Annotated in this window: 55 protein-coding genes (2 of these 55 running past the window's edge); 29 read left to right on the forward strand and 26 right to left on the reverse strand. The window is 42.3% G+C overall.

What is annotated here, in order from left to right:
- Window positions 1-410, forward strand: partial view of a phosphatase PAP2-related protein gene (locus tag ACOYVE_RS02800; protein ID WP_422880714.1) — the 3' portion only. Its footprint begins 259 nt before the window's first position; the window shows 410 of its 669 coding nt (coding positions 260-669); its start codon lies off the left edge, out of view; the stop codon is at window positions 408-410.
- Between the two features lie 61 nt (window positions 411-471).
- The gene (locus ACOYVE_RS02805) at window positions 472-1107 is read left to right on the forward strand and encodes a cobalamin B12-binding domain-containing protein (protein WP_422880715.1); all 636 of its coding nucleotides are present in this window, start codon (window positions 472-474) and stop codon (window positions 1105-1107) included.
- On the opposite strand, the gene ACOYVE_RS02810 is transcribed toward ACOYVE_RS02805, so the two are convergent.
- The 3 genes from ACOYVE_RS02810 to ACOYVE_RS02820 form a co-directional block, all read right to left on the reverse strand.
- Window positions 1104-2297 (reverse strand): M24 family metallopeptidase, encoded by a 1194-nt coding sequence (locus ACOYVE_RS02810; protein ID WP_422880716.1) that lies wholly within the window; start codon window positions 2295-2297, stop codon window positions 1104-1106. The two genes, ACOYVE_RS02805 and ACOYVE_RS02810, sit on opposite strands and share 4 nt — an antisense overlap.
- Window positions 2298-2380: 83 nt before the next feature.
- Window positions 2381-3880, reverse strand: coding sequence for a PAS domain-containing sensor histidine kinase (locus ACOYVE_RS02815; RefSeq protein ID WP_422880717.1), 1500 nt, complete (start codon window positions 3878-3880; stop codon window positions 2381-2383).
- A 126-nt stretch (window positions 3881-4006) separates the two neighbouring features.
- Window positions 4007-5005, reverse strand: coding sequence for an L-threonylcarbamoyladenylate synthase (locus ACOYVE_RS02820; RefSeq protein ID WP_422880718.1), 999 nt, complete (start codon window positions 5003-5005; stop codon window positions 4007-4009).
- Window positions 5006-5076: 71 nt separating this feature from the next.
- On the opposite strand from ACOYVE_RS02820, the gene hisN reads away from it, so the two are divergent.
- Both hisN and trxA read left to right on the forward strand, forming a co-directional pair.
- Window positions 5077-5850, forward strand: coding sequence for a histidinol-phosphatase (hisN, locus tag ACOYVE_RS02825; protein ID WP_014855382.1), 774 nt, complete (start codon window positions 5077-5079; stop codon window positions 5848-5850).
- Between the two features lie 43 nt (window positions 5851-5893).
- Window positions 5894-6229 carry a thioredoxin gene (gene trxA, locus ACOYVE_RS02830; RefSeq protein WP_014855381.1) on the forward strand — a complete coding sequence of 112 codons (336 nt, stop codon included), beginning with the start codon at window positions 5894-5896 and terminating at the stop codon, window positions 6227-6229.
- Between the two features lie 82 nt (window positions 6230-6311).
- Here trxA and ACOYVE_RS02835 read toward each other — a convergent pair whose 3' ends face one another.
- Window positions 6312-6521 (reverse strand): 4Fe-4S binding protein, encoded by a 210-nt coding sequence (locus tag ACOYVE_RS02835; protein WP_014855380.1) that lies wholly within the window; start codon window positions 6519-6521, stop codon window positions 6312-6314.
- A 254-nt stretch (window positions 6522-6775) separates the two neighbouring features.
- Here ACOYVE_RS02835 and priA point away from each other — a divergent pair, with 254 nt between their 5' ends.
- Window positions 6776-9253: a primosomal protein N' gene (gene priA, locus ACOYVE_RS02840; protein ID WP_014855379.1), complete on the forward strand. Its 2478-nt coding sequence runs from the start codon at window positions 6776-6778 to the stop codon at window positions 9251-9253.
- A gap of 40 nt (window positions 9254-9293) precedes the next feature.
- Here priA and ACOYVE_RS02845 read toward each other — a convergent pair whose 3' ends face one another.
- Window positions 9294-10121 carry a YIP1 family protein gene (locus tag ACOYVE_RS02845; RefSeq protein WP_422880719.1) on the reverse strand — a complete coding sequence of 276 codons (828 nt, stop codon included), beginning with the start codon at window positions 10119-10121 and terminating at the stop codon, window positions 9294-9296.
- Window positions 10122-10349: 228 nt separating this feature from the next.
- Between ACOYVE_RS02845 and ACOYVE_RS02850 the strand changes: the two genes are divergently transcribed.
- From ACOYVE_RS02850 to amrB, 4 genes are read left to right on the forward strand one after another with little or no spacing between them, the layout of a single operon-like run.
- Window positions 10350-11726, forward strand: a complete 1377-nt coding sequence (locus ACOYVE_RS02850; RefSeq protein WP_422880720.1) for a tryptophanase — start codon at window positions 10350-10352, stop codon at window positions 11724-11726.
- 13 nt (window positions 11727-11739) lie between these two features.
- Window positions 11740-12555, forward strand: a complete 816-nt coding sequence (locus tag ACOYVE_RS02855; RefSeq protein ID WP_422880721.1) for a DUF4905 domain-containing protein — start codon at window positions 11740-11742, stop codon at window positions 12553-12555.
- Entirely contained in the window at window positions 12556-13119 is a 564-nt protein-coding gene (amrA, locus tag ACOYVE_RS02860; protein WP_014855375.1) for an AmmeMemoRadiSam system protein A, read from the forward strand.
- Window positions 13116-13931, forward strand: coding sequence for an AmmeMemoRadiSam system protein B (gene amrB / locus ACOYVE_RS02865; protein ID WP_014855374.1), 816 nt, complete (start codon window positions 13116-13118; stop codon window positions 13929-13931). The genes amrA and amrB overlap by 4 nt, the downstream gene beginning before the upstream one ends.
- On the opposite strand, the gene ACOYVE_RS02870 is transcribed toward amrB, so the two are convergent.
- Window positions 13925-15163, reverse strand: a complete 1239-nt coding sequence (locus ACOYVE_RS02870; protein ID WP_014855373.1) for a DNA polymerase Y family protein — start codon at window positions 15161-15163, stop codon at window positions 13925-13927. The two genes, amrB and ACOYVE_RS02870, sit on opposite strands and share 7 nt — an antisense overlap.
- A 70-nt stretch (window positions 15164-15233) precedes the next feature.
- Window positions 15234-17198: a transketolase C-terminal domain-containing protein gene (locus ACOYVE_RS02875; protein WP_014855372.1), complete on the reverse strand. Its 1965-nt coding sequence runs from the start codon at window positions 17196-17198 to the stop codon at window positions 15234-15236.
- Window positions 17199-17407: 209 nt separating this feature from the next.
- Between ACOYVE_RS02875 and ACOYVE_RS02880 the strand changes: the two genes are divergently transcribed.
- The 4 genes from ACOYVE_RS02880 to ACOYVE_RS02895 all read left to right on the forward strand — a co-directional run bounded on the left by ACOYVE_RS02880 (window position 17408) and on the right by ACOYVE_RS02895 (window position 20981).
- The gene (locus ACOYVE_RS02880) at window positions 17408-18067 is read left to right on the forward strand and encodes a hypothetical protein (RefSeq protein WP_014855371.1); all 660 of its coding nucleotides are present in this window, start codon (window positions 17408-17410) and stop codon (window positions 18065-18067) included.
- Between the two features lie 7 nt (window positions 18068-18074).
- Window positions 18075-18380 carry a hypothetical protein gene (locus ACOYVE_RS02885; RefSeq protein WP_014855370.1) on the forward strand — a complete coding sequence of 102 codons (306 nt, stop codon included), beginning with the start codon at window positions 18075-18077 and terminating at the stop codon, window positions 18378-18380.
- 14 nt (window positions 18381-18394) lie between these two features.
- Complete coding sequence (locus ACOYVE_RS02890; RefSeq protein ID WP_422880722.1) at window positions 18395-18904, forward strand: hypothetical protein; 510 nt, start codon at window positions 18395-18397, stop codon at window positions 18902-18904.
- 184 nt (window positions 18905-19088) lie between these two features.
- Window positions 19089-20981, forward strand: a complete 1893-nt coding sequence (locus ACOYVE_RS02895; protein WP_041355809.1) for a sensor histidine kinase — start codon at window positions 19089-19091, stop codon at window positions 20979-20981.
- Here ACOYVE_RS02895 and ACOYVE_RS02900 read toward each other — a convergent pair.
- The 3 genes from ACOYVE_RS02900 to gpmA all read right to left on the reverse strand — a co-directional run bounded on the left by ACOYVE_RS02900 (window position 20974) and on the right by gpmA (window position 23426).
- Window positions 20974-21459 (reverse strand): hypothetical protein, encoded by a 486-nt coding sequence (locus ACOYVE_RS02900; RefSeq protein WP_014855366.1) that lies wholly within the window; start codon window positions 21457-21459, stop codon window positions 20974-20976. The two genes, ACOYVE_RS02895 and ACOYVE_RS02900, sit on opposite strands and share 8 nt — an antisense overlap.
- A gap of 53 nt (window positions 21460-21512) precedes the next feature.
- Window positions 21513-22541 carry a PorV/PorQ family protein gene (locus ACOYVE_RS02905; protein ID WP_157867294.1) on the reverse strand — a complete coding sequence of 343 codons (1029 nt, stop codon included), beginning with the start codon at window positions 22539-22541 and terminating at the stop codon, window positions 21513-21515.
- A 138-nt stretch (window positions 22542-22679) separates the two neighbouring features.
- Window positions 22680-23426: a 2,3-diphosphoglycerate-dependent phosphoglycerate mutase gene (gene gpmA, locus ACOYVE_RS02910; RefSeq protein ID WP_014855364.1), complete on the reverse strand. Its 747-nt coding sequence runs from the start codon at window positions 23424-23426 to the stop codon at window positions 22680-22682.
- A 109-nt stretch (window positions 23427-23535) separates the two neighbouring features.
- On the opposite strand from gpmA, the gene ACOYVE_RS02915 reads away from it, so the two are divergent.
- Together ACOYVE_RS02915 and ACOYVE_RS02920 are read left to right on the forward strand one after the other, a co-directional pair.
- Entirely contained in the window at window positions 23536-23991 is a 456-nt protein-coding gene (locus tag ACOYVE_RS02915) for a TPM domain-containing protein (RefSeq protein ID WP_014855363.1), read from the forward strand.
- A 63-nt stretch (window positions 23992-24054) separates the two neighbouring features.
- Entirely contained in the window at window positions 24055-25014 is a 960-nt protein-coding gene (locus tag ACOYVE_RS02920; protein WP_422880723.1) for an MBL fold metallo-hydrolase, read from the forward strand.
- Here ACOYVE_RS02920 and ACOYVE_RS02925 read toward each other — a convergent pair.
- On the reverse strand, window positions 25001-25882 hold the full coding sequence (locus tag ACOYVE_RS02925; RefSeq protein ID WP_422880724.1) for a DMT family transporter: 882 nt from the start codon (window positions 25880-25882) through the stop codon (window positions 25001-25003). The two genes, ACOYVE_RS02920 and ACOYVE_RS02925, sit on opposite strands and share 14 nt — an antisense overlap.
- 120 nt (window positions 25883-26002) lie before the next feature.
- Here ACOYVE_RS02925 and ACOYVE_RS02930 point away from each other — a divergent pair, with 120 nt between their 5' ends.
- From ACOYVE_RS02930 to ACOYVE_RS02955, 6 genes are all read left to right on the forward strand, one after another.
- Window positions 26003-27391, forward strand: a complete 1389-nt coding sequence (locus ACOYVE_RS02930) for an aminopeptidase P family protein (protein WP_422880725.1) — start codon at window positions 26003-26005, stop codon at window positions 27389-27391.
- A 76-nt stretch (window positions 27392-27467) separates the two neighbouring features.
- A complete protein-coding gene (locus tag ACOYVE_RS02935) occupies window positions 27468-27896 on the forward strand; it encodes a CBS domain-containing protein (protein WP_014855359.1) in 429 nt (142 codons plus the stop codon).
- Window positions 27886-28377 (forward strand): DUF2721 domain-containing protein, encoded by a 492-nt coding sequence (locus ACOYVE_RS02940; RefSeq protein ID WP_422880726.1) that lies wholly within the window; start codon window positions 27886-27888, stop codon window positions 28375-28377. The genes ACOYVE_RS02935 and ACOYVE_RS02940 overlap by 11 nt, the downstream gene beginning before the upstream one ends.
- Window positions 28370-28966 carry a leucyl/phenylalanyl-tRNA--protein transferase gene (aat, locus tag ACOYVE_RS02945; protein WP_422880727.1) on the forward strand — a complete coding sequence of 199 codons (597 nt, stop codon included), beginning with the start codon at window positions 28370-28372 and terminating at the stop codon, window positions 28964-28966. Before ACOYVE_RS02940 ends, aat begins: the two co-directional genes overlap by 8 nt.
- Window positions 28967-29007: 41 nt before the next feature.
- Entirely contained in the window at window positions 29008-29685 is a 678-nt protein-coding gene (locus ACOYVE_RS02950; protein ID WP_422880728.1) for a hypothetical protein, read from the forward strand.
- A 78-nt stretch (window positions 29686-29763) separates the two neighbouring features.
- Complete coding sequence (locus ACOYVE_RS02955) at window positions 29764-30756, forward strand: class II fructose-bisphosphate aldolase (RefSeq protein ID WP_422880730.1); 993 nt, start codon at window positions 29764-29766, stop codon at window positions 30754-30756.
- A gap of 70 nt (window positions 30757-30826) precedes the next feature.
- Here ACOYVE_RS02955 and ACOYVE_RS02960 read toward each other — a convergent pair whose 3' ends face one another.
- From ACOYVE_RS02960 to ACOYVE_RS02970, 3 genes are read right to left on the reverse strand one after another with little or no spacing between them, the layout of a single operon-like run.
- Complete coding sequence (locus tag ACOYVE_RS02960) at window positions 30827-31240, reverse strand: c-type cytochrome (protein ID WP_014855354.1); 414 nt, start codon at window positions 31238-31240, stop codon at window positions 30827-30829.
- A gap of 60 nt (window positions 31241-31300) precedes the next feature.
- Window positions 31301-32836 (reverse strand): N-acetylmuramoyl-L-alanine amidase, encoded by a 1536-nt coding sequence (locus tag ACOYVE_RS02965; RefSeq protein WP_014855353.1) that lies wholly within the window; start codon window positions 32834-32836, stop codon window positions 31301-31303.
- 9 nt (window positions 32837-32845) lie between these two features.
- On the reverse strand, window positions 32846-33433 hold the full coding sequence (locus tag ACOYVE_RS02970; RefSeq protein WP_014855352.1) for a methyltransferase family protein: 588 nt from the start codon (window positions 33431-33433) through the stop codon (window positions 32846-32848).
- A 204-nt stretch (window positions 33434-33637) separates the two neighbouring features.
- Between ACOYVE_RS02970 and ACOYVE_RS02975 the strand changes: the two genes are divergently transcribed.
- The 3 genes from ACOYVE_RS02975 to ACOYVE_RS02985 are packed head-to-tail and all read left to right on the forward strand — an operon-like array spanning window position 33638 to window position 36045.
- On the forward strand, window positions 33638-34165 hold the full coding sequence (locus tag ACOYVE_RS02975; RefSeq protein ID WP_014855351.1) for a hypothetical protein: 528 nt from the start codon (window positions 33638-33640) through the stop codon (window positions 34163-34165).
- Window positions 34166-34169: 4 nt separating this feature from the next.
- On the forward strand, window positions 34170-34802 hold the full coding sequence (locus ACOYVE_RS02980) for a hypothetical protein (RefSeq protein WP_014855350.1): 633 nt from the start codon (window positions 34170-34172) through the stop codon (window positions 34800-34802).
- A 10-nt stretch (window positions 34803-34812) separates the two neighbouring features.
- A complete protein-coding gene (locus ACOYVE_RS02985; RefSeq protein WP_014855349.1) occupies window positions 34813-36045 on the forward strand; it encodes a DUF4900 domain-containing protein in 1233 nt (410 codons plus the stop codon).
- Here ACOYVE_RS02985 and ACOYVE_RS02990 read toward each other — a convergent pair whose 3' ends face one another.
- On the reverse strand, window positions 36046-36948 hold the full coding sequence (locus ACOYVE_RS02990; protein ID WP_014855348.1) for a TIGR01777 family oxidoreductase: 903 nt from the start codon (window positions 36946-36948) through the stop codon (window positions 36046-36048).
- 67 nt (window positions 36949-37015) lie between these two features.
- On the opposite strand from ACOYVE_RS02990, the gene ACOYVE_RS02995 reads away from it, so the two are divergent.
- Window positions 37016-39406 (forward strand): DUF5686 and carboxypeptidase-like regulatory domain-containing protein, encoded by a 2391-nt coding sequence (locus ACOYVE_RS02995; RefSeq protein ID WP_041355805.1) that lies wholly within the window; start codon window positions 37016-37018, stop codon window positions 39404-39406.
- 6 nt (window positions 39407-39412) lie between these two features.
- On the opposite strand, the gene ACOYVE_RS03000 is transcribed toward ACOYVE_RS02995, so the two are convergent.
- From ACOYVE_RS03000 to ACOYVE_RS03040, 9 genes are all read right to left on the reverse strand, one after another.
- On the reverse strand, window positions 39413-40951 hold the full coding sequence (locus tag ACOYVE_RS03000; protein ID WP_014855346.1) for a sensor histidine kinase: 1539 nt from the start codon (window positions 40949-40951) through the stop codon (window positions 39413-39415).
- A gap of 195 nt (window positions 40952-41146) precedes the next feature.
- The gene (locus ACOYVE_RS03005) at window positions 41147-41911 is read right to left on the reverse strand and encodes a LytR/AlgR family response regulator transcription factor (RefSeq protein WP_014855345.1); all 765 of its coding nucleotides are present in this window, start codon (window positions 41909-41911) and stop codon (window positions 41147-41149) included.
- Window positions 41908-42588 (reverse strand): sensor histidine kinase, encoded by a 681-nt coding sequence (locus ACOYVE_RS03010; protein ID WP_014855344.1) that lies wholly within the window; start codon window positions 42586-42588, stop codon window positions 41908-41910. The genes ACOYVE_RS03005 and ACOYVE_RS03010 overlap by 4 nt, the downstream gene beginning before the upstream one ends.
- On the reverse strand, window positions 42589-43485 hold the full coding sequence (locus ACOYVE_RS03015; protein ID WP_422880733.1) for a DUF1684 domain-containing protein: 897 nt from the start codon (window positions 43483-43485) through the stop codon (window positions 42589-42591).
- Between the two features lie 93 nt (window positions 43486-43578).
- The gene (locus ACOYVE_RS03020) at window positions 43579-45015 is read right to left on the reverse strand and encodes a glycine--tRNA ligase (protein ID WP_041355803.1); all 1437 of its coding nucleotides are present in this window, start codon (window positions 45013-45015) and stop codon (window positions 43579-43581) included.
- Window positions 45016-45075: 60 nt separating this feature from the next.
- On the reverse strand, window positions 45076-46896 hold the full coding sequence (locus tag ACOYVE_RS03025) for a TonB-dependent receptor plug domain-containing protein (RefSeq protein ID WP_014855341.1): 1821 nt from the start codon (window positions 46894-46896) through the stop codon (window positions 45076-45078).
- Window positions 46897-47043: 147 nt separating this feature from the next.
- The gene (gene rseP, locus ACOYVE_RS03030) at window positions 47044-48396 is read right to left on the reverse strand and encodes an RIP metalloprotease RseP (protein WP_014855340.1); all 1353 of its coding nucleotides are present in this window, start codon (window positions 48394-48396) and stop codon (window positions 47044-47046) included.
- 13 nt (window positions 48397-48409) lie between these two features.
- Complete coding sequence (locus ACOYVE_RS03035; RefSeq protein WP_014855339.1) at window positions 48410-49555, reverse strand: 1-deoxy-D-xylulose-5-phosphate reductoisomerase; 1146 nt, start codon at window positions 49553-49555, stop codon at window positions 48410-48412.
- 9 nt (window positions 49556-49564) lie between these two features.
- Entirely contained in the window at window positions 49565-50035 is a 471-nt protein-coding gene (locus ACOYVE_RS03040; protein ID WP_014855338.1) for a hypothetical protein, read from the reverse strand.
- Between the two features lie 118 nt (window positions 50036-50153).
- Between ACOYVE_RS03040 and ACOYVE_RS03045 the strand changes: the two genes are divergently transcribed.
- Together ACOYVE_RS03045 and ACOYVE_RS03050 are read left to right on the forward strand one after the other, a co-directional pair.
- Window positions 50154-50828: a FlgD immunoglobulin-like domain containing protein gene (locus ACOYVE_RS03045; RefSeq protein ID WP_014855337.1), complete on the forward strand. Its 675-nt coding sequence runs from the start codon at window positions 50154-50156 to the stop codon at window positions 50826-50828.
- Window positions 50829-50844: 16 nt separating this feature from the next.
- Window positions 50845-51951, forward strand: a complete 1107-nt coding sequence (locus ACOYVE_RS03050) for a hypothetical protein (RefSeq protein ID WP_014855336.1) — start codon at window positions 50845-50847, stop codon at window positions 51949-51951.
- On the opposite strand, the gene ACOYVE_RS03055 is transcribed toward ACOYVE_RS03050, so the two are convergent.
- The gene (locus ACOYVE_RS03055; RefSeq protein ID WP_014855335.1) at window positions 51948-52658 is read right to left on the reverse strand and encodes a DUF6901 family protein; all 711 of its coding nucleotides are present in this window, start codon (window positions 52656-52658) and stop codon (window positions 51948-51950) included. The genes ACOYVE_RS03050 and ACOYVE_RS03055 overlap by 4 nt on opposite strands.
- Window positions 52651-53607 (reverse strand): NAD(P)H-dependent flavin oxidoreductase, encoded by a 957-nt coding sequence (locus ACOYVE_RS03060; RefSeq protein ID WP_014855334.1) that lies wholly within the window; start codon window positions 53605-53607, stop codon window positions 52651-52653. The genes ACOYVE_RS03055 and ACOYVE_RS03060 overlap by 8 nt, the downstream gene beginning before the upstream one ends.
- 105 nt (window positions 53608-53712) lie before the next feature.
- Between ACOYVE_RS03060 and ACOYVE_RS03065 the strand changes: the two genes are divergently transcribed.
- Window positions 53713-54939: a M28 family peptidase gene (locus ACOYVE_RS03065; RefSeq protein WP_014855333.1), complete on the forward strand. Its 1227-nt coding sequence runs from the start codon at window positions 53713-53715 to the stop codon at window positions 54937-54939.
- Window positions 54940-54999: 60 nt separating this feature from the next.
- A protein-coding gene (locus tag ACOYVE_RS03070) for a PAS domain S-box protein (protein WP_014855332.1) crosses the window boundary here: on the forward strand, window positions 55000-57671 show its 5' portion. Its footprint extends 685 nt past the window's final position; the window shows 2672 of its 3357 coding nt (coding positions 1-2672); it begins with the start codon at window positions 55000-55002; its stop codon lies beyond the right edge, outside the window.

Genomic DNA, 57671 nt, shown 5'->3' on the forward strand with positions numbered 1-57671 from the left:
TGATTGTAATGCTCGTCTGGTTGAGCTTTCATCCGGAAATTTTTTTGCTCGCAATCCAATCATACAGTTTTGTGGCTCTATTCCGTCTTATTACCATCTACCTGCTCCCGCTCGAAGCAATTCATACAATCATCCCTTTAAAAGATCCGTTCGTGGAATTCTTCGGCGACGGACATACTTTTTTAAAAGACCTCTTTTTTTCGGGACATACAGCCACAATGTTTCTCTTTTTTCTGGTTACCACAAACAAAAAACTAAAGAGAATATTTTTTGTAGTTACGATTCTCGTTGCAATTTGTGTGTTAATTCAGCACGTGCATTATACGGTTGACGTTTTTTCCGCTCCCTTTTTTGCTTATACTTCCTACAGATTGGCATTCCTGATAAACAGCCGCGACAGAAATTCTTAATCGAATTTGAATTTTTCTTACGTTGCCGTCGTTTAATAGTTATTCAAACAACGACGGTAAGATGATTACGGAAGGTATTTATTTCCATTATTTGAATTCATTGCTCGAAGGCGACAAAGCTGCATGTAAAAGCATAGTCGAAGAATTGCTTGCAGATGGAGAAAGCATTAAAGAGATATATCTGGGATTGTTTCAGAGGTCGATGTATCGAATCGGTCAAATGTGGGAAAGGGAAAGGTGCTCGATAGCAGACGAGCATATTGCAACAAAGATTACCGAAGCGCTGGTTGATTGGTCTATAGAAGCGTCGAAATGCAAAAACAAAAAAGACAAAAGCGTTGTGATTGCGTGTATCGACAAAGAGTATCACGAACTCGGGGCAAAAATGGTCGCCGGCTATTTCGAAATCAACGGTTGGAATTCGACATTCCTCGGTTCTTCCACTCCCCTCGGCGAGATTATCCGTTTGATCGGGAAAAAACAACCGGACGTAGTCGGTATTTCGATCAATTTTTATATGAATATTCCTCGACTGACAAAATTGGTTTCGATGATAAAATCGGATTTTCCCGAACAGGAAATTATAGTGGGCGGTCAGGCGCTTGCCGGCAAGGATATCAATAACCTCACCGGCTATAGCGATATTAAATATATAGCGTGTTTAAATCAGCTTGACGAATATCTGTCTCACTATTAACTTTTAATTATAAGCAATTCTTTCTGTCGTTCGGATAAAAATTCGCATCCGTCCGAATTTACGAGAACCATTTCTTCCACTGTGGCGATGCCGTATTTGTCCACGGTCAATCTCGGTTCTATTGTGAATACGTTGCCGGCTTCGATTTTTAGCGTTGGCAGATTTCCGTACCTTTCCCATTTCGGTCCGAGCAAAGCGCCTCCGTCGTGAACCGCTCTTCCTACCTGATGGCCAAGTCCGTGCGGGAATTCGTCGTATCCGTTGATTTGGATATAATTTCTCGCAATCTGATCGATTTCCCAGCCTTCTTTGCCCGGTTTTAATTCCCGAGCCGCTTTTGTTATCGATTCCACAATTACATTAAATCCTCTCGCTACTTCTTCCGGCGGATTGTCCTCGCCCGGTTTCAGAACGTACCATGTGCGCTGGAGGTCTGAGCAATAGCCGTTTATTTTAATTCCGAAATCCATGTTGATAATATGCCCCGGTTCAATGGCTCTGTCGGTAGGTCCTGAATGCGCTCCGGCGGTATCCGGTCCAGTAAATACGGAAGGACAGTATTCGCCGTCCCAAGCCAATTCGAATCCTCTTTCTTTAACGAGATTTTGGACGAATGCCGCGACCTGCTTTTCGGTAATTCCGGGTTTCAGAAATTTTGTAACTTCGTCGAATATTTTGAGCGTTTCGGCGATTGCCTCTTTAATCAGTTTAATTTCCGAAGGCGATTTTCTGCCGCGCAATGCGGCTACAATATCTTCCGACGAGACGAATTTCTTCGGATAGTCCGTCTCTTTGAATTGTTCCAGTAAATCAAGATATAAGCCGTGAGTAAGCCCGTCGGCGAGACTGGAATTAACCGAATAGTTAAGCGCAATTTTATTCGGCTTTATCGATTCGATAACGTCGGGAAATTTTTCTTTGATTGTTTTCAAATAAGGATGAATGTTCTTGTAGGTTCCTACGCTTTTCATATTTTCCAATTCGAGCGATCCGATAATAGCATGAGTGTCGCCGTTTTTTGTAATAATAAACGCCGATTGCCAAGTGGCGTTTGCGCCTACAATCATGTCGAGCATCGGGTCTCGCATATTTCCCGTCTCTCTGACGTAGGTCATCCACATGTCGATATTTTTCTCATTTAAAATTTTTGCCGCCTGATTGATTTTTTCCAGTATTAATTCTTTCTGCATTTGTGCCTCTGGTTTTGTAATTATCTTAATTTAAATTTATGAATAGAAATATTATCGGCAAAATTTATTCGGTAAAAATAAATTTAATTATGATTGGTAGCCGGAAGTGTAAAAGTAAACGTGGTTCCTTCGCCTACTCGGCTTTCAACGGAGATAGCGCCGCCGTTTTTTTCAACCATTTCTTTGCAGATTATTAAACCGAGCCCGCTCCCTTTTTCTTCGTTCGTGCCGTATGTGGAATGTTGTACGTCGAGACGGAATAATTTCGGAAGGTCTTCTTCTTTTATGCCTACGCCCGTGTCGCTGACGGAAACTTTAAAGAATTTGTCTTCTTTTTCGGCTTTCAATGTGATCTTGCCGCCGGGACGCGTGAATTTTATAGCGTTCGAAATAAGATTCTGAAGCACGGACGAAATCATATCCTCGTCCGCAAAAACCAATGCGTCGTTCGGTATTTCGTTGATGATATAAATATCCTTATTCTCGGCATTGTTGGACAATAACTTGATTACCCGCTCGGCTCTTTCGCGAAGTTTGAAATCGTGAGGTTCGTAATGAATTTTACCGGATTGAATTCTCGACCATTGTAACAGGTTTTCAAGTAATGCAAAGACATTCTGAGCGGCTTCGTTTATTTTATCGGCGAACATCACAATCTCTTCGCGGGTAAGGTCGTCGATATCGTCTCTGAGGAATTCGGAAAAACTGAGTAAAGCGCTGAACGGACTGCGCAGATCATGCGCAATGATCGAAAAAAATTTGTCTTTCGTAATAATCTGATTCTTTAATTCCTCTTCGGATTTTTTCAATTGTTTATTGACCGCTTCGAGCTGGAGCACCAGGTCTTTCAGTTTTTCTTCCTGTTCTTTGGCTTCTGTAATATCGCGAAGTATTCCTCGGTAGCCGACTATTTTTCCGTCTTTGTCCTTAACCGCAGTCGAAGTTTCCAGCACGGTGGCAATCTTGCCGTTGAGTTTCTTGATGCGCAATTCGAAATCTTTAACGAAACCGAATTTTTCCAGTTTCTTCTGAAATTCTTCTCTTATATGCGGATCGACATAGATATCGTTGACGATGTCGATTTTCCGGAGCATATCGTAAGAGTTGATTCCGAAGAATTCGAAACCCGCGGGATTCAAGTCGACGAATTGACCGTCAATCGTACTTTCGTAAACCACGTCTTTCAGTTCGAGGAAGAGTTCTCTGAACTTGCTTTCGGCTTCTCGTAATTTTTCTTCCGTTTCGATCAACTGAGTAAGGTCGCGGGCAATGCCTACATAAGCGACGGGATTGCCGTTTTCATCTTTGACAATCGACGTGCTCAGTTCGATTGTAAATTCGCTTCCGTCTTTACGTTTATTGATTATTCTGCCCCTCCATCCGCCTTGAAGCGTACTCGGATGAATTTGTTTTAATAATTCGGGGTCGTTTTTATCCGAGCGCAAAATATCGGTTTTCTGTCCTATTACCTCTTCCGGCTCGTAGCCGTATATTCTCGTAAAGGCTTTGTTTACGAAAATCAAACGGTCATTTAAATCCGTAATGCTAATCGATTCGTGAACGGAATTAATTGTATGCAGCATTAAATCTGCATCTTGGATATAATTCTGGACAGACCCCTGAGAAGAGTTGTCTTGTGACTTATTTTTATTCATCGAAAAAACTCAATGTCGGATTAAAATATAATAAATAAAGTTGTAAAAATAAATTTATATTTTATAACGCTCGGCGGCTCGTTTCAGTCTGTCCATTATTGCCAAACCGAGACCGGACGGCTCGACGGGCTCTGTTAATATCAAATCCACTTTCTCCTTTTCGAAATCGTGGAGGAACTTAAATAGATTTGCCGCCGCTTCGGCCATATTACCCGTTTCGCTCAATATTTTTTTTGAGTAAGAAGGCAGAATCGATTCGATTTCAGTATTGCTTTCTTTGAATAAGAGCAAGCCCGCTTTTCTATTTTTGAGCGAATTCAGAAAATTATTATTTGACATAATGGATTTATCAATAATGTAGAGCGGTATTTCAGGGGAGTAATGAAAAGGAAGTTGTCCGGGCGATTCGGGGGAGGTTTCGTTTTTGTCTCTTTTTTTCAAAACGCCTGTAATTTTTTCAATTTCTTCAATGGGAATTCCTCCGGGTCGAAGAATGGAGAAGATGCCGTCTCTGTAACCGATAATTGTGGATTCAAGACCCACTGCGCATTCCCCTCCGTCGAGTATGAAGAGATCGCTTCCCAATGATTTTTCAACGTGCTCGGCGTCTGTAGGGCTTAAGTGCCCGAATTTGTTGGCGCTCGGAGCCGCAATGGGACAACCCGATAATTCTATCAATTTCAAAGCAATTTCATTGCCCGGCATTCTGATTGCAACGGTGTCGTTCCCCGAAGTGACTATATCCGGCACTATTTCGTTCTTCGGCAGGACGAGAGTCAAAGGTCCCGGCCAAAATTTATCAATAAGTTTGTCGATAACAGGCTCTTCGTAAAAAACGTAATTTTTGAGAGCGCTTTTATCCGATATATGGAGAATAAGCGGATTAAAAGACGGCCGGTTTTTCTTTTCGAATATTTTAGCGACGGCAATCGGATTGAGTCCGTCGGCGCCGAGTCCGTATACTGTCTCTGTAGGAAAGGCTACGAGCTCTCCTTTTTTTATTAGCTCTGCCGCTTTTTGCAACGATTTGTCGTCGTATTTGTAGATGGGCATAAATTCATTAAATTTTAATGCGTAAAATAATAAGTTTACCGTTTAATTGATAATAAGCTACAGGACAAAAAATGCAAGAATTTTCTTTTCTTAAAAAATTCATTCGTCTTTTGGCCGACGAAAGCGGGGCTATAATAAAACAATATTATAAGACCGATATTAAGATCGAATCAAAAGAAGATGAAACGCCCGTTACAATTGCGGATAAAAAGTGCGAGGAGAGAATGCGCGAACTGATTATGAAGGAATTTCCCGACCATGGCATTCTCGGAGAAGAATTCGGCGAATTTAATCCGGACGCCGAATATAAGTGGATATTGGACCCTATCGACGGCACAAAAAGTTTTATTTGCGGCGTGCCGCTCTTCGGAACGCTGATAGCGCTTTTGAAAAACGGCGAGCCGATTTTGGGCGCGATAAATCATCCTGCGCTCAATGAATTTATTATCGGCGACAACGTCAGCGCCGAATGCAACGGCAAACCGGTCAAAATTAAGTTCAACGGCAATCTTTCGGAAGCGGTGTTGTTGACTACCGACCATAACAACGTCTCCAAGTACAGGGATGCCTCGGGATTCGAAATGCTGACCAAAATGGTTAAGCTTTATCGTACGTGGGGCGATTGTTACGGATATTCGTTGCTTGCGCAAGGGTATGCCGATATAATGATAGACCCGATGATGAGCAAGTGGGACCTGGCGGCGTTGATTCCGGTCGTCCGGGGCGCGGGCGGAAAAATATCCGATTTTTACGGCAACGACCCGATGAAAGGGGATAGTATTGTGGCTTCGAATAATTTACTCCATCCGAAAATTATTAAAATCCTGAATCCTTCGAATAATTGAATCATCTAATTCTTCGAATTAATAAAAAAATGGAGTAATATCTATGAACAATATTGTTGAAGGCACCGATTTCAATTTTCAGACAGAAGTGCTGCAATCCGACGTACCCGTATTGGTCGATTTCTGGGCGCCATGGTGCGGTCCGTGCCGAATGGTAGCTCCCGTAGTTGAAGAAATTGCAAACGAATTGAACGGTAAGTTAAAAGTGGTCAAAGTAAACACGGACGAAAATTACGGTGTGGCTTCGCAGTACGGAATTATGAGCATCCCGACGTTCGGTATTTTCAAAAACGGTAAAATGGTCGACGCTGTTGTAGGCGCGGTGCCCAAATACCATTTAATGTCCAAAATCGAACCCTATCTCGAAACTGCCAATTGACATAGACGGTTAATTTGTTATAAATAAAAAAACCCGATTGAAAAATCGGGTTTTTTGTTTAGGAGGTAGTATTGATATCTATTTAAGCTTCAACGATGGCGTCTACGGCGCATACTTCAACGCATGACTTGCAATCGTTGCACAATTCCGGGGCAATAAATGTATGATCTTCGGAAATTGGAGCTTTTGTTTCTCCGTTTACTGTGTATTCTTCGCCTGCATTGTAGATTGCGTTGTTTTCACATTCGTCCACACAGGCTGCGCAACTGATGCATTCGTCTGTAATAACCATAATAATTTCTCCTTTATTGAAAAATAACCGCTGAAGATTCATCAAAAATCTTGCCACTTGTTTTTGTCGGTGTACAATTAATTTTCGTCCAATTTTTTTTACAATTGATAAAATATCTCGAATGCCGCATAAATATTGAGAAAAAAAGATTTTCGTGTCTAATGTCAATATTGGACAAGTGGCTTTATAACGACAATGATTTATCCTTTTAATCCGTCTTTTTTTTATTTTGCGACATCATAAACTCGGGAAATATGTACGCTCAAATAGTTTTTCCGTTGCCCTTCAGAAACAGTTTTACTTATTCGGTGCCCCGGCTTCTGGAAAAGGACGTGAAAATCGGAACGAGGGTTGTAGTGCCTTTCGGCAGAAGGGTGCTTACCGGTTTTATAATCGCTCTCTCTGAATCGATAGATGAAAGTTCTAGCGGATTAGCCGACAAATCGAAGATTAAATCAATTAGGGATATACTGGACGACCAGCCGATTTTCGACTCGAAAATGCTCGAATTTTACCGTTGGATGTCGGATTACTATCTTTGCTCGCTGGGCGAGGCTCTGAAAACAATCGTCCCTTACGGCACGGACGTTGAATCGAAAAGGAAAATTGTATCCGATACTGAAATTTGCCGCTCGCTTTTAGCCGGCGAAAAAAATAAGAACTCGCTTAAGGCAAAAATCCTTTCGGCGCTTGCGGAAAAGGAATTGATTAATATTTCTTATCTGCAGAAAATCATAAAAAATAAAAATGTCTATTCGATTCTGAGAGATCTGGAAGACGCGGGCGCAATTACGATATTAAATGAAATAGCAGACGCAAAAGTAAGAGTAAAAAAAGCAAGATATGTTAGAATCGCATTACCGAGAGAAGCCATTTATGATTTGATGCCCGAAATCGAAAGAGCCGCGCCGAAACAGATGCTTATTCTTCTGGAACTCCTTTCTTCAGCGGAAGATAAACCGGCGGCGGAAATTTTGAAAAAAACAGGCTCGTCTTCATCGGCGTTAAACGGTCTTGTATCCAAAGGAATTGTCGAAATCTACGAAAAGGAAATTGAGAGAACTTTTAAGGAAAATTATGCCGAAGAGATGAAAGATATTGTGTTGAGCGTTAATCAGCGGAAGGCGGTCGAAGAGCTTAAAAAATCAAACGGTAAATTCGATGTGTTTTTGCTTTACGGGGTTACTGGCAGCGGCAAGACTCAGGTCTATATCGAAATAGCGGACGAAGTTGTAAAAAGCGGAAAAAATGTAATCATTCTTGTTCCGGAAATTTCATTGACGCCCCAGATAACCACTCGTTTCTATAACAAATTCAACGATAAAATCGCGGTATTTCACAGCCGTATGTCGCTCGGCGAAAGATACGATACATGGCGGGGAATACTCTCCGGCAAATATAGCATTGTTATTGGTCCGCGCTCGGCGCTCTTTGTCCCTTTAAAAAATCTGGGACTAATCGTAGTCGACGAGGAACACGACCAGAGTTATAAGCAATCCGACATGACTCCGAAATATAACGCTCGGGATGCCGCCGTTATGCTCGCTAAATTTAACGATTGCCCGGTTGTTCTCGGTTCTGCCACTCCGTCAATCGAAAGCATGTACAATGCGCAAAGCGGTAAGTATAAATTGATCGAACTTCCCGAGAGAATCGACAACGCGAAGTTGCCCGAAATTAAATTGGTCGACGTTACAATCGAAAAGAAAAAGAAAAAAATTGAAGGCATATTTTCGAATCTTTTGCTGGATGAAATCGGAAAGCGCCTCGAAAAAAAAGAAAATGTAATAATCCTTCAAAACAGACGCGGGTTTGCCACTCAGGTTTATTGCGACGATTGCGGCGAGGTAATTACATGCACCGACTGCACTGTATCGATGGTGCACCACATCAGCAAAAATATTTTACAATGCCATTATTGCGGAAATTCAATGCCTGTTCCGAAAGCATGCCCCGTTTGCGGTTCGGTGTCGTTGAAGTTTTTCGGTACGGGAACTCAACGCGTGGAAGACGAACTGGCATTTTATTTTCCGAACGCCAAAATCGAACGGGTCGATTCCGATTCGATATCGAGAAAAGGAGCCCTCTCGGAAATATTAAACGACTTTCGTAACGGCAGAATCGATATCCTGGTGGGAACGCAGATGCTTTCCAAAGGACTCGACTTTTCGAATGTAACGTTAGTGGGTGTCGTATCGGCGGAAACTTCTTTGTGGATACCCGATTTTCGCGCGGACGAAAGGACATTTCAACTTTTAACGCAGGTTTCGGGAAGAGCCGGAAGAAGCGACAAAAAAGGAGAGGTTATAATTCAAACTCAAAATTCGAAGAATTTTATTTTTCGCAAAGTGATCGATAACGACTATTACGGATTTTATAATGAAGAATTGGAATTGCGCCGCAAAGGCGAATATCCGCCATTTACGAGAATTGCCCTTGTGGAAATTAAAGATAAAAACGAAAGAAGAGCTCGAGCGGCGGCAAATGATTTCCATAAATATCTGGCAATGCACAAAAAGACAATAAATATTTCTCCGCCGAACGAAGCGATTATTTATAAGATAAAAGGATTTTACCGGTATCAGATTTTGGCCAGAAGTTTTAGAAACCAGGACCCTGCAGGCAGGCTGTTGAGATCCGCGATCTTCGACGCTTTAACAGAATTCAACCGGTTGTCCCGTCATAAAAATATTACTTTGATTGTTGATATCGATCCGCAGAGCATATTATAAAAAAGAGAGGCTGTAGTAAAGCTACAGCCTCGTTGAAAAATTATTGCTGCAGGAATCCAAGGAACGGCACGTTAGCCGCCAGCCACCAGAATATAAACCCTACTCCGATCCACAAACCGAATATCGTTGCAAAATACTTTCCTGTGTTTTCCGCATTGAACATTTTGGCGAGCGCTATACTGACGACGGCATAAAACCAGATCGAAAAGACGTCCACTCTAGATAAAAGGAAATAGAGAAATTTTGATTTGTCGATTTCCAGAATGGCGGCCAAACTTGTTGATGTGATGAACTTGTTTGTTACCAAAGCAATTATTACCATGGCAATAATTTGAATCACTATTATGTAATAAGGAAGACCGTATGCAGCCATCGTATCCTTGAATGTGCCGTCGCCTTTAAGCAGAAATTTGCACACAAGGAAATAAACTCCGGCTACAATGAAAAATGTTATAAATGTAATGAATACAATGCTAATGGCGGTAAAAATAATAGTCGTCGAGCCGCCCTGATCCATTCTTTCTCGGATTTGTTCCAGTTGCGCTTCTTTCTGTTCTTCCGTCATTTGTCCGCTCTGAACCGCTTCGTCAAAATTCTTTTCGATCTGAGCCATCTGTTTTTCGATAATCGAAAGTTTGATAGCCGGATTGCTCATCATGATTACATTCGACAAAACGGCTGCCACGATAACGATTAAAATGGGAATCAACCAATCGCTTGTTTTTGGCCCGGTTTTTTTCAATTTTTCAAATGTAACTGCGGGCTCTGAAAATACTCCTACAAGTTTGTCCGTATGACTGAATTCCATTTCCTCTTCTTCTTCGACCGGACTCATTTGGGGAACCTGATTGTCTTGTTTTTCATCCATATTGACGCTCCTTCTGGTTGTTAATTTATTGATTGATTAAAGATATCCTTTTACCAAAAGGGAAATTAGAACAGTTATTTGCCCCGAATTATTTATTGCAAAAAAAATAAGGGTTTACGACGGCATTTGCAAGGAATAATTTTTAATATGTCAGGGCATTTAAATCGGGAATATTCGTAATTTAGCGATAAAAGCTAATCACATAATTTCAGAAGGATTTTGCCCGTTATGAAAACAATAATCGAACCATTCAAAATTAAGACGGTAGAGCCGATCAGATTCACTTCAAAAGAAGAGCGCGAAAGGATTCTGAAAAACGCCGGTTACAATCCTTTTTTAATTAATGCCGAAGACGTTATTATTGATTTGCTGACCGACAGCGGCACATCGGCAATGAGTTCAGAACAATGGAGCGGCATAATGAAAGGCGACGAATCGTATGCCGGCGCCAAAAGCTTTTTCCGTTTCGAATCGGCAGTAAAAGAAATTACCGGCAACAAATACGTAATCCCGACTCATCAGGGAAGAGCCGCGGAAAAAATATTGTTTTCGATTCTCGGCGGCGAGGGGAAATATTTTATCAGCAATACTTTTTTCGACACAACGCGCGCAAATATCGAATTTACGGGAGCCGAAGCGGTCGATTTGCTGTGTCCCGAAGGAAAAAAGCCCGAAGTTGTCGCGCCCTTTAAAGGCAATCTCGATGTGGAAAAATTAAAAGCCTTTATCGAAGAAAAAGGAAAGGAAAACATACCGCTTGTGATGATAACCATTACAAATAATTCGGGAGGCGGTCAACCCGTGTCGCTCGAAAATATTAAACAGGTAAGAAAAGTATGCGACCGTTACGGCATTCCGCTCTTCTTTGACGCCTGCAGATTCGCCGAAAACGCCTACTTTATTAAAAAAAGAGAAGAGGGATATTCAAATAAGTCGGTAAGAGAAATTGTTAAAGAAATTTTCTCCTTTGCCGACGGAACCACAATGAGCGCAAAGAAAGACGCCCTTGTCAACATCGGCGGTTGGCTTTCGATGAATGACGACAATCTGGCAATGCAATGCAGAAATCTATTGATTGTAACCGAGGGATTTCCGACTTACGGAGGACTTGCAGGCAGAGACCTCGAAGCGATTGCTCAGGGTTTGGAGGAAGTGCTGGACGAAAATTATCTCCGCTACCGTATTCGCAGCACGGAATATCTCGGAGAAAAATTGACCGCCGCCGGCGTGCCGATTATTGAACCTCCCGGCGGTCATGCAATCTATATCGATGCCAAAAGATTTTTGCCCGATATACCGTCTGAACAATACCCCGGGCAGTCGATCGTTTGCGAACTCTATTTGGAAGGAGGCATCAGAAGCGTGGAAATCGGATCGGTTATGTTCGGCAAATACGACAAGAAAACCGGCCGGCTTATTCCCGCTATGATGGAGCTAGTCCGTCTTGCAATCCCGAGACGCGTCTATACTCAAAGCCATATCGATTATGTGGCCGAAGTGGTTATCGAAACGTTTAACAAGCGCGATAAATTAAAAGGCTATAAAATAACTTACGAAGCCCCCATGCTGCGGCATTTTACCGCGCGATTCGAACCGGTCATTTAACGCGGAGAAAATTATGAATATCAATATACATTTTACGGTAAAATCGAATTGGCAAATCTGGAGAATACTTATTTCCGAAAGCGATTACCTGGTGCTCGAATCGAGAGACAAAGACACCAAGGAAGCGTCTTTCCATTCTTATCATTTGGAAACCGGCAAGCCTCTTTTTGAAAATTTCCAGCCGGACGAAAAATATTATGTCGGTATCGAAACAATTTATAAAGATATTCTTTACTTCCATAAATATCCCAAACCCGACTTACCGAACCATAAAGGGATTGCGGCTTTTGATATCGTAACTTCCGAAATGCTGTGGGACAACGAGGAATATTCGTTCCTTTTTGCTCACAATGAAAAACTCTATTGCTTCAAACAAGGATTCGACGAAAGATACTTTTATACAGTCGATTATAAGACCGGCGAAATGCTGGAGGATATTGGCAGCGACTACCGGAAAATAAACGCGCTCCGGATGGAAGCCGACCGACAAAACAATTTTGACGACTATATTTTTCCGAAACTCGATTTTGATGAATCCGAGTTCAAACCGCTTATTCTCGATAACCTTAAAAATCCCGAAGTCCACGGCAATATCGAATATGCAACCTTCGATAATTTATTGATGTTTAATTACCATTTGAAAGAAGGCGGGGAATTTTACACGAATTATTTCAGAATTATCGACCTGAAGAATCATAATACGCTCTTTGAAGAAGCGTTGAACAAAAAATCCGGCTCGCTCTTTACCGACTCTTTCTTTATCTATAAAAATTATTTGATTCTGTTGAAAGAAAAAAACGGTTTGATTATTTACAAACTGGAGATGTAAATGGAACTGAGCAAGGAAGAAAAAAGGATGTTGCTCAATGCGGCAAGGAAATCCATCGAATCGATTTTTACCGGTGAAGAACCGCCTAAGTGCGACTATTCAAAATATCCGTCCCTGAAAAAAGAATCGGGAGCGTTCGTTACTTTAACCGAAAACGGCATGTTGCGCGGTTGTATCGGATATATTACATCCGATAAACCGTTGTACGAAACTGTTTGCGAAGCCGCAATTCATGCGGCTCAGAACGATCCGCGTTTCGAACCCGTGCGCCGTACAGAATTACCTCTTATTCATATTGAAGTCTCCGTTTTGTCCGAGCCTTTCCCGATTGACAATTACGACGATATTGTGCTTGGCAAGCACGGTTTGATTGTGGAAGAAAAAGGAAGGCGCGGATTATTGCTGCCGCAGGTGCCCGTCGAATATAATATGAATAAGGAACAATATCTCGAGGCTCTTTGTCAAAAAGCGGGTCTGCCGTCCGATTATTGGAAAGTAAAACAGCTCAATCTTTACGCTTTTACTGCAGACGTGTTCAGCGAAGACGAGTTGGAGGAAAAATGAAAAAAGTAAGACAACCGGCAGTGGCTGGAATGTTTTATCCTTCATTGCCCGAAGAACTTGCCGACGAGATCAATGAAATGCTCGATAATGCGGGTACGGAAGAAGCGCCGGAAAATTTATACGGAATTGTGGTTCCGCATGCAGGATACATTTATTCCGGCCAAACAGCGGCTAAAGCATACAAACTCCTCAAGGATAAAAAGTACAAAACCGTTGTAGTAATTTCTCCGAGCCACCGTGAATATTTCCCCGGAATTTCGGTTTTTGACGGCGACGCATATCTTACCCCGCTGGGTGAAATTGAAATCGATTCTGAAATGAGGGACAGAATCGCCGAAGGAAGCAAAATTATTTTTAAAGGCGTCAACGGGCATCGGAGCGAACATGCTCTCGAAGTTCAATTGCCGTTTCTTCAGGTAGCGCTCGGCGATTTCAAATTGCTCCCGGTGGTAATGGGCGACCAGAGCAAGCTTTTTGTGGACGAACTTTCGGAACGGTTGAGCGATGTCGTCGATGAAAACACTCTGATTGTATCGAGCTCCGACCTTTCGCATTATTATTCCAAACCGGTTGCGGAAAAACTCGACTCGATAATTGTAAATCGTATCAATAATTTCGATTATAACGGACTGATGAACGACCTGGAGGAAAACAGATGCGAAGCTTGCGGAGGCGGCGCGATCGTTAGTTTAATGAAAAGCGCCGATATCCTAAACCGAAAAAACGCAAAGGTGCTGGCGCGTACCGATTCGGGAGATATTACGGGCGATTCGAAAGAAGTTGTGGGATACCTTTCGGCTATAGTTTATTGATTCGATTCGATGTCGTCGTCTTCCAATTCTACATTCGGAATTTGAGTAAAGGCTATTCTCATGGGCGCCGAGTTGACTGCTTCGTGCGAGCCTGCAAAATAGGCGGCGCCGTAACCGTACTTTTTATTCAGAAAATCGAGCGCGCTGTGCAACGATTTTGTCTTTTCGTAATTTTCGAAAAATGAAAGCGTAAATTGATTTTCGGGCAACAAATTATAAAGAGTGACGGCTACGGCAATCGGCTTTTCGCGCGTCTCCGGATAAAAACTCCACATCTTTTCGAATGCTTCTATGAACGACAAAGTATTTTGAGTGTGAGGAAACGAAATTTCATTTCTCCATTTTTTGCCGTTCAGATATTTTACTTTTATCGACATCGTTCCCGCTGTGTAATGCATATAGCGTAAACGAACGGCGGCTTTTTGCAGCAGACGATGCAATACGGCGTAAGCGCCGTTTTTATTTCTGAATTCGGGAGACATTACGTGCGAGTGTCCCACGGTAGTGCGATGCGTCGGAGGGCGTTTCACTGCCTCGCCTCTGAGCTGCATATACATTCTTTCCCCTTCGATTCCGCCCCATATTTTTCTTAAAGTGGATTTGCTCGCTTTGCATAATTTTTCAACCGTGTCGATGCCGAACTTTCTGAGTCGCGGTTCCATTCTTCTGCCAATGCCCACCAGGTCGTTTAATTTCAAAGAAAATAAAATATCGGGCAGGTCTTTTTCTTGAATAACAACCAAGCCGTCGGGCTTTTGCATGTCGGTCGCAGTTTTGGCAAGATATTGATTCGGCGCCAATCCGATAGAACACCTGAGATATCCGCCGACATTTTTATAAATGGTTTCTTTGATTTTTTTTGCAAGGGCTATGGCGTTTTCCGGCTCCTGCTGCTTCCCGATTAAAGTGCACGAAACTTCGTCTATCGAATAAACTTTGTCTATCGGAATACACGATTCGATTGCCTCGATTAGACGATCGTGGTATTCGATATATATCCTGTGACGAGCCGGAACTATTTGAAGGTCGGGGCAGATTTTTTTTGCTTCGTAAACGGGCGTTCCGGTTTTTATGCCGTATTGTTTGGCTTCGTAGCTAGCAGCGATGCAACATGTAGTATCCGCTTTTACCGGGACTACAGCTACCGGTTTGCCCCTCAAATGGGGATACTGTTGCTGCTCGCAGGAGGCAAAGAATGCGTTGAAATCCAGAAAAAGATTCCTCAATGGCATATTAATACCGGAAATTAATGGTAAGAATTCAGTACGGTTAAACTTATTCAAGTTATTTAAGAAATTCAAATCACTGCGGAGCTTCGGAGCTGTAAAAATTTTCACCCCTCTTTTCAACGAGATTTCGGTAGCCCGAAATTCTCCCTGCAAGCGATAGACCGTCCAATTCATGATATTTCAACACTTCCTCGGGAGCGCCGCACTCGGGATAATCGTTCAATCCGATTTTCTCGAACAATTTCCCTTTGAAATGATGCACTGCTGCCAATGCGTCGAGTATCCTGTCGCCCAGTCCGCCCGTTGCGGAGTGATCCTCGAGAACGTATATCTTTTTATACTTGTCCGTTATGGCTGCAATCCAGTCGAGATCGATTTTATTTAGCCACGGCATATTGACCACTTTAAGACCGAATCCGGATTTTTTCAAAATTTCGGAAGCCGTCAATGCCTCGTGCAGCATAACGGGACCGTAAGCGAAAATAACGGCGTCGTCTCCTTCCGTCAATTCGGTTCCTATGCCGATTCTAAATTGATAATTGTCCGGCAGCTCGATATTCCTCGGCGAAGGACCGATTACGAGTCGAAGCGCGCAATTTTCATTGGCTTCGTTAATGCAATATTCCACCGCTTTTTTAGTTTCGAATGCATTGCACGGTTGAATTATTGTAATGTTCGGAAGATTTCCAAGCAGAGCAATATCGCGTATGCTCTGATGCGATTTTCCGGGACCTGCTGGAATTATTCCCGCGAAGTGGCAGACGTAGATTATTTTTGTTTTCTCGCCCGCATTGTTATAAATTTGCTCGTTAGCCCTGGCTGCAAGAAAACTTGCAAACGAATTAACAACGGGTATTAGTCCCATCCTTGCCAGTCCGCCGGCTGTCGAAACCATATCCTGTTCGGCAATTCCGTTTTCGATAAATCTTTCCGGGTATGCATATTCGAATTTTCTGAGTTTACAATCAGCCGACAAATCGCCGTCGAGGACGATGATGGCTGGATTGTTCTTGGCAAGTTCCACCAAGGCGTCGCCGAAAGCGTCGGTGACAAATTCCTTTGACGATTTAAACGAAACTTTTTCTTCGGGAGTATTTTCCGGAATCTCGATTTCAATATTCAAAGCCGCGGCTAATTTTCTTATCGAGTCGCTCAGTTCTTTAAGTCCTTTTACGTAACTGTCGTTATCGGGCGCCCCGCTGTGCCATTTGTAATAAGTTTTTCCGGATACGGTTTCCGTAACGGGTTTTTCCATAAAAGATACGCCCCTGCCTTTAATCGTATCGGCAATAATCATTTTGGGTTTATCTTTAACTTCCTTTATCTCGCTAAACGCTCTTTTCAGTTCTTTGAAATCGTGACCGTTAATTCTAATTACATGCCACCCGAAAGCTTTGACTTTTTCAGTAACGTCTTCGATGTTGTTAACTTCCGATACTAGCATGTCGGTTTGATATTTATTGTGATCCATAACGGCGATTAAATTGTCGATACGCTGGTGAGCCGCAGCTTGAAGCGATTCCCATATTTGTCCCTCCTGAAATTCGCCGTCGCCCGTTAATACGTAAACGTTGCCTCCGCATTTCTTATATTTTTTTGCCCATGCCATTCCTTTGCCTTTTGAAATACCCATGCCGAGCGAACCGGTGCTTGCTTCGATTCCGGGTATTCGAACTTCGGGATGACCGTCCAATCCGTTGAGTCTTCGGAGCTTCAATAATTTCTCTTCGGGTAATATGCCGACCGAATGGAGAAATGAATAAAGCCCGGGAACGTCGTGTCCCTTGGAAGAAAAATAGATGTCCCGGTTGTCGTTTTCCCAACCCACATTCAGAACGTTCAATTCATTTAAATAAAGGTAAGCGACTATATCCAACGAGCTGAAAGAAGAACCGAGGTGCCCTGAACCCGCTTTTTTTACTGCCACAAGAGTGTTATATCGGCACATTTCCGCATAGAGCCGCATTCTGAGTTCCCAATCGCCTTCGTGATACCGTACTTTGTCGAATTCTTCTTTCTTAATGATTTTGTATGGCATGGCGCTCCTTAAATTGGATTATTCCAAAAACAAAGTTATAGGTTTTAGGAGAAACTATAAAATAAAATTAATGTTAAATTTAAGAAGCCGACGGTCGGCGGATATTTTTCTTGATAAATTCCGGCGATGTTTATAACTTCGCCTTTGACCGATATACTCACTTGCGGTTTCCTCCATTATTTCCTTCGTTCAGAAAATACGGGCTACGGATGAAAACGGCTGAAGTAATTAAACCGTTGTCTGCGGTATTTGCCGCGTTATTGATGTTGGCGTGCAGCTCGGTCCCAAAAGAAACGATTGAACTCAATTCTACAATCGGAAGGGACATTGGCGCAATCCGCTCTGCCCATTTAGAGACAGTCCGTTTATACTACAATCGTATCGAAGATGAAATCAACGAATTCATCGACGAGGTATATTTGCCGTATACGGTAGATAATTTAACGCGCGAATTCGGCAATGAAATTTTCGAAATCGATTCGACTACGGGCGAGCCCGGATTGAATTATGAACTGACAAAAATTTTAATAGAGGAAATTTCGAAAGAAGTGGAAAGTTACAGACGTTCGAAATTAAAACCCGTAAGAGCGCAGAGGGACAGCGTCCTGAGTTTGCTCGACAGCGCATATCAAAAAATTATCTACGCCAATTCGATTGTTACCGGCTACCTCGGGTCTATTGTAAAAGTAAAAGATTTGCAGAATGAATTAATCGCTATGGCAGGACTCGGTAATTTGGGAGTGGAGGCGGGTAAACAAATTTCAGCTCTTTCGGAAAAAATAAGCGAACTGAAGAAAAAACTCGAAGCCAAAGACGAAAACGTTGAAAATATTATAAAAGAATTCGAAGAATTAATTAATCCGGAATGAGGGTTATATGAGCAAAAAAGCCGACGATTTCCGAAAGAGGGTAAGAAGAAAAGCGCGCGAAAGCAGAGAGGCTTTCGAAGGGAAATACAAAGAAGAATTAGATGAACTTTTGGGATTGTCAAAAAAGGAGATTGAAAAAATACTTCCCGAAACATCCGACATGCAAATTTATGAGCAATTGATCACGATAGTTAAAGAAGCTTCGAGAATAAATTTGAATCAGGCGGAGCTCAAAAAGAATATCGAAGAACTTGGCAAAACCGCCGTGGAGATTGCTAAAAAAATTCCTTCTCTTGCAAAGTTGTTTATTTAAAGCGAGAGGTTAAAATGAGCGAACAAGAAAACGAAATACTGTCGTTAGACGCCGAACAAAGAAAAAAAGCTAACGAATTTATCGTAAAACATTTGCAAAATTCGATGCTCGAGGGAAAGACGGAAATTCATAATCTACGTTTCAAATTGAGCGCGACATATTGGATTATTGTGGCGCTTTCAATCGTAATGTTCATACTGGGAGTATTGTTGCTTAGCGTTCCGCTGAGAGGCAATGTCGACGAGATTCAGTCTTTGGTTGCGGGCGGATTGGGGCTGGCAGACCTTACAGCTCTCTTTTTGTTCAAACCGATCGAACGGATTCACAAATTGATGGGCGATATGAGTCAGATAGTTATTGCGTTGAACGGTTATCAAACACAGGTGGGTTTAAGATTGATGGAAATGGACTCTACGAACAGAAAAGCAATTGGAGAAGCTGCGGGCTATATAAGCGACGCAGCCAGAGAAAGCATAAAAATTATTCAGGACTATTTTGAAAGCGCCGCGGCAAAAACGGTTTAAGACGGCAAAAGGAAAAAATATTTAAAAAAGCCCTCAAATCTTCTTATATTTGAATGCACGAATAACCATTTGGGGGAAGTTCTTTAAACAGAGGGTTGTATACTCGATTATGATATTTTTTATTTTACTAATTCACGCCGCTATGGGGTGGGCACAGCCGAATTTAGATAGCCTCAAGAGAAGTATGTCCGACCAACCCGATTCTTTAAAAGTCGTTATGTTAACGGATGTTTGTTGGAACGAAAGAGCGAGCAATCCCGAATTGGCAATTCAAGCCGGCGAAGAAGCAATCCGGATTGCACAAAAAATAGACAACAAACCTCTTCAAGCGCGCGCAATGAACTTGCTCGGAGTGGTTTACAGAAACAGAGGAAATTACGCCAGGGCAATCGATTATTACAAAAAAGCGTTAATACTTGCCGAGCAGGTTAATGATTCGCTTCAAATTGGTTATTCTTATAATAATATTGGCGGCATTTACAGAATTCAGGGGAACAATCCTCTCGCGCTCGAATATGTGCTCAACGGCTTGAAGATATTTGAAAAAATCGGCGACAAACGTGGAATGGCATTCTGCACTATCAATGTCGGTTTGATCTATAAAAACCAGAAAAATTATGAAAAAGCTCTCCAATATCTGAATAGAACGATCGAACTGAGAGAAGAGATCGAGGACGAAGATGGCAAAGCGCTTGCCATGAATTTAATTGCCGAAATTTATAAAGAACAAAACAGGCTGGACGAAGCGCTCGGGTACTATCAAAACCTGGAGAGAATCTATAAATCAAACGGGAGTAAAACCGGACTGGCTTCCGTCTGGGGCGGAATAGCAGACATCTATTTTGAAAAAAGGGAGTATGAACGTTCTCTGGATTTAAGGCAGAAGGCATTGGATTTGTCGCGCGCCTCTAATTCGATCGAAGGAATTGCCACAAACCTGAGCAACATATCGCTTATCTATTATAAACTGGGCAATAAGTCGAAAGCCGACGAGACAATGAACGAGGCTTTGAGATTGGCCGAGAAATATAATATAGCCTACATAACGCTCGAATGTTACGAAAACGCGACAAAACTTTCCGAAATGAAAGGCGATTTCAAAACCGCGTTGAACTATCACAAAAAACTGACGGACATTAAAGATTCAATAATCAACAGAAAAAGTCTAGCCGTTGTGAGAGCTCTCGAATCGATTTATGAAAACGAGAAACAAAAAAAAGAAAACGAACTGCTTATAAAAGATATTGAATTTGCCGACAGGCAGCGCAAATTGCTTCTTATTATTACCCTGCTCATTTTACTGACGGCGGTAGTTATTTATAACAGGTACAGAGCTAAGAAAGTCGCCGCCGAAGAGTTGGCGGAACTTAATAATATGAAGGACACTTTTTTCAGAATTCTTGCTCACGACCTTAAATCGCCTTTCAATACGATATTTGTTTATACAAATTTCTTGATAAGTCATTACGACGAAATAGACGACGGCGAAAGGAAACAATTCATCGAAAGCATCGAGAGGGCGGCAAAGAGCAACTATCAGCTTCTGGAAAATCTGCTTATGTGGTCGCAAGCTCAAATGGGCAAACTCGAAATGCAGATGGTGAACATCGACCTTTACGAAGTAGTCAAAACAAATTTTTTCCTTCTTGAAGAAGTGGCAAAAAGCAAGGAAATTTCGCTCGAAACCTCGATCGAGCCGGGAATCGAAGTATGGGCGGACGAAAACATCCTGAACACGGTCTTCAGAAATCTGATTTCCAACGGAATTAAATTTTCGACCAAAGGCGGTAGAATTTTTATTGAAGCGATAAAAGAAGATAACATGGTTAAAGTGACCGTGGCAGACAACGGTATCGGTATGGATAAAGAAACCATGGATAAACTTTTTGTTCGCAATACAAGGGTCAGTAAAACCGGCACCTCCGGCGAAAAAGGAAGCGGGTTGGGTCTCCTGCTCTGTAAAGATTTTATCGAAAAATTGGAAGGCAAAATTTGGGTTGAGAGCGAACTCGACAAAGGAAGCAAGTTTATATTTACTCTGCGACTTTACAACAACCAAAACGGACAGTCTATTTAAGCGACTCCGCAATCATTTCCTGAACTTTATTCAACTCGTCTTCGCCGGCTTTATTTCCGGAATATCCGGTTATTTCATAATAATTCGAATTAACTTTTTTGATTATAACTCTCCCTTTAATTCCTTGCGGAGCGACGAACCTGTAAAGGGCATAACGCCGCGTAAATGTTATATCTGAAAAGCCGTTGAAATTTTTTCCGAAATTGAGTTTTAAAAAATATCTGCTTAAAGTCGCCATCTCGTCAAGCGGGAGTTCGGTATTCGTGTTTATTCTGTTTATCAATATAAACGCGTTGCGAGATTTGTTGGTAAGCATTACGGATTTGCTGCGTTGCGCGGAATTTGTATCGAAAACGAGCCAGCCTTCGGGCACATAGAAAGAATAGTCGTTGTGCGTAATTCGGATTGTTTTGACTGAAACTTCTTTGGCTGAGCATCCTGCCAGAAACAAAATTAAAATCAATATTATATTACGCATTCAGGCGAGCGCCGTAGATTATTTTTGAAATTCCGGTGTCTGCAGCTATCGATTTATTCTTTGCGTTTGAACTGCAGATCTTCAAGCGTAAGAAGCAGCGAAATTCTGTGCGATTCTGGCAATGTTTCTTCCTGATTGCCGCTGACTCGGGAGTACGAATAATCGATAATCATTTTGGGTAATTTTATCCCCGCTCCGATTGTCAATTGCTTGACGTCCGAATAACCGATGCGCAATGCCGCAATGTTTTTGTATCGATATTCTATTCCGGTATGAAAATCGAAGCTGACCGGGCCGAGATTCAAATTCGAAGCAAATTTTCTGTTCTCGAATCGGGTGTCGATATCGATAGCCGGAGAAAGTACTCCGCCCCAGAAATCGATTAAATATGCGGCGCCTGTTTTCAAAGTCGGAGTAATTAATTCGTTTCTGCCGGTATCCCATGCGACCAGCGTTGTGGTAATATCCTGAAAATTTAGACCCAGAAGCAAAGAATTGAACGGACGGTAGAACGCGCCGATGTCAAAACCGATACCTGTCGCGCTGTATTCTGCAATGTCCCGCCGGATGATTTTCACGCTGGCTCCCCAATAAAAATTATCGGTTTGCCTCTTTGCAAACGTCAGGAAAAACGCCCAGTCTGTATTGTTGAATTCCGTTATTTTCGAGTAATCGAACCGGTCGGTGTGTATGTCTATAATTCCGTCTCCGTTCGAGTCGTAAAGGGCGTTTCTGGTGTCCGGTATTCCGTCGATGCTTAGTCTTATAACGCTGAAACCGAGGCTCATCTCTTTATCGTAAGGGATTGCAACCGCAGCGTAGTTGTAGTTAACGAGACTGCCGAAATGTTCCTCATGCATCAGAGCCGCCTGGGGATAATCGATATGCGCCAACGCCGCAGGGTTCCAATATCCCGCCGTTACGTCGTTTACTATAGCTGTCTGAGCTCCGCCCATTCCCGAAGCTCTTCCGCCGACTCCGATGGCGAGAAATTCGCCGCCGTATTTTCCGATAACCGTTTGGGATAAAAGCGGAACGGAAGAAATAAGGAGTAAGACCGACGCGATTAATGCCTTTTTCATTTTAGTCTCCATGATGGTTTACCGTAACAAATTGACCCGATCTTCTCCTCGATTTTTTAATGAAAAATCCGGGTCTTTTTAGCAGACCCGAATTTTTCAAACAATAATAAAATATATCTGATTGGAATGCAAATCCGGTTATTTCTTTTCGGTTTGTTTTGCAACCGCATTGATTGCGGCTTTGATCGCTTCCTGATCGCCGAGATAATAATGTTTAATCGGTTTCAGGTCCTCGTCGAGTTCATAAACCAAAGGCACGCCGGTAGGAATATTCAGATTTACGATTTCTTCTTCCGACATATTGTCGAGATATTTTACGAGGGCGCGTAAACTGTTGCCGTGCGCGGCAATGATAACTTTCTTTCCGCTTTTGATTGTCGGGGCAATCGTTTCGTGCCAGTAGGGCAAAAAGCGTTCCACGGTCGATTTCAGACTTTCGGTTAAAGGAATGTCTTTTTTGTCGAGGTCTTTATAGCGTGGATCTTTACCGGGATAACGAGGGTCGTTTTCGTCCAAAGCCGGAGGGGGAACGTCGTAGCTCCTGCGCCACAGTTTAACCTGTTCGTCTCCGTACTTTTCGGCGGTTTCGGCTTTGTTCAAACCTTGAAGCGCTCCGTAATGGCGTTCGTTCAATCGCCATGACTTTATGACCGGAATCCACAATAAATCCATCTCTTCCTGCGCAATGTAGAGAGTTTTGATCGCTCTTTTAAGTACGGAAGTAAATGCGATGTCGAACGTGTAACCTTCTTCCTTCATTACTTTGCCTGCCTGGCGCGCTTCTTCGATTCCTTTTTCGGATAAATCGACATCAGTCCAGCCGGTGAACAGATTCAATTTGTTCCACTCGCTTTCTCCGTGTCGTAATAAAACTACCTTATACATAATTACCTCGATTTGTTAATAAAATCAGGTGCAAATATAATAATTTTTGGAATTACGGGTTTATTTTAATGGTTGTAACATTTATCTTTGTCGTAAACATCGGGCGAATATGAAAAGAAAACTGATATATCATTACTTTACGGACGACGATTTCCTCCGCTTTTCAAGGGCGATTGAAGAAGCCGAAAAATCGACATCAGGCGAAATCCGTCTGGCTATCAAAGGCGAACTGCAGTTTTTCGATTCGCTTAAGGACATACGACAGTTGGCGGAAGACGAATTCAAAAGACTCAACATGCAAAATACGAGGGACAGGACAGGAATTCTGATTTATCTACTTTTACCCAGAAGAATGTTCTATATTTTTGCCGACGAAGGAATTAATTCGAAAGTCAGTCAATCTACATGGGACGAAATAAGAGACAAAATGCAATCCGAATTCATGAACGGAAAATATTCCGACGGCATTCTAAAGGGAATCGAACTCGTGGGCAAAACGCTTTCCGAAAATTTTCCGATTAAAGCAGACGATACCAATGAACTGTCGAACAAAATCATTACATGATTTAGTGAATTATTTCCGGAGCAACGTTGTTATTTCAGATATGCGTAATACAATTAGAGTTCTATGTCTGTAAACAGAAGAAATTTTTTAAATAAACTTTCTTTGATTGCCGCGGGAACGGTTTTTTCGTTTTTGTACGGCGGCAAGGATACGAAAGCCGGAACCCGTCTCGAGTTAAAATACAAACCGGAACCCGCTAACTGGGATAACAGCGATATTACATTGTCGTGGGTAGGACATTCTACGGTTTTAATAAATTTTATGGGAAAATGGATTTTAACCGATCCGGTTTTATTCGAGCGAGTGGGCGTATATCTTTTCGGCACGAGTTACGGACCTTCGAGAATTTCTCCGCCTGCGCTCCACAGAAATGAAATGCCGCGTCCCGACATCATCCTTATTTCGCACGCCCATATGGATCACATGGATTATCCGACTCTTAAGTTTTTTGCGAAAAAATATCCGGGCAAGATAGACGTAATTACGTCGTATTTAACGGGCGACGTTATTGAAGATTTACCGTGGAAATCTCTCAATATTATGGATTGGGGAGACGAACTGAATCTGGACGGTATTAATTTCAGAGCTTTAGAAGTAAAACATTTCGGATGGCGTTTCCCGTGGGAAAAAGACCGTTCGCGGGGTTTTTTCAAAGACGGAAGAAGCTACAACGCTTACTTGATTGAATACAAGAACAAAAAAATAGTCTTCGGCGGGGATACAGCAATGACCGATAAATTCGATGCGCTGAAAAATGAAAATGTGGACATTGCAATCATGCCGATAGGAGCTTATAATCCGTGGCGAAGAAGCCATTGCAATCCGGAAGAAGCTTTGCTAATGGCCGCGCGAATGAATGCTAAATATTTTGTTCCGATACATACGAAAACATTCAGACAGGGAAGCGAGCCGGTCGACGAGCCGATCGAATGGCTGCAAAAATCCGCGCCCAAATATCCGGTTGAATTAGCGCTCTACGAGATCGGACAGACTTTCTCTCTTAAAGGAATCAGCTACGGATAGAATCGTTCAACCTTTGTATTATTATTCCGCTTACTATCAGAATTAGTCCCGCAATTGACGACATCAAAAGCTTCTCGCCCAATATTAACCAGATAAACAGAAGAGAAATAAACGGCGAAAGATATGCAAGAGTCGCCGTGCGGGCTTTGTTGTCGCTGAGACGGAGCGCATTCAGCCACAATATAAAAGTTATTCCCATTTCGAAAAATCCGATATAAACCGCTCCGAGTAAATACTTGTACGAGGAAATCGCAAACGATCCGAACGCGGCGAGATAAATGAACGTATAAATTGTGCCGAAGAAAAAGGAGCCTAATAATTTCTCGTCTTCTTTGCGGCTGTCGAGCAGATTGAAAGTCCAGAACAATCCCCACAACAAAGAACTGCCCAATGCGAGACTTACTCCGAAAAGATTATGAAAATGGAGCGATAAAATATTTCCGCGCGTGGCAATTACTATGACTCCCGTAAATGCCATGATCAATCCGAGTATTATTCTGAAATTTATTTTGTTCTTCAGAAAAATTACCGCAAAGATTGAAATAATTATAGGCCATGTATAATTAAGAGGTTGCGCTTCCTGAGCCGGCAAGAGAGAATACGCTTTGAATAAAACAAGGTAATAAAGAAATGGGTTGAGAAATCCCAGCGCTATGTTGTTCTTGATATATTTTTTTGAAAAGAGCGTTTCGCCGATACTCTTTCTTCTTATGAAAATCAGTGACGCGAATATCAATGTGCTTGTTAACGACGAATAAAATAAAAGTTGTGTATAATTCATTCCTTCGAGAGTTAGTTTGAACGCAGTGGCAACCGTAGACCATAAAAAAACCGCGCTCAATGCATATCGTAATCCGCTTTTTTTCATTTTTCAATTTCTATTATTTTATGGCTCTGAAAATAGAAAAACTTATTCTATTTTTTTAGTTTGTTATCAAAAAAATGTCGGTTATCTTAAAGTCCGAATAGAAAACAAAAAGGTGAACCAATGTTCGAAAAAGAAATTTATATCAAAAGAAGAAACTCGCTTAAAAAGAAGATTAAAGAAGGGATAATATTATTTCTCGGAAACGGCGAATCTCCGATGAATTACACCGACAATACGTATCGTTTCAGACAGGACAGCACGTTCCTTTATTATTTCGGAATCGACGAGCCGAATTTTGCCGGCGTAATCGACATCGACGAAAATAAAGAAATTCTTTTCGGCAACGATTTTGATATCGACGATATTGTATGGATGGGACCGCAGAAATCCGTCAAACAAAAAGCCCGGCTATCGGGTATCGAAAACTCCGCGCAGCTTTCGAATTTACAACCGTATTTGATTGATAATATTAAAAAAGGCAGGAAGATACATTTCATTCCTCAATACCGGCACGAAAATATGCTCAAGCTCCAAATATTGCTTGGGATCGACGCTCTGCGCATTAATGAATATGCTTCGCAAGTTCTCATACATGCGGTTGCCGATCAACGCGCCGTTAAATCGAAAGAAGAGGTCGAGCAAATCGAAAAAGCTCTTGAGATTTCATACGAAATGCATACGAGCGCAATTAAGATGGCTAAACCCGGCGTTATCGAAAAAGAAATTGCGGGTTACGTGGAAGGGCTTGCTTATTCGATGGGAAGAGGATTGTCTTTTCCCGTTATTCTGTCGAAGCATGGCGAGACTCTCCATAATCACTCGCACAATAACGTTCTGAGAAAGGGCGACCTTGTGGTGCACGACAGCGGCGCCGAAAGTATGGAGCATTATGCCAGCGATATAACCAGAACTTTTCCCGTCGGCGGTAAATTTTCCGAAAGACAAAAGGAAATCTACAATATTGTGCTTTCGGCTCAACTCGAAGCCATTAAATTTATCAAACCGGGCAGGAGTTACAGACAGGTGCATCTGAAAGCCGCCTCGGTCATTGCCGAAGGTCTCAAATCCACAGGATTGATGAAAGGAGATGTTAAAGAAGCGGTAAGAAACGGCGCTCATGCGCTCTTTTTCCCGCACGGTTTGGGGCATCTGCTCGGTCTGGATGTTCACGACCTTGAAAATTTCGGGGAAGGCAATTTCGGTTACGACGATAAGATCAAAAGAAGCTCTCAGTTCGGTCTTAAATCTCTCAGGTACGCCAAAGCCCTTGCGCCTGGAATTGTAATTACCGTTGAGCCCGGTATCTATTTCATACCTCAGTTGATCGATAAATGGAAAGCGGAAAAGAAGTTCAGGGAATTTATTAATTATGATAAAGTCGATAAATATAAAGACTTCGGAGGCGTCAGAATCGAAGACGACGTGCTCGTAACAAAGAACGGCTCGCGCGTTCTCGGCAAAAAAATTCCCAAAACAATCGAAGAACTGGAAGCCCTTTCTTCGGCATAAATTTATTTTTTCGCTTGCATATAAAGGGTTTCATTGCGTAGTTTAAATAGGACATTAAGGCTTAATAGGAGGGGTTATGAAGACAATCAAAGAATTGCTTCAAAATAGAAACATCTATACGGTTAAAACCGGAACATCGGTTGCCGACGCCGTCAGTTTTATGGCGGAGCATAATATCGGACTTGTGCCCGTTTTGGACGACGAAGGTAAACTCGTAGGCGTGTTTTCGGAAAGGGACCTCGTTAAAAGAGTGATTGCAAAAGGGCTAAATATCAATTCGACTAAAATCGACGATGTCATGACCAGAGAACTTGTTCTGGCTGATATAAACGAGTCGCATCAGGAATGTCTAAAAAAAATGAAAGACAAAGGCACACGGCACTTACTGATTATCGAGAACGGGAAGTTGGCGGGAATCCTGGCTATGAGAGATTTGCTAGAGTTCGATCTTACAGTGCAAAAAGAAACGATCGAAGTGCTTCACAATTATATATATGCAAAATAAATTTTTATTCGATATAAACGCGCAAAACCTGATTCAGCTTATGCTGGCGCCTGCCGTGATGATAAGCGCCTGCGGATTGCTGCTGCTGGGAATTAACAACCGCTATTCGCTTGTCGTCAACCGCATCAGGCTTCTCAATGAAGAAAAAAGAAGATTATTTGTTAAAGTGGGCGACAAACCCCTATCGACAACGGAGAATTTGCGCTTGGAAAGCATAGCCAGACAAATTGAGCTCCTTGTTTATCGAGTGCGTCTGATAAGAAATTCCGCGCTCAGTTATGTGGCGGCCGTGGCGCTTTTTGTTTTGACGTCGTTGCTGCTCGGGTTCGGTTACCTGCTTTCGATCGACTATCTGAATTTTCCGATTGTGATTGCATTTTTATTGGGTATGATTCTCGTTCTTACAGGGGCGCTTTTTGCGGGCTTTGAATCTAAAAAAGGATACGATATTATTAAATTCGAAGTCGATGTAGATGACTGAAAACAAACAACCGTACGACGACCTCTTACTTCCCAATAACATGATCCGGCTTTATGCCAGGGGCGCTTTCCCGATGGCGGAGCCTACGGGCGAAATTAATTGGTATTTGCCCGAAATCAGAACCATCATTCCGCTCGATAATTATAACGTGCCCCGTTCGCTCAGAAAGTTTATGGAGACTGCCGATTTCCAATATCGTTTCGATACGGCGGTAATGGAAGTTGTTCGTCAATGCGCCAAGCGTCCTTCCACATGGATTTCAGAAAGATTGATCGAAGCTTACGAAGGACTGTATCAATCGGGATTCCTTCATTCGGTCGAAGTGTGGCAGAGCAATAAATTGGTCGGAGGACTTTACGGCGTTGCTTACAAAGGCGCTTTCTTCGGCGAGTCGATGTTTTCCGCCGTTTCACAAGCTTCGAAATGCGCTCTTGTAAAGTTGATCGAAAGGCTGAATGAAAGGGGATTCGTATTGCTCGACGTTCAATACGAGAACGAACATCTTAAAATGTTCGGAACCGTTCAAATTAATTACGAAGATTTTCATAACCTGCTCAATCGCGCTTATAAAAAGAATGTTGTCTTCTAAATGCGTATATTGAGCGGCAAATTTATTCAACAGGGGCGATAATGGTAAAGAAAATATTTGTTTTAATTGTATTGGCGGCGACATGCGCTTACGGACAAAGCCTTGGCGGTTCTCTTATGCTGGGTTTTCCTCAGGGTGAATTTAAAGATAACGTAAACCGCGCCGGTTACGGAATCCAGTTTCAGGGACAATTGTGGGAAACTACGCGTGAAATGCCGTATACTTTCGGACTCAGTTTCAGTTACATGGTCTATGGCGAGGTCTCCGAAACGAGACCGTTTCCCGGATTTCCTGAAGTTTATCTGGATGTAAACAGAATGAACAATATGGCTAATGCTCATTTTCTGTTTTACCTGTCGCCTTTCGAAGGAGCATTTAGACCTTATCTTGAAGGCTTGTTTGGAGGCTCTTACCTGTTCACCACTTCCGAGGTCAAGAGCCGGCATTCCGACGAACCGTTTGCGGAAGATACGAATTATGACGATTTCAATTGGAGTTACGGCGGCGGATTTGGAACTCAGTTTTTGCTGACCGAAAATTTGCCGGGAATTAATTCGCTATTTCTTGACGTTAAGTTCAGGTATCTCTACGGCACCGAAGCCGAATATCTTACGGAAGAAGACATCGAAATTGTTTCGATGACGCAAGTTCGCTATAATGTGCGTCGTTCCAGAACCGACGTATTGACCTTCGGGATCGGGGTCGTCGTAAATTTTTAGCCGATTCTTTATTTAGTACTTAGATTTTTATATAATTGCTAAGTTAATATTTACAAACTAATATAAAATGGTGACGTTATGATATCCTACAAGGAATTGGGTCTGGTAAATTCCAGGGAACTTTTCAAAAAAGCCGTCGATGGCGGTTATGCAATTCCCGCCTTCAATTTTAATAATCTCGAACAATTGCAGGCAATAGTAAGCGCATGCGTGGAAACCAAATCGCCCGTTATTCTTCAGGTCTCGAGCGGAGCGCGTAAATACGCCAATCAAACTTTGCTGAAAAATCTGGCAAAAGGCGCGGTGGAATACGCGGAGGAATTGGGATATAAGATCCCGATCGTTCTGCATCTCGATCACGGCGATACTTTTGAACTCTGCAAATCGTGTATCGAAATGGGTTTTTCGTCGGTAATGATCGACGGTTCGCACCATCCTTATGAAAAGAACGTGGAGTTGACCGCACAGGTTGTTGAATATGCCCATAAATACGACGTTACGGTCGAAGGCGAACTCGGCGTTTTGGCCGGTATCGAAGACGACGTTCAAAGCGACGTAACGCATTATACAAAACCGGAAGAGGTTGAAGATTTTGTCAAAAAGACCGGCGTCGACTCGCTTGCAATTTCAATCGGAACTTCGCACGGAGCAAATAAATTCAAACCCGAGCAATGCACCCGAAACGAAGACGGAATTCTAATTCCTCCTCCGTTAAGATTCGACATCCTCGAAGAAATCGAGAAAAGAATTCCCGGATTTCCGATAGTTCTTCACGGCGCTTCTTCGGTGCCGCCGGAATTGGTAAAAATTATTAATAGCAACGGCGGACGCCTGAAAGACGCCGTCGGTATTCCGGAAGACCAGCTCAGAAGAGCGGCGCGCTCGGCTGTCTGCAAAATCAATATCGATTCGGACGGACGACTGGCAATGACCGCGGCAATCAGAAAGTATCTCAATGAGCATCCGGAAGAATTCGACCCGCGTAAATATCTCGGTCCGGCTCGCGAAGCTTTGAAACAACTCTACAAACATAAAATCGTGAACGTGCTGGGCAGCAACGATAAAGCATAATTTCTTATTTAAAAGAGGCTGTCATATATCGACGGCCTCTTTTAATATTCCTTCCTTCTCCATCCGAATTCTATTTTTCCAGCAAAAAGTCAGCTATTTTGCCGAGGTCTTTTACGTCCATGTTATTGTAGGCGGGCATAACTATATTTTTATATTTTATTTTATACTCTTTAAATCGCTCGTCGCCGCTGTAGGAAGACGGATTCCGCAAATAATTTATCAACCCGTCTCTTGTCCAATGATCTTTAATGTTTGTCAAAGCAGGGGCTATCTTTGTGCCTTCGAGGTTTTGTCCGTGGCAGGAGACGCAGCCGGTTTGTCGTATTAACGACATTGCATCCAATTCCTGGTTCGATTGCATCGTTTTTTCAGCGTAGGTTTCCGGCAGCGAGAAAGTTTCTTCTTTTTGAGTGATTCTGCCCAGAATGAAGAGCGCCAGGAAAATTCCCAGAAAAGCAGTAAGCCATTTCTGTGCATTAGTCATTTTATATTCCTTTCGTGAATTTTGAATGTAAAGTTATTATTACACCGATTATAAAACAAATTAATTCGATATTATTTCTTTATGATAATATTCTTTGTATTTAATTACCGCATTCAGGATCGATTCCGCAATTTCTATTTGTCCTTGCCTGCTTTTCAAATAAGCTTCGTCGTTTCGGTTAGAAAGGTAACCCGTTTCAATCAGAACGGAAGGCATCGAGGCGCCTACAAGTACGTAGAAACCCGCTTGTTTGACTCCTTTAGCGGGAATTTTAACTTTTCTTTTCCATTCATCGTTCAAAATTTCGGCAAATTTCTCGGAATAACGCATGTACTGCGAATGAGCCATGCTTACGAGAATAAAATTTTCGTCAGTCAGCTCTTTATACCTGTCCGGGTTATCCTCGTAAGCGATTACGCTGTTTTCGAATTCTGCGATTGCTATTGCGTCTTGAGTTTTGCCCGGTCTCAAAAGATAAACTTCGAAACCGCGTTGCGAGCTTTTTTTCTTGGGCATCGAATTACAATGTATCGATATGAATAATTTACCGTTGGCTTCGTTCGCAATCTTTCCCCTTTTGTAGAGTTCCACAAAGCGATCGTCTTTACGCGTATAAACGACATTTACGCCGGGCAATGATTTCTCAATCAGTTTCCCGAGTTCCAATGCAATTTTAAGATTGATGTCTTTCTCTTTTACGCCGGAAATACCGATGGCGCCGGGATCTTTACCGCCGTGACCGGCGTCGATTACGATCGTATCGAATATCCATTTTTCCAAAGGCGGATTCTTTTCAGCGGTGAACATTTTGCTGTGAACTGTAACAATCAGTTCGCCGTTTGAAGCGTCTCGTATTATTTCGGCGCCCGAATAATCGCCGGTTAGTCCGAATTCCAGCTGTTTGCTTCTGGGAGTGATATTTACCAGTTTTATCGACTTGATAAATCCTTTCGGGATGAAACGGTCGACTAATTCGGGACTGATTTTTTCGGAAGAGAAAAAGAGGAAGAGTTTATTGTCTTTAATCGAAAATCTCGGAGTGATAACGCGATCCGAAATTTTAAGTCTTATCAAAGTGCCGTTTGCTTTTTCTTCTATAGTTAGACTTTGAACGTCGTAGAGATTATTCGCTGCGGGAAGGTTGTTCCGGGGCGCATGTCCTTTCGATAAAATTAAATGTCTGCGCGATGGAATGAACGTAATGCCGTAGCCCGAAGCCCTCTCGAGATAGTCGGTCGTATACGACAACGGAAAGAAGAGATCGTCCTTTATCAAAAGCGTGGAGACGGGCAGCTGATAAACTTCTTGCGCTCCGGTATTCTTGTCCGTAACAACAATAAACTGACTTTTGGCGGTAAGTTTAATTTTATAATAGTCGTACTTAAGTTCGATTTTTTGTGTCTTGTCGGTATAATAAATTCCTGCCGACGTCAACGATGCAAATTCGGTCGCCGATACGTAAACGTTTCCTTTTTTTGTTACGAATGAAAGACGCGCCGATGTATCCGGCAGCTCCACCGACAATTGATATAACCGCTGACCCGGAATCGTTAATGCGAGCAATAAAAATAATGAAAGGGAATAAATAAATTTCATAATTAAAGATTACCTGATAAAGGGTATCATAAATGGAGTCGATTTTTTGTAATTGAGATACTCTTCTCCGAAGCGCTTTTCGAGAAGTTTGTCTTCCAGTCCGGCTCTCAAGACAAACAGGGGCAATTCGAGCAACAGCGCTATCGGCACAATTAAAAAACTTCCCAGAGCCAATCCGGCGCCGAGGTCGCTCAATATCTGGCTGAGATATTGAGGATGACGAATAAATTTATAGGGACCTTTAGTGACCAGTTGGTGATTCTTCAGAATTGCAATGTCCTGCGTGTAATAGTCTCCTAGAGTTTTATAAGATTTAATCTGCAGCCATGAGAAAACGACATAAAGCAGCAGTCCTATCGTTCTGATATAGAGATATTTCTCGTCGGCATAATCATTCAATATTCCCACGCCGAAAAACGATAGGATAATCAACACAAAAACCAATGCGGATACATTGGGCGGAATCTTTTGCAGATACGTTACGGGCAGTTCGGTTGCCTTTGTTATCGAAGTCTTTAATCCCTTGCGCGCGCCGCCCCAATTTGCGCTCGTCGATACAATTAAATTTATTAATACCAATATGGAGATGGCATCCATTATGAAACCCGCAAAATATTTTATTTATAATATAATAACTTTGTGATATAAATCTCTATTAATAGTTGCCTGTGCAAATTTTACATGTTAAATTTACACATGCCGGGAGGAATTAAATAAATTGAGGTTCTTTTCGATAATTAAAATAATAGCACGGAATTTGAAGCTTATAAATCGTGTATCAGCTTTTCGGAAGGGTATTAGATGAATACCGGGCAAATGCTAATTACAATCGGAGCTATATTTCTGTTGACCACAGTTATATTAAATGTCAACAGAGGTTTGATGACGACAACGACCGTAATGTACGACAGTCGTTATCATATTATGGGCATATCGCTGGCTACGTCGGTGATAGAAAGAGCTACCGGACTGGCGTTTGATAACGAGAGCGACACGACCGATATAACTTCGCTTTCTCAATTGACTTTGCCCGCAAATCTCGGCATCGAAAGCGGGGAGTCGGTCAATAATCCCGCCGCTTTTAACGATTTCGATGATTTCAATTGTTACCGCACGATTCCGAAAGCCGACACTATCAGACTGGAAGGAACGAATAATCTTTTGATTTACAAAACACTCTGTCAGGTCGATTATGTGGAACCCGACAATCCCGAACAGGTTTCTTCCAACAGAACATGGCACAAAAGGATAATAGTCCGGGTTTTCAGCGACAGCATGGCGGATACCGTATCGATGTCGACTGTATTCAGTTACTGGTATTTCAGGTGAAGCAATGGGATTTAGCACATTATTAGACATATTGGGTTCAACAATAGTAGGCGGCATGCTTCTGTTGATACTCTTCAGAATGAACGATGCAGCCGTGGAAAATAATTACAATTTCAGCGGCGAAAAAATTGTACAACAAAATCTGACGGAAGTGGTAAGACTGCTCGAATACGACTTCAGAAAAATCGGGTATTGCAAAGATTGGAAACAAATACCCGACCCTACAAAAGCAATCTTATATGCGGATTCCAATGGCATAAAATTTTTAACGGATATAGTCACAACAGCCGATCCCCTCGGAGACGGAGTGCCCGATGTAATTTATTACTATGTCAATCCGGGAGATACATTAACGTCGCAAACTCCCAATCCGAATGATGTTATACTTTACAGAGTTGTAAACAACGAAACGCCCAAAGGCGCCAACCTCGGAATCACTAAATTCAAGCTAACATATTTTGACGCGCTCGGAAACGAAATTACAAGTTTTCCGCCTGCTCCGCCTTTGGGTATCGCTACAATCCAGATTGATATAGCAGTCGAAAATCCGTATGCATACGGCAATGATTATTCTTTCGACAAAAGAGTCATTTGGCGTCAGATAAGATTGGCGGCAAGAAATTTGGGCAACAGGTAAAAGGAGTTAAATGGGCGGCAAAGCTGCAATATTGTTGGTGCTCGGATTCAGTTTGGTTTTTATGGTCGCCGGTAGCAATTTCAACCGGATGTCAATCGATACGGTCGACAATATGGCCGCTTACTTTTACGAAACCAAAGCTCACCATATAGCTTCCGCAGGCGTAAATATTGTGGCAAACAAAGTGTTCCTTAATAATGATTTGCCCGACGGTAATTTTAATTACAATTTCGACGGCGGTACTATTAACGCTACTCTGCTTACAATCGATGCGGCGCAGGATTTAAGAGAAATTACCGCAGTTGCGAATTATAGAGGCGTCACATCGACAATTAGGATTTTATTAAAACCGAGCAGTTTTTCGAAGTATGCATATTTTTCAGATTCTGAAGGGGCGAATATTTGGTGGACCACAAGAGATACGGTTTGGGGTCCTTTCCACACAAACGGACAATTGCGAGTTGCCGACGAACCTGTGTTTTACGGTAAAGTGACTATTGACGGAAAAGTGGTGAGTTACTCTAACCGCGCTAATCCTCATTTTTACGGCGGACTCGAAACGGGAGTACATAAAGATATTCCGGAAGACGGCGTTGCCAGAGTGGGAGCCGCCGCAGCTGCAGGCGGAAAAGTAATAAGCGGCGAAAACAAGGTTTATCTAGAATTCAGAGGAGACAGCGTCAGGTATCGTTTCAGCACAAGCTCTCCATGGAATTATGAACTCGCTTCTGCTTTCGCTCCGAACGGAGTAATTTACGTCGAAAATGCGGAGCTTCATGTAAGCGGCGCGGTTAAAGGTCAGTATACAGTGGGCGTCAGCGGCACCGGAAGCGACAGAGGGAAAATATTTTTGGAAGACGATATTGTGTGTTTTGATAATCCGGAAACTAATCCTAATTCGAATGACGTTATCGGATTGGTAGCCAAAAGAGACGTCGTAATTGCCAATAATACGCCGAACAGCAACGACATTGTAATACAAGCGGCAATTTACTCCGAAAGAGGCTCCTTTACCGTGGAAGATTATCAACACGGATCTCCTCGCGGCACAATAAAATTATACGGGGGAATTACTCAGTATACAAGAGGTCCCGTCGGACAGTTTACTACCGATTGGTGGGGAAATACGTATATAAGGAGCGGATATAATAAAAGATACAGATACGACGACCGGTTGATGTTGCTAAGTCCTCCCGCTTTTCCCGGCACCGGCGGATTCGAAATAGTATCCTGGTTCGAATAATCATTTTAACAGGTTTTCCAGCGCTTGCCTTATATCGCTGTATTCGAAATCATAACCTTCGGAAATAATTCTTGCGGGTTTAACCGCGGCTCCGTTCAATATTATTTCGGAAGCTTCTCCCAACAATGCTCGTATCAAAAATTCCGGAATACGGAAAATAACGGGTCTCCTCAAAATTTCGCCGGCTGTTTTAATCAGGTCTTCGATTCTGATTGTATGCGGACTGACGGCGTTAAAAATTCCCTCCGATTTTTTTTGGATTAAAAAATCGATCATTCGTACGGCGTCATCAATATGTATCCACGGGAAATACTGTTTGCCTGAACCTGGCACGGCGCCTGCAAAATATTTTATCGGTTTGATTATTTTGGGCAAAGCGCCTCCTTCCGTACTTAATACGGCTCCGAATCTCAAACATGCCGTACGAACACCCAATTGTTCGGCGGCTAATGCGGATTTTTCCCATTCCGCAGTCAATTCCGCCAGAAAACCGTTTCCACGGGGCGAATTTTCATCGACGGGATTTGGCGGGTTACCGTAATATCCTACGGCTGAAGCCGATATAAAATAGGAAGGCTTAACCGTAAGCGACTCGAAATATTCAACTAAATTTTGCGTAAGGTTGACGCGGCTTTCGCGTATTGCCTTTCGGGTCTCGGAGTTCCACCTGCCCGAAGCTAAATTCTTTCCCGCAAGATTTATTACCGCTTCCGAACCTTCTAGCGATTTTATCCATTCGCCCGGCTCGCGGTAATTCCAGATTATGTACTCAATATTTTCTATCTTGTCTTCCGGTATATTCCTGGTCAATACGATTACTTTATATCCTTCGTTTTTTAGAAAATGCGCCAGGGCTTTCCCGATTAATCCGGCGCCCCCGGTAATGACCGCTTTGCCTTTCATAATTTCGTACCTTTGTATATTTTAATAACAACGCTATTTTACTATTTAAGATATGAAACGCGAGGGTATGATAAAATTATTTTTTTTGGCTCTGCTGATAATTCCGGTGAGTTTATATTCCCAACAATTCAATATCGCCGGTAAAATAACGGACGAGGAAGGCAATGCGCTGCCGTATGCCAATTTAAGAATCGAAGGCGCCATGAAAGGCGCTTCGGCTAATAAAGAAGGGGTCTATTTTTTAAAACTCGAAAAAGGCAAATACAATTTTATCGTTTCGTTTATAGGTTATAAATCGGACACTGCTTTCGTTGAATTGAATAAAGATACAACCGTTAATTTCAAGTTAAACAGAACTTCGGTTGTCTTGGAGCAGGTAACGGTTTTGCCCGGTGAAAATCCCGCCGAAGTATTGATGGCTAAGGCTGTCGATTACAAAAAAGTCAGAAACAGTAAGCTCAATGAATATGAATATCATGCGTTTACGAAAATACTGATTAAAACTAATCAGGAAATCGAAGCGACGGATAAAAGCCTGGAAATTAGTACGGACAATGATTCCGACGATGTAAAGATTACGGGGATAATCGAAAACGAAAGCAAAGGATATTTTCGTAAACCGGACAATTTCAAGGAAATTATCTTAGCCAGGAAACAAACCGCAAATACTCCGGCCGATATAAATATTATTACGGGCGGAAGATTGTTGAAAGACTTCTACAGCGAGGAGATCGATTTTTTTAATCGCCCGCTCAAAAGTCCGGTAGCCGACGACGCTCTCGACTATTATTATTTTATGATTACCGACACGCTAACAAGAGACGACAAAGCGATATTCAAAGTAATTTTTGAACCGAGGGATACGACCGATAAAGGTTTTGTCGGAACGCTCTATATTGCCGACAAGTCCTTTGCTTTGGCTGGACTTGACGTGCACGTAAACCAACCTGGACTGCCGGGCGGATTTCTCGACAGCATTTCGGTATCGCAGCAATTCTATCCTTACGGCGAGGTTTATATGCCGGCGGATTATCGCTTGTCTGTAAGCGGGAATTTATTCGGCGCGATTAAATTCGCTTTCGACGTAAATACAATATTCTTTGATTATCGAATTAACGACAGCCTAGATACCGAATTCGATTATGCCGCAATAAAAGTGTTGCCGGAAGCCGACGTCAGGGATTCCTCCTATTGGCTTTCCGTTCAAACCATACCGTACTCTTTCCAGGAACTGCAGGCGTACAGAAGAATCGACAGTCTGAACGCCATCGAAAAAACTTTTTGGGATAAATTTTCTTTGCTGTCGCCGCGTCTGGAAATATCGAAAAATTTGAGCGTAAACGGCCCTCTGACTTTATACAGCTTCAACAAAGTATCGGGGCATCTGATAAGTTTTAATGTTATGTCGGAAAACGCTTTGAACAGAAGACTTAACTCAGAATTCGAAATTTCTTACGGTTTTAACGATAAAAAAACTAACGCCGGAATTTCGACGGTATATAAATTCGGCGTCTACAGAACGGGATTTGTCAAACTCAATCTATATGATAAATTATATGAGCTTTTCGGCGACGCAATTTCATACAGCAAATTTACGTCTACATTCTCGAGTCTCTTTTATAAGTATGATTTTATGGATTACTATTATTCCAGAGGAACGGAATTGTATCTAGGCGGAGAGATTCTGCCGTTTTTGAACGTCAACGGAGGGATTATACTTCGCAAGGATAAAAGCGCTACGAATAATTCCGATTTTTCCTTTTTTTATCGCGATAGAAAATTCAGCGCGAACAAGCAAATCTACGACGGAAACATAAACGGACTTTATCTTGGACTCGATTTCGATTTCAGAAAATACATAGAAGACGGTTATGTCAGAAGGCGAATAAACGGCGAAAACGGTTATATAATGTTAAGCGGAGAAGTATTCCACAGCAATAAAGATTTGCTCAAGAGTTCGCTGGAATTTAATACCTACAGAGTTACTTTGAAAGGAGGAGTGGGAACTTTCGGAGCCGCCGAATTTCAGTTTGTTGCCGAGGCTTTTTCGTCCGACGGAGCTGTCCCTGTTCAAATGTTGCATGCGCTTTCCGGCAACATCAATTCAGCGGGTAAATCATTCTCGTTTAGAACAATCAGGCCGAGCGAAGTCTACGGCGACAAATGCCTGGCAATCTATACCGAACACGATTTTAAAGACGAGCTGTTCGATTTGATCCCTTTTATGAAAAATTCGAAATTGATTTTTACGGTACACATGAATGCGGCGTTGATTGACCTGTCTGAAAAGAGCGGAAATATTGTAACAGCTCAACCAAAATTGTTTACAAAACCGTTCGTTGAAGCCGGATTCGGAATCGGTCATCTTATGAGCCCTTTTGTTCTGGAATTTACCTGGAAATTAAATCATTCGGACGGAAACAACTTTGTTATAGGATTGAATTCTTTTATATTCTGATAATATCTATGCTTTGTCGAAAACGACTCTAAAAACGGCGCCTTTGTTTTTCTCGCTTTCAACTTCGATTAAGGCATCGTTCAAATCGCAATGTTTTTTAACTACCGCAAGTCCCAGGCCGGTGCCCTCGAACATTCGGGAATAACTGTTGTCTTCCTGCGAAAAAGTCGAAAACAAATAAGGTATATATTCTTTTTTAATTCCCACGCCTGTGTCTTTGACTTCGACGATAACTTTGCCGGATTTCTCCGTTATTAATACAACCGCATCGCCGTGCGAGGTGTACTTAATGGCGTTGTCGATCAATTGCGTGAATATTTGAATGCAACTGTATTTGTCGGCGTATACTACCGGCGAGTCGGATCGGTTGATGACGGTTAGCTCAATGTTTTTCCTTCGCGCTGCGTTAATATATTTGTCGTATACTTCATTGATCACCTTGTGTAAATCGACTTTCTCCGGATTTATTTCGAAATCGTTTGCCGCCAGTTGCGACATTTCGAGTATCAGCTCGATGGTGCGTTGTATTCTGAACGTTTCGGTCTCGATGATCGCCGCGCTTTCGATTATCTCGCTGTGTACGTAGACGTTGGCTAAATCGGATTTAAGAATTTGAATGAGATTCAAAATAACGTTGATAGGCGTGCGTATTTCATGAGAAATTGTGGCGAGGAATTCGGTTTTTAATTTTTCCAAATTCCTTTTTTGCGCTTCTGTTTCCAGCAAACTTAATTCGGCTTCTTTTTGTTTCGTAATGTCGTATAAACTGCCTTCAAAGAAGATAAGATTTCCGTTGTCGTCTTTTACTGCGCTGAGTGTTTCTCTAAAATGCAATATCTTGCCTTCTTTGCTAATACAAGCTGTCGCAATGTTTTTTACGGTTCCTTTGGCGGCGGCTTCTTCTTTGTATTTCCTGCGTTCGTCATAGTTAAGAAAAGTATTCCTTTCGAAATTGCGTTTGTCAATAGCTTCTTCCGACTTGTAACCCAGAATTTCTCTCAAGCTTTCGTTAATCGAAATTAATTTACCGTCGGGCGACATTCTGTAACAACCGACTTTAACCTCATTATAAATATCGGTTAATTGCTTGTCTTTTGCGCGAACGTCTTGGTGCGCTTTTTTTATGTCGGTTATATCGCGGTTGCTGATATATCTTCCGATGTATTTATTGTCGTCGTCGTAAACTGCCTGACAATTGTGTGCAATCCATCTTGTTTGTCCGCTTTTGGTAATTATTCTGAATTCTTCTGAACAGAAAATTTTTCCTCTTAATACATCGCGCGTGTGAGAAATAAATCGGCTTTTGTCTTCCGGAGCGATTATCTTGATTAATAACGATTGGTCGGAAAAGAATTCCTCTTTGGAATAGCCCGTAATGTAACGGCAGGAGGGCGAGCTGTAAATTAGCTTATTGTGAGGATCCAGCCAGTAAATCCAATCGATTGAAAATTCCGTAATGATTTTGAAGAGGTTTTCGGGATCTATATGGTCGTGCGGAAAAACCGATTCGTCATAAATGGTTTTATTAGTATTAATTGAATCCAATGCTTATGCCCTTTCATCTATATGCTTTCGGCTGGGATTTGTTTGACTTTAAAATTAAGTGGAATCGAAATGTTGTTGTTCCATTAATTCTTTTCGATTCCACTTCTCAGAGGGTGCACAACAAAAATATACTTAAAATCGGGAGGAAATAAGAGTTCGTAGACGAACGATAAAATAAATCGACTAACGATAATTTTAGACCGAAAATAGTTTTATTTTTTTTACGGAACGCTGGCTGACGTCGAATTCTTTGTCGCCTCCCTTTAATTTAATTGTATATCTGTTACTGCTGCTTTTTCTGAGCGATTCTACAAAATCGATGTTGACTATCGTTTGGCGGTGTATTCTAACAAATTTATTCTGCGGCAATTGAGCTTCCCAGTCTTTCATCGATTTGCGCATTAAAAATGTTCTGCCGTCGCCGATATATACTTTGGTGTAATCTTTCATGCTTATAATGCAGGCAATATCCTGAACTTTATAAAAACCGGGATGCTTTCTGTCGTTTATGAAAATATAATCTTTCATCGTAAGCAATTCGCCGGATTCTTCTCCGTTGTCGATTATTCTGCCGGGCAGTTTTAAGAATTTATTTCTTTTGTCGAGTTGAGCTTTAATCGAGTTCAGAAGCTCCGTATACGTAAATGGTTTGGGAATATAGTCGTCGGCGCCGAGTTCCATGCCTTTGCGAACGTCGACGCGCTCTCCTTTGGCCGTCAGAAAAATAAATACGGGTGGTTCTATATCGTCGATTTTTTTGATGCTCGACAAAATTTTATAACCGCTTAAATCGGGCAGCATTATGTCGCATAAAATTATATCGGGTTGTACCTTGAATAAAGTTTTCAAACCGTCGGAGCCGTTATAAGCGCAAAAAGTTTCATATCCGAATTCTTTCAACAGCAATACGATGTTCTCGGCGAGATCTTTGTTGTCTTCTATAATTAATACCTTTTTCATAATAAAATCACCTTGAATTCCGTTCCTTTGTTAACTTTGCTGTCTATTTCGATTTCGGCTCTTAAAATGCCGGCTAATTGCCTTACAATCGAAAGTCCGAGTCCGGCTCCTTCAATCTCGCCGGCGTTTTCGCACCTGTAAAACGGATCGAATATTTTGTCGGTTTCGGAGGACGGAATCCCAATCCCTTCGTCTTTTACCGACAGGACGACATTATTGCCTCGCATGTAAGCCGCAATTTTTATTTGACCTCCTTCGGGAGAATACTTTATCGCATTTGCCAGAAGATTCAGCAAGATTTCTTTTAATATAAATTCGTCAGTATTAACCGTCTCGGCATTATTTTCAATTACAACGTTTATTAGATGTTTGTCGGACGCATCCGTTATGACGCTCTCGATGATATCGTTTATCAACTGGCGCAAGTAAACTTTCTTTTTAATTACGTCAACTTTGTTCGTCTCGGATTTATAGAGCAAAGTGGATTGGTCTATAATCTTTCTTAATTCACTCAGTCCTTTTCTAACTTTGTTTAATATTTGCAGCTGGCGCGCTTTGTTGCCTTTCTGAATGTACAACTCGAGCAGATCTATCGAACTCTGAACCGTAGACAATGGCGTTCTCAATTGATGCGTAACCATCTCGATGAAATTATTTTTTGAATTCCTCTTGCTCATTTAATGATGAAGCTCCCCGTAGTTTTTTTCGCCGGCAGTAATTCTCAGATTCAAATAATTTTGCTTCGGCGGTAGAGGACATGTAGCGTATCGGGTAAACGCGCAGGGCGGATTGTAAGCCATATTAAAATCGATTATTACCGTTCCCGTAGAATCGGGTTTGTCGGCGTAAAGGAATCTGCCCGCTCCGTAAGTTTCTATTCCGCTTGTTTTGTCTGCAAAGACAATGAAAAGTCGATTCCCCGCGTCAATAGCGTCTAACCTGTAAGCGTTTCCCTCTTTTTCGAATACCAGCGCGCCCGGAGACACTTCTTCTTCCGTTGTGCCTATAATTGTCGGTATATTGATTTTCTTAGGCGGGTTATATGGCTCGAAACGGGCTTCGATTCTCCAATCGCTGTTGACCGGATAAGTTTCTATTCCTTCGAAGTCCCTCAGCAACGGGCTTTCGAGGTCTCTCAATCTTATGCCGTATAGATTGCCGCGTTTTATCACGAACCATTTAAATCGTCCGGACTGTAAAACCGTAGCGCTGTCATCCATATCGCTGTGCATTAATTTTTCTTTAACGGGAATTCCGTTTTCATATACCTCGATGTTATCGTTTATCTTTACGGTAACCGTGGAGTCGCTCAGTACAAAATATCCGATAAAACCGGGCGCTTCGGGCGGAAAAACAATATCGTTCGACGGATCGCTGCCGAAACTGTTTTTGCCTTCTTTGAGCCAGTAGAGTCCCGCTAAGTTTAGCCATCCGTTTTCTTTTTTCAGATTTTCAATTCGTTTATTGCGCCACTCCTTGATTCGGTCGATATATTCCGGCGCGCCTTTTTCCTTTAAACTGTCCGTGCAGTTGAACAGCATAAATGAAAATAGTATGAGAAAGTAACGTTTCATAAAAAATGTTCCCTAGTTATTTGCTCAAAATAAAAAAATAAGGTTTGGAATGCTATAGGAATAAAAAAAGCGGCTCGTTCGGAGCCGCCTTTATTATATTAACTTTTCCTGCAGGTAAGCGACGAGTTTGTCGATAGAGACTCTTTCCTGTTCCATCGAGTCGCGCTCTCTGACGGTAACTGTGTTGTCTTCGAGCGTTTGAGTGTCGACTGTAATGCAGTAAGGAGTGCCGGCTTCGTCCATTCTTCTGTATCTTCTGCCGATGGCTCCTTTGTCGTCGTAAAAGATTTTGAAATACGGGCGCAGGTCGGATTCTATTTTACGCGCTATTTCGGGCATGCCGTCTTTATTGACCAGCGGCAAAACAGCGGCTTTGATCGGCGCGAGTTTGGGGTGAAAACGGAGCACGCTTCTGGTTTCGCCTTTTACTTCTTCTTCGTAATAAGCGTCTATCAAAAATGCCATAAACGATCTGCTGGCGCCCGCCGAGGTTTCTATAATATAAGGAATGTACTTTTCTTTCGAAACGTCGTCGTAGTATTGTTGCGATTTCCCGGAATACTGCTGATGACGGCTCAAGTCGTAATCGGTTCTGTTGTGAATTCCTTCGATTTCTCCCCAGCCGAAGGGGAATTCATACTCGATGTCCGTGGCTTCTTTGGCATAGTGCGCAAGCTTGTCGGCAGGATGGTCGTGGAATCGGAGTTTGGAGGGCGTCATGCCGAGCGACTTGAACCATTGAATCCGAATATCTTTCCAGTAATCGTAGAATTCTTTGTCGGTTCCGGGTTTAACAAAGTATTGCATTTCCATCTGTTCGAATTCACGAGTTCTGAAAAGAAAATTCTTGGTGTTTATTTCGTTCCGGAATGCTTTGCCAATTTGTGCAATTCCGAAAGGTAATTTCTGTCTGCTTGAATTAGCCACGTTCAAAAAGTTAACATAAATACCCTGGGCGGTCTCAGGACGGAGATAAATTACGTTGTTCGAATCTTCTACAGGACCCAAAAAAGTTTTGAACATCAAATTGAATTTCCGAGGCTGTGTGAAAGCGCCTTTGTTGCCGCATTGAGGACAGTTAATTATGTCCAAAAGCTTTTGGGCTGTTTCCGGCTTTTCGAGCAGAGCGGTAAATTTATCGTCTAAAGTTTCGCCTTCGACGGAATCAAATTCTTTGAGAGCTTTTTCTTTATTTTTGTCGGAAATCATTTCGGTAAGGGTATCGAGGCGGAACCGGGCTTTGCATTGTTTGCAATCGATCATCGGGTCGGTAAAATTCTCGACGTGTCCGCTGGCTTCCCATACGCGCGGATGCATAAGAATAGCGGCGTCCAATCCTTCGACGTCGTCTCGGTAGGTCATAGCCTTCCACCATTCTTCTTTGATGTTTCTGAGAAGTTCAACGCCTAAGGGACCGTAATCCCAGCAGCCGTTCAATCCGCCGTAAATTTCACTTGATTGAAATACAAATCCGCGTCGCTTTGCAAGCGATACGATCTTTTCGACTGTTTCATTGCGACTCTTTTCGATGACACACCTCGCTTTTTTTTAGCTGCAAATATAAGAAAAGAAGCTCAAAAATATTTATTGTCATTTGAAATCTTCGTAATTAATTCTGAGTCCAGCGGTAATCCGTCTGCCCGGCAACAATATCCCGGGTATTTCTTCATATTTAACGTCGAACAGATTCGATATTCGAACGTAAACCTGGTAAAACGAACCGCCGTAGTTAAGCTGAGTGTCCGTCAAAAAATTAGAACCGTAATTCAAACGGTCTTCGTACTTCAAAATCAAGGTTTGATTTATATTCAACGGGAGCCGGTAGGAAACGGAACATATTAATTGATGTTTCAAATTGTCGATCAGGTATTTCGATTCGAAACCTTCCGCTTTGCGGTCGTAGGATAAATATGTATAACCGAGGTTTACGTTTTTAATAAAGAAACCGGATATGTAAAAAGAAGGATTAATACCGAAAGCTACTTCCAGACCTGTTGTATTTAACTCGGTGACGTTTTCGACGCGCCACGGTTCCGATTCGGATTTTCTTACCCAGTCGATTAAATTATAACCGGATTTAAGGAATACATTCAAGTCGTACGTGTAATTGATAGCGCGCCGGCTTAAGCCGAATTCGTAGTTGTTCACTTCCTCATAGGTTAATTCCGGATTGCCTTTGTTTGCCGGGCTGTCGTAGTACAATTCCGTAAATGTGGGAATTCTGAAGGATTTGCCGAGCGTTGTGTATATTTTTGTCGCGCCGTCGATGTTGTATGCAAAATCGAATCCGGGCCAAATTTTCCATCCGGCTTTTGCATATTTATACACATAAAATCCGAACGAGGAATTTATTTTATCGATGGGTGAAAACATCTGTTCGATATAAAATCCTTTTTTCTCTCTCGTGTGATTGCCCAAATTATTGCTTTCTATCTCGTCTCCGCTATACTCTCCGCCGAAGGAGAGTTTCCCGAAATCCGAAACGAGAGTCGACTGCAGTTCTATTCCGTAAGACGTCGATTTGTGAATATTGTGATACCATTCGGGACGCGTGTAGTCGAGTATATAATCGTCTTTGTTTTTGCGCAGGTACGCTTTGGGCGATAAATAAAGTATGTCCGATATATTTATTTCCGAAGAGACATAAAATAAATTCGTTGTGGTCTCCTCGCGCTGATTCGGGAAGCGGTCGCTGTAAAAATTATAAGCTCCGAATTTTTTGTTCGTATATCCGTAATACCAATTAATCGCTTGGGCGGCTACGCCGGCATTTTGACTTATCGAAAAATCGGTGATATCATAATCCGTATTGGCAATATAACCGTCGGATTTTTTTCTGCCGAAAGCGACGGCGCTGTTAATCAATGAAGCGGGAATAGAAGCGTTCAATGAATATGCGTACGAATCGAAGCTGCCGCCTTCGGCGGTCGCTTCGGCGGCCATATCGTTTCTCTTCTTTGTAATTATGTTTATTACCCCGCTGAAAGCATTGGCGCCGAAAATTCTGGAACCGTGACCTTTCAGAATCTCAATGCGTTCGATATTGGAAACCGATACGGGCAGATTCAGGTTGTGATGTCCCGTTTGAGGGTCGCTCACTTTTATTCCGTCGATGAGTATTAACGTCTGCTCGAAAGTGCCGCCTCTTATGCCGGCGTCGCTCTGGACTCCGTTAATTCCTCTTGTGCGTATATCGACGGAAGCGACCGAGCCAATTAAATCTTCCAGGCTCGCGGCAGGAAGGTTTTTAATTTCTTCGGATGTGATTACTACAATGCTTCGGGCAATCTCTTTGAAAGTTATTGGCGCTCTGCCCGCAGTAACGTATATTTCATCAAGTTTATATTCTTTTTCCTGCGCAGTAAGCGCAATTGCAAAAATCAAGAGCGCGAAAATAATATAATGCTTCATCGGCGTTGCTCCGCTTGTTTAGTTTTATTAGGTATGTGAAACAAAAAGAGGTGGAGTTTATTACGGAAACAATACATACTCATATTTCTGTTTGCATTGTTTCCGTTAATTAAAAAGAACTATTTGAATACCAAACTCAAAGAACGATTATAAACTTATCAGATCGCTGTAGATAATAAATGCCATCAACATTAAAAGAATAATGAAACCGGCATTTTGGATTGCGATTTTGACTTTGACCGGAAGCTCTCTCCTTAAAATGCCTTCGACGAGAATGATGAGCAAATGACCTCCGTCGAGCGCGGGAAAGGGAAGTATATTAATGATTGCAAGACTGAGGCTCAACATCGCCAAAAAGAGAAGGAACGACATTATACCGCTGTCGGCTGATTTAGCCGCAAACTGAGCTATCTTAACGGGTCCTCCGAATGCCTGATTGAAAGCTATGTTTCCCGTAATCACTTTTTTCAACAGCGAAAAAGTAAGCATAGTATAGTTGCCGATATTCGATATGCTGTGCGTAAGCGATTCCAAGGCGCCGTACTTAATTACGTCGAAATCGCCCGAGTAAATATCGGTTATTACAATTCCGATTTTCCCGTCCTCTGCCGGCGTTACTTTTGTCAAAAGCGTATCCTGGTTTCTCAAAATTTTAATTTCGAGCGGAGCGCCCGGATTCGACGAAATCAATTCGACCGCCCTCTCTCTGTCGGTCAATTCGATATTGTTGATTGCCAGGAAAATATCGCCCGGTTGAATTCCGGCTTCTTCAGCCGGCGAATCTTTTACCACGTCCTGAATATACGGCTTCGTGGGATACGGATAGATAAAAAATCCTTCCTGTGAATTTTCCGCAATTACGTTATGCGGAATGGTCAACGATATTTCCCGGTTGTCCCTTAGGACGGTAACGTTGATATTCTTTTGGCTCTGAATCAGCATGCGCGAAATAACGTCTTCCCAGTTTTTAACCGGCGCGTCGTTGATTTTCAATATTTTATCGTATGACCGGAATCCTGCTTCCTCGGCTACGCTCCCCGGAACTACTTTGTCGACGGTAGTTGATTTTATAACCTGTTTACCCTGGAAATAATTAATGCCCCAGAATATCATCAGCGTCAACGCCAGATTCATTATCACTCCGGCGCTAATGACAAACAATTTTTGTAAAGTCGATTTGGAACGAAACTCGTAGGGTTGAGGTTCGCTTTCTGTAAATTTCGTATCGAAACTCTCGTCGATCATTCCGGCTATTTTAACGTAACCGCCCAAAGGAAAAAGGCAAAGTCGGTAATCGGTATGTCCGTTTCCGTCCCAATCTTCGGGCAAATCGCCGAGTGTAAATCCCGTTATCTTATTCCAGCCGAAAAGGCGTTTGCCAAATCCGATTGCAAAAATATCCACTCTCATTTTAGAAAGTTTAGCCGCCGCAAAATGACCGAATTCATGCACGAAAACAAGTATTCCGATTGTTATTGCAAAGTATATAATGTAGTCCATAATTATCTTTTTTCTATTTGTACCTGTTGTTTATGTAATTGCGAGTTTTTTTGTCATACGATTCTATAATCTCCAGCGACAACTCCGCGTCTTCGTAAAGATTATCGAGAGCGTCTTCGATTATTACTGGAATTTGCGAAAACTTGATCTCGCCCGATAAAAATTTGTCGACCGCCAGCTCATTTGCCGCATTTAGAATGCAGGGGGCAATGCCTCCCTTGTCGATTGCGTCGTATGCCAATTTCAAACATACAAATTTATCAAAATCCGGCTCAAAAAACGTCAGTTGCGCTATTTTTTTGAAATCCGTCTTTACGCCGCCGTAATTGAGTCTGTTGGGATAAGTAAGCGCATAGAGTATCGGCAGTTTCATGTCCGGTGCGCTCAATTGAGCTTTGATCGAGCCGTCCCTGAAAGCGACCATCGAATGAATGACGGATTGCGGATGAATCAAAACTTCAATTTGTTCTTTTTTTAATCCGAAGAGCCAATAAGCTTCAATTACTTCCAATCCTTTGTTCATCATGGTAGCGGAATCAATCGTAATTTTATTGCCCATATTCCAGTTCGGATGATTGAGAGCCTCTTCTATCGTCACGCTCTCAAAATCCGTTTTGTCTCTGTTCAAAAAAGGACCTCCGGAAGCCGTAAGTATTATTTTCTCAATTTCTTTTTTCGATTCGCCCTGCAGGCACTGGAAAATAGCGCTATGTTCGGAATCGACGGGAATGATTTCCGAATTGAATTTCTTTGCAAGCTCGATGATTAGCTCGCCGGCAACAACCAGAGTTTCTTTGTTGGCGAGGGCGATTCTTTTTCCGAGTTTTATCGATTCGATCGTGGGTTTCAACCCGGCAAAGCCGACGATTGCCGACAACAAAATGTCGTAATTGTTTCGTTTGGCAATTTCGAGCAAACCTTCTTCGCCGTAAAGAATTTCACACCGTTCCCCGATTCGGTCTCCCAGAATTTTTGCGTTTTGTCTGTCGCTTACAACTACAGTCGGCGGTTTGAATTCTTCGATCTGTTCCTGCAATAAATCGATATTGCTGTGAGCCGTTAATCCTGCAATTTCAAATTCGCCATTAAACTCCTTTACAAGCTTCAGAGTGTTTTTTCCTATGGAACCGGTCGAACCTAATATTAATAATCTTTTCATTATTTCCGATTATCCGAAAAATCGATGCGTTATTGCAAAAAGGAAGTTAATTCCCACCAGAATATTTATGATTGTATTGAACTTGTAGATTTTTTTCAGATTGGCCTCCGGATCGCCGTTGTTATCGTTTATACTCTTTCGGAGATCTTTTGACGCCGGTATAATAAAGACGAAAATTATGAGAAGAATAACCAGCGTCAAAATTTGTTTGGATACGAGCCAGTGATTCGATGTAAATTCAAAAAAGCCGTAACCGGGATTTAAAATAACCATTATAATGCCTGTAAGCAAAATACCGACGGCTCCCGCCATTCCGAGTTTGTTTGTCAATACAAGATAAAGTCCGATAAGTTTTTCTTTCGACTTATTGTCGTTGTTGGCGGCAATATACGATTTGAATGGTCTGTCTATTATCGCGCTGAAAAGCCAGCCGCCAGCAAAAATTATATGTAATGTTAGCAAAGTGGGATAAAATTCCATCTTATTCCTTTCGGATTAATTGTCGATCTCTAATATATAAAAAGAATTTCAACTTTTCCCGCAGATGGTGAACTTGAATGAGCAACCGTCTGTTTTGAAATTATCAAAGGGAGGCTTTATGTCTAAATTACTTAGAGTATTAATAATCCTGTCGTTTTTTGTATCCACAACAATATTAATATCAAGAGGGTTCCGCTCCTCGAAAATACCGAACGGAAGCAAATTCGATTGCGCTAATTGTCATGTCAATCCGAACGGAGGAGGAGCCAGAAACGCATTCGGACAAGCTGTAGAATCCCGAGTTTCGCCCGGCGGGTTTGAGGACTTTTGGGATGAAAACCTGGCAAGTCTCGATTCCGACGGAGACGGATTTACTAACGGTCAGGAGTTACAGGATCCTTCCGGCTCGTGGCGTACCGGTCAGTCGAATCCGGGAGATATAAGTCTTGTTACAAATCCGGGAGACCCGAACAGCAAACCCGACCCGACTTCCGTAGAAGAAACGATTCTTCCGGCAAAATATGAACTTCACAATAATTACCCGAATCCGTTTAATCCTTCGACAAGAATTTCTTTTACCATCCCCCGCAACGAGTTCGTCTTACTGAAGATTTATAATATTAAAGGGCAGGCAATAAAAACGCTTGTAAACGGTAATTATCCGGCAGGTTCATATCAGTTCGAATGGAACGGCAAGGACGACAACAATGTCGACGTAGCCGCGGGCGTTTATATTTATTCGATTTCAGCCGGGCATTTTAATAAGTCGGCTCGTATGATATTACTCAAATAATTTTTTGCGAGGAAGTATGAAACGTATTATTCTGTCGCTGGCGTTCGGTTTCTTTTTTATAGCCGAGATAACCGCGCTGCCCCGATTCGCATTGCGTCAGGGCGACCGTTGTATCGATTGCCACGTCAATCCGACGGGCGGGATTGTAAGAAACGAAAACGGATTTTATTTCGGGAAGAACGTCATGAGTTTGATTTCTCCGCGCGAAAAAGATTTCGCCCTTTCGCCTGCGATAACCGAAAATCTAAGTATCGGTTTCGATTACAGAACTCAGTTCCTTTATTCACAGGAAAAAGACCGTTCGGATTTTCAGGATATGAGCGGCAGCATTTATCTGAACGCTTCGGTCTCCGAAAAAATCGACGTTGTAACCAGGTATGATTTTGTCCAGTCGATTTGGGAAGGATATGCGGTTGCGCGCATTTTCCCCAATAACAGTTACATAAAAGCGGGCTCTTTCGTACCGTATTACGGAATTCGAATTGACGACCATACGGCATACACAAAAGGCGGCGATTTCGGTCTGCTCTTTTCGCTCGGAAGAATTCAGGGGTTGTTGTATAACCCGTTTTATATCGAAACGGGCGTTGAATTGGGAGCGTATTTTACCGATAATGTTTTGATGACTGCAAGCGTCGGGAAACCGAAATCAGGAGCGCTGTTTTCGGGCGATCCCGCTTTTACAATGCGACTCGAAGCCGGTAAAGAAATTGGCGGAGTCAATCTGCTGCTCGGAGCTTCCTATGCCGCATTCGAAAGAAAAATATTGTCCTCGTCCCTTCGATCCAGAATGTACGGGGGATTTGCGGGGCTTGGCTTAAAATACTTTTCGTTGATTGGAGAATACGACATTGCTAAAGATTACGCAGCAGAAGAAACCGGCAGCCGAGCCGCAATGGTTGAAGCTTCATATAAAATATATGTCGGCGTCGACGCCGTCGTAAGATACGACTATTTTGATTATGACGATTCAACGCCCGATAACGAATTCGAACATATTATTTTGGGATTTGAATTCTTTCCGTACAGTTTTGTCGAAGTGAGACCTCAGTACAGAATTAATCTCGAATCGGCGGGAAATAAAAATAACGCTTTTGTGCTGCAGTTTCACTTCTGGTATTAATCGAACCAGACGCCGAATATTTTTTCGTATCGGGAAAAATCGTTGTCTTCGAGATTAAAGCTGATAAACTGCGCAAAATTGTCGAGCGCTATGAGCGCATTGCTGCTGGCGTCCTGATTTTCGAGTTGCGCGATCTTATGCGAAATTACTCGATTTATTTCGAGAATTTCGGCGTACAATTCATGCAGACGTTTCATTTCCCAGTCGGGAGTCAATCCTTTTAACTGCCTCAGATATTGCGCAAACAGATACATAGAATAAACTCGGAACTCGGTTTCTTCAATTGATGAAAAAGGCAAATGATATTTCACCAACGGTTTTAATTTGCCCAACACAGGGCATCCGCTGACGGGCATTATTATGCCGATTAAACTGCCTACGGCATTTTGAATGGTGGTTTCTTTATAATAACGACGACCGTTTATATCGGCTGTTATCGAAACTTTTTCGTAAGAAACTCTGTCGCTGAAAAATTTAATTATCGAATCGAGATGAAATGCAATCGGGCAATAACTTTTATTGTTAGTTTTGCATTTTTCGGAATTGCACGGGAAGTCGGAATTATCTGCCCAATCCGGAATTTCATCCGGCTCTCTGTTTATGATATCGAGAGTTTCTGAGTCGAGGCGAATGATAAAATCTTTTTCGAATCCGTCTTCGAATTTGAAAGTATAGACGTAGTCCAATGTTTTCCGTTCGCTATTCATTGAATATTTCCTTCAGATTTTTTATTGCGTCGGCAGTTTCTTTCAAAAGATTTTCAATAACTGTTCTTGCCGGAAGAATTTCTTTAATTGAATTGAGCGATTGACCGGCTTCGATCAATCCGTTTTCGACGTCGCCATCAAATATTCCGAGCCGTTCTCTTTTGCGACCCAGCTTATCCAAAAGTTCTTTTTTGCCGGCGCCCGAATCTTCGAGTTCTTTTATTTCCATTGCGAAACTGTTTTTTATAACGCGAACCGGGGCGATTTTTCTCAGAATAAGCAGGGAATCCTCGTTGACGGATTCAACCAATTTCATTTTGTAATTGATATGCGCCGAGGATTCTTCGGTGGCGGCAAAGCGCGTTCCAATTTGAACGCCGTCGGCGCCGAGGGCAAAAGCCGCGGCTATCGACCTGCCGTCTGATATTCCTCCGGCCGCTATTACGGGTATGCCGAGAAAATCTTTTAACTGAGGGATTAGGCTTAAAGTGGTTATTTCGTCTTTCCCGTTGTGACCGCCGGCTTCGATCCCTTCTCCCACAACGGCGTCGCATCCTGCGGATTCGGCTTTTTGAGCGTATTTCAGGGACGGAACCACGTGGACGACTACAATATCGTTTCTTTTTAATTTATCGATAAATTTTCCCGGATGACCGGCGGAGGTAAACACAATCTTTACTTCTTTCCCGATAACCGTATCAATTAAATCTCCGGCGTCTTCTCGCAACAGCGGTATATTTACTCCAAACGGCATGGAGGTTGCATTCCGGCACTTGTCGATATGTTCGCTCAAAAGTTCCGGTTTCATCGAGCCGGCGCCGATCAGTCCGAGACCGCCCGCTTCCGAGACCGCCGACGCCAGTTTCCACCCGCTAACCCATACCATTCCCGCCTGGACTATCGGATATCTGACGCCGAACAATTTTGTTATGTCGTTTTGAATTATCATCCGTACTTCCTGAGTTTAAAATCATAAAGACTTATTTAATAATCAATATAGCGCAAATAATTCAAAGATTATTTGTAAATTATAAATCGATTTTAGTTAAATCTTATGCCGAATAAATATATTAGAACATTTCTCGTTGTCGTATTTTGCGCGGTCTATACGAACGCTCAGACGGATTATCTGATATTCGACGCAATCCAAAAGGTAAGTGTCGATAGTCTGAAAGCAAATCTGAGGGTCCTTACCGGCGTCGATTCGTTTTATCATAACGGCAATTACAAAAGGATTTCATCCCGTCACAAGGAAAGTCAAGGGAATGTTTATGCAAGAGAATATTTGACGTCAAAACTGAGTTCTTATGGTTTGAACGTAAGCGTCGAAAAGTTCGAAGAAGACGGCGAAAATATTATTGCAATTCAAAAAGGGAAATCCGGTTCGAACCGTTATGTAATTATATGCGCTCATTACGACAGTATGCCTCCGGAAGGAGAGGCTCCCGGGGCGGACGACAACGGTTCCGGAACCGCCGCCGTAATCGAAGCCGCTCGTATTATATCCGGTTACGATATAAAATATTCGATCGTCTATGCTCTCTGGGACAATGAAGAACAGGGATTGCACGGCAGCGACTTTTATGCCGCCAATGCGGCGCTCAGAGGCGACTCGATTATTGCGGTTATCAATCTCGATATGATCGGCTGGGACGGAAACGATGATTTCAAAGCCGACCTCCATTCCGACGGAAGACCGCTGACGTCCTTGCTAGTAAATGAAATTATTTCCATAAACGCCGACTATCTTATCGATCTTGACATCGAGTTGATTTATCCCGGCACAACGCGCAGCGACCATTATTCTTTCTGGCTCAGAAACTATCCTGCAGTATTGCTGATCGAAGATTTTTATTCGCCCAAAGGCACGCCGAACGATTTTAATCCTTTTTACCATTCGCCTCTGGATCAGATGTGGAGAATCAATTACGATTTCTACAAAAAAATGACACAGCTTGCTTTGGCGTCTCTCTCTTCAAAAGCGGAAATTATGTCGAAAGCCGGTCAAATACCGCTGGCAAATCTTCTTTATCAGAACTATCCGAATCCTTTTAATGACGCTACTGTCATAAGTTACTATCTCGCAAAAGAAGGGAATGTGAAATTGAAAATTTTTGACCTGACGGGAAGAGAAGTCGAAATACTTGTCGATAAGCGTCAGAAAGAAGGTTTCTATCAACTCAATTACGTTCCCGGAGGCAAACTCGCAAGCGGCGTCTATTATTACGCATTAATTACCGACGGCGGAAACGACATACGTAAAATGCTTGTTCTCAAATAGAATCTCCATGATTATCTCGGCTTAAATTTATAAATTGAAGTAAGTAAATGAGCGACGTATATGACCGACTACAGCGCAGATAAATATACTTCCGGCGGAAAGATGCTCAAGCTGAGGGCGATGTTCGAAGCCGCTCCGGTTGGCATACTGATTTTTTCGAACGAATTCAAAGTCCGTTTTGTAAATCAAACTTTTTTCGGCTTCAAAGGCATAGCGCCTCTCGAATCGACGGATATTACAGGCGAAAACATTGAAAAGATAGGACTCTTCGAAGATAAAGAAATCTTCTCCCTTCTTAAGGAAAATCAACCCTTTGAAAAGGAGCTCTACTCTTCGGTTACCGCATCCGGCGACCGAATGGCGGTTCTTATAAAATACGTGCCCGTTAATACCGAACGCCAATTCGAAGGAGGAATAGTTGTTCTCGAGGACATTAAATACAGATTTTCCGGAGAGGGAAACGAAAGCCTCAATTACAAAAAGGTTTTCGAATCGATTTGCGATTGTTATCTGATTTGCGACAGGGAAGGCAACATAAATTATTCGTCGAAAGAATGCTGGCGATATAATTTCCTGTTCGATTCGGCAACGCTAAAAGAAGAAAAACCCGGACGTTTGTCCGGCATCTTGTTTAAAAAGCTTTTCGAACAGCTCGAAAAATCGAACGCCACGCTCTGGACTGAAATACCGTATGTAAAAGACGATAAACAACAAATTGCGGTCATTGCGCTTATCCCGTTGAACGGGAATGTTTTGCTGCTCGTCAGAAATAAAGAGATCGACAAGAAAGAAAAAGAATTACTCCAGGAAGAAATAAAGGAACTCAGAAAATACGAGTATATTATTTCCAACATGATCGATGCCGTTTTTTTGGCCGACGATTTTAATCGTATCGTTTACTGGAGCGAATCGGCGGCGCGGTTATTCGGTTTAAAAAGGAGCGAAGTACACGGTAAAGAGGTTTCCGGATTGTTCTCCAAAATCGACAGGAACTATCTTCATTCGATTTCCCAAAAACTGATCGAAAACAAGTACGTCGAAGATTTCATAAAACTGGGAGACGATGAAGAAAACGCAGAGTATTTTACATTGCGAATCGGTAAATTGAAAGAAGGTGTCAAAGAATATTTTGTGTTTATCTGCGCCGATTCCACATTCAGAATCCGTAAAGAACTGGAACTGAAAAAATCCGAAGAGCGGTTCAGAAAAATCGTTACGCATACTCAGGAATTTATCTGCATTCTCGATTTGAACGGAAAGATTCAATACGCCAATCCAGCAATGTTGCAATCGTTCGGTTATACCGACCAGGAAATTAGTTCGCTCTATTTCGTCGATTTGGTCGAACCGTATTATCTGATGACAAACGGCTTCAGTTTGAGCGATCTCGAAGAAAGAAAAACCGAAACGATTGAACTGCCTCTTATTACAAAGCACGACCAGAAAATATACGTCCATGCGAGTTTTTCGACAGTTTACGACGACAGGGGAATGCCTCTTTATTACAACGTTTTTCTTACGGACATTTCGATGCTGAAGGAAGCCGAAAAAGATTTGATGCTCATCAGGTCGATTTTCGAAGCGTCGCACGACGGCATCGCTCTTATTAACAGAAGGAAATTGTTCCTCGTCAACGAAGCTTTCGTAAAAATGTTCGGCTACAAAAGCGCGAGCGAAATTATCGGGAAAGACCCGCTCGATTTTGTGGACGTTGACGATATTATAAAAGTCGGAAGGAATATTCAGAGTCTCGAAGAAGGCAGGGAATCGCCGTCTCGCTTCGAATTCAAAGGCATTAAAGCCGACGAAATTCCGATCGAACTCGAAAGCTCGGTATCGTCATACGAAGCCGAGGGCGAAAAGTTTATTGTATGGTCATTGCGCGATATCACTCCTCAAAAGAAAGCGCTAGAAGCTTTGCGGCTTTCCGAAGAAAGATACAGGAGTATAACGGAAAATATCGACGAGAGTTTCTGGACTGCGGAAAAAATTAGAGGAAAATTGGTCCAGGTGTTTTATACGCCGGCAATCGAAAAGATAACGGGTTATAAACCCGAAAAATTTCTGGAAGACCGGTTCCTCTGGAAGAAAATTATTCATCCCGACGACCTCGCTAATGTTATCGAAAATCTGAAACGGCTCTATAGATTTTCAGATAAAAACTACGAAAAACTAGAATACCGAATAATCGACAGCCTCGGCAACATTATCTGGATAGAGAATAAAATATCGGTACGACGAGACGATAGCGGAAGAATTGTTAAGATTTTCGGTATAGTCAACGACATAACAATGTCGAAACGGGCGCAGGACGAATTGAAAAGATCGGCGGCTGAACTGAAAGAATTGAACGAAACCAAAGACCGCTTTATTTCGATTATCTCTCACGACCTGCGTACGCCCTTCAGTTCCATACTGGGCTTCACCGATTTTCTTTTGAACGAAAAAGATTTGACCGAAGAGAAAAGGACCCAATATATCCGTTTTATTGAAGAATCCGCCAGGAATATGCTTGAGTTGGTCAATTCGCTGCTCGACTGGACGCGTCTACAAACCGGTAGAATAAAATTCGAACCGAACAGAATCAATGTAAAACAAGCGGTCGATAAATCTATTCAAATTTTGTCAGGCGCCGCTCTCAGAAAAGGAATCGATTTGAAATCGGAATTGAGCGATAATTTATTTATTCATGCCGACGAAAATTTGTTGCTTCAGGCAATAAACAATCTCGT

The sequence above is a fragment of the Melioribacter sp. genome, from assembly GCF_049325435.1.
In the GTDB taxonomy this organism is placed as follows: Bacteria; Bacteroidota; Ignavibacteria; order Ignavibacteriales; family Melioribacteraceae; genus Melioribacter; species Melioribacter roseus.

Coding starts and splice junctions, on each gene's coding strand:
- ACOYVE_RS03010 (WP_014855344.1), bottom strand. CDS start 42,588: ATGAGCAAGAGGAATTCAAAAAATAATTTCATCGAGATGGTTACGCAT.
- ACOYVE_RS03060 (WP_014855334.1), bottom strand. CDS start 53,607: ATGATAATTCAAAACGACATAACAAAATTGTTCGGCGTCAGATATCCG.
- ACOYVE_RS02960 (WP_014855354.1), bottom strand. CDS start 31,240: ATGACTAATGCACAGAAATGGCTTACTGCTTTTCTGGGAATTTTCCTG.
- ACOYVE_RS03055 (WP_014855335.1), bottom strand. CDS start 52,658: ATGAATAGCGAACGGAAAACATTGGACTACGTCTATACTTTCAAATTC.
- ACOYVE_RS02845 (WP_422880719.1), bottom strand. CDS start 10,121: ATGGATGAAAAACAAGACAATCAGGTTCCCCAAATGAGTCCGGTCGAA.
- ACOYVE_RS03045 (WP_014855337.1), top strand. CDS start 50,154: ATGTCTAAATTACTTAGAGTATTAATAATCCTGTCGTTTTTTGTATCC.
- ACOYVE_RS02850 (WP_422880720.1), top strand. CDS start 10,350: ATGAAAACAATAATCGAACCATTCAAAATTAAGACGGTAGAGCCGATC.
- trxA (WP_014855381.1), top strand. CDS start 5,894: ATGAACAATATTGTTGAAGGCACCGATTTCAATTTTCAGACAGAAGTG.
- amrA (WP_014855375.1), top strand. CDS start 12,556: ATGGAACTGAGCAAGGAAGAAAAAAGGATGTTGCTCAATGCGGCAAGG.
- gpmA (WP_014855364.1), bottom strand. CDS start 23,426: ATGTATAAGGTAGTTTTATTACGACACGGAGAAAGCGAGTGGAACAAA.
- ACOYVE_RS02835 (WP_014855380.1), bottom strand. CDS start 6,521: ATGGTTATTACAGACGAATGCATCAGTTGCGCAGCCTGTGTGGACGAA.
- ACOYVE_RS02940 (WP_422880726.1), top strand. CDS start 27,886: ATGCAAAATAAATTTTTATTCGATATAAACGCGCAAAACCTGATTCAG.
- amrB (WP_014855374.1), top strand. CDS start 13,116: ATGAAAAAAGTAAGACAACCGGCAGTGGCTGGAATGTTTTATCCTTCA.
- ACOYVE_RS02880 (WP_014855371.1), top strand. CDS start 17,408: ATGAAAACGGCTGAAGTAATTAAACCGTTGTCTGCGGTATTTGCCGCG.
- ACOYVE_RS02820 (WP_422880718.1), bottom strand. CDS start 5,005: ATGCCCATCTACAAATACGACGACAAATCGTTGCAAAAAGCGGCAGAG.
- rseP (WP_014855340.1), bottom strand. CDS start 48,396: ATGGACTACATTATATACTTTGCAATAACAATCGGAATACTTGTTTTC.
- priA (WP_014855379.1), top strand. CDS start 6,776: ATGTACGCTCAAATAGTTTTTCCGTTGCCCTTCAGAAACAGTTTTACT.
- ACOYVE_RS02855 (WP_422880721.1), top strand. CDS start 11,740: ATGAATATCAATATACATTTTACGGTAAAATCGAATTGGCAAATCTGG.
- ACOYVE_RS02815 (WP_422880717.1), bottom strand. CDS start 3,880: ATGCTGCATACAATTAATTCCGTTCACGAATCGATTAGCATTACGGAT.
- ACOYVE_RS02920 (WP_422880723.1), top strand. CDS start 24,055: ATGTCTGTAAACAGAAGAAATTTTTTAAATAAACTTTCTTTGATTGCC.
- ACOYVE_RS02990 (WP_014855348.1), bottom strand. CDS start 36,948: ATGAAAGGCAAAGCGGTCATTACCGGGGGCGCCGGATTAATCGGGAAA.
- ACOYVE_RS02805 (WP_422880715.1), top strand. CDS start 472: ATGATTACGGAAGGTATTTATTTCCATTATTTGAATTCATTGCTCGAA.
- ACOYVE_RS03040 (WP_014855338.1), bottom strand. CDS start 50,035: ATGGAATTTTATCCCACTTTGCTAACATTACATATAATTTTTGCTGGC.
- ACOYVE_RS03035 (WP_014855339.1), bottom strand. CDS start 49,555: ATGAAAAGATTATTAATATTAGGTTCGACCGGTTCCATAGGAAAAAAC.
- ACOYVE_RS02965 (WP_014855353.1), bottom strand. CDS start 32,836: ATGAAATTTATTTATTCCCTTTCATTATTTTTATTGCTCGCATTAACG.
- ACOYVE_RS02895 (WP_041355809.1), top strand. CDS start 19,089: ATGTCCGACCAACCCGATTCTTTAAAAGTCGTTATGTTAACGGATGTT.
- ACOYVE_RS02890 (WP_422880722.1), top strand. CDS start 18,395: ATGAGCGAACAAGAAAACGAAATACTGTCGTTAGACGCCGAACAAAGA.
- ACOYVE_RS02870 (WP_014855373.1), bottom strand. CDS start 15,163: ATGCCATTGAGGAATCTTTTTCTGGATTTCAACGCATTCTTTGCCTCC.
- ACOYVE_RS02930 (WP_422880725.1), top strand. CDS start 26,003: ATGTTCGAAAAAGAAATTTATATCAAAAGAAGAAACTCGCTTAAAAAG.
- hisN (WP_014855382.1), top strand. CDS start 5,077: ATGCAAGAATTTTCTTTTCTTAAAAAATTCATTCGTCTTTTGGCCGAC.
- ACOYVE_RS02995 (WP_041355805.1), top strand. CDS start 37,016: ATGATAAAATTATTTTTTTTGGCTCTGCTGATAATTCCGGTGAGTTTA.
- ACOYVE_RS02955 (WP_422880730.1), top strand. CDS start 29,764: ATGATATCCTACAAGGAATTGGGTCTGGTAAATTCCAGGGAACTTTTC.
- ACOYVE_RS02985 (WP_014855349.1), top strand. CDS start 34,813: ATGGGCGGCAAAGCTGCAATATTGTTGGTGCTCGGATTCAGTTTGGTT.
- ACOYVE_RS02875 (WP_014855372.1), bottom strand. CDS start 17,198: ATGCCATACAAAATCATTAAGAAAGAAGAATTCGACAAAGTACGGTAT.
- ACOYVE_RS03065 (WP_014855333.1), top strand. CDS start 53,713: ATGCCGAATAAATATATTAGAACATTTCTCGTTGTCGTATTTTGCGCG.
- ACOYVE_RS02970 (WP_014855352.1), bottom strand. CDS start 33,433: ATGGATGCCATCTCCATATTGGTATTAATAAATTTAATTGTATCGACG.
- ACOYVE_RS03015 (WP_422880733.1), bottom strand. CDS start 43,485: ATGAAACGTTACTTTCTCATACTATTTTCATTTATGCTGTTCAACTGC.
- ACOYVE_RS03005 (WP_014855345.1), bottom strand. CDS start 41,911: ATGAAAAAGGTATTAATTATAGAAGACAACAAAGATCTCGCCGAGAAC.
- ACOYVE_RS02980 (WP_014855350.1), top strand. CDS start 34,170: ATGGGATTTAGCACATTATTAGACATATTGGGTTCAACAATAGTAGGC.
- ACOYVE_RS02885 (WP_014855370.1), top strand. CDS start 18,075: ATGAGCAAAAAAGCCGACGATTTCCGAAAGAGGGTAAGAAGAAAAGCG.
- ACOYVE_RS02975 (WP_014855351.1), top strand. CDS start 33,638: ATGAATACCGGGCAAATGCTAATTACAATCGGAGCTATATTTCTGTTG.
- ACOYVE_RS02915 (WP_014855363.1), top strand. CDS start 23,536: ATGAAAAGAAAACTGATATATCATTACTTTACGGACGACGATTTCCTC.
- ACOYVE_RS02905 (WP_157867294.1), bottom strand. CDS start 22,541: ATGAAAAAGGCATTAATCGCGTCGGTCTTACTCCTTATTTCTTCCGTT.
- ACOYVE_RS02950 (WP_422880728.1), top strand. CDS start 29,008: ATGGTAAAGAAAATATTTGTTTTAATTGTATTGGCGGCGACATGCGCT.
- ACOYVE_RS03025 (WP_014855341.1), bottom strand. CDS start 46,896: ATGAAGCATTATATTATTTTCGCGCTCTTGATTTTTGCAATTGCGCTT.
- ACOYVE_RS03050 (WP_014855336.1), top strand. CDS start 50,845: ATGAAACGTATTATTCTGTCGCTGGCGTTCGGTTTCTTTTTTATAGCC.
- ACOYVE_RS02935 (WP_014855359.1), top strand. CDS start 27,468: ATGAAGACAATCAAAGAATTGCTTCAAAATAGAAACATCTATACGGTT.
- ACOYVE_RS02810 (WP_422880716.1), bottom strand. CDS start 2,297: ATGCAGAAAGAATTAATACTGGAAAAAATCAATCAGGCGGCAAAAATT.
- ACOYVE_RS02900 (WP_014855366.1), bottom strand. CDS start 21,459: ATGCGTAATATAATATTGATTTTAATTTTGTTTCTGGCAGGATGCTCA.
- ACOYVE_RS02925 (WP_422880724.1), bottom strand. CDS start 25,882: ATGAAAAAAAGCGGATTACGATATGCATTGAGCGCGGTTTTTTTATGG.
- aat (WP_422880727.1), top strand. CDS start 28,370: ATGACTGAAAACAAACAACCGTACGACGACCTCTTACTTCCCAATAAC.